The 56,725-nt window shown below is 72.8% G+C and carries 54 protein-coding genes (1 of these 54 cut by a window edge); 14 read left to right on the top strand and 40 right to left on the bottom strand.

Annotation, left to right across the window (positions count from 1 at the left end; all coding sequences use genetic code 11):
- From ACGFU6_RS27400 to ACGFU6_RS27380, 5 genes are all read right to left on the bottom strand, one after another.
- Positions 1 to 1,370 carry the 5' portion of a DEAD/DEAH box helicase gene (locus ACGFU6_RS27400; RefSeq protein WP_393614650.1) on the bottom strand. It extends 217 nt beyond the left edge of the window, so 1,370 of the gene's 1,587 nt are visible here — the first part of the coding sequence; it begins with the start codon at positions 1,368 to 1,370; the stop codon falls past the left edge of the window.
- A 242-nt stretch (positions 1,371 to 1,612) separates the two neighbouring features.
- Complete coding sequence (locus ACGFU6_RS27395; protein WP_015607926.1) at positions 1,613 to 1,816, bottom strand: cold-shock protein; 204 nt, start codon at positions 1,814 to 1,816, stop codon at positions 1,613 to 1,615.
- 305 nt (positions 1,817 to 2,121) lie between these two features.
- Positions 2,122 to 2,733, bottom strand: a complete 612-nt coding sequence (locus ACGFU6_RS27390; RefSeq protein WP_393614649.1) for a TetR/AcrR family transcriptional regulator — start codon at positions 2,731 to 2,733, stop codon at positions 2,122 to 2,124.
- Positions 2,734 to 2,800: 67 nt separating this feature from the next.
- Positions 2,801 to 3,307 carry a pyridoxamine 5'-phosphate oxidase family protein gene (locus ACGFU6_RS27385; protein ID WP_393614648.1) on the bottom strand — a complete coding sequence of 169 codons (507 nt, stop codon included), beginning with the start codon at positions 3,305 to 3,307 and terminating at the stop codon, positions 2,801 to 2,803.
- A 93-nt stretch (positions 3,308 to 3,400) separates the two neighbouring features.
- Complete coding sequence (locus ACGFU6_RS27380; RefSeq protein WP_393614647.1) at positions 3,401 to 3,979, bottom strand: HutD family protein; 579 nt, start codon at positions 3,977 to 3,979, stop codon at positions 3,401 to 3,403.
- Between the two features lie 143 nt (positions 3,980 to 4,122).
- Here ACGFU6_RS27380 and ACGFU6_RS27375 point away from each other — a divergent pair, with 143 nt between their 5' ends.
- On the top strand, positions 4,123 to 5,046 hold the full coding sequence (locus tag ACGFU6_RS27375; RefSeq protein WP_393614645.1) for a rhomboid family intramembrane serine protease: 924 nt from the start codon (positions 4,123 to 4,125) through the stop codon (positions 5,044 to 5,046).
- A gap of 118 nt (positions 5,047 to 5,164) precedes the next feature.
- Here the strand turns inward: ACGFU6_RS27375 and ACGFU6_RS27370 are convergent, their stop codons facing one another.
- The 3 genes from ACGFU6_RS27370 to ACGFU6_RS27360 form a co-directional block, all read right to left on the bottom strand.
- Positions 5,165 to 6,625, bottom strand: a complete 1,461-nt coding sequence (locus ACGFU6_RS27370; RefSeq protein WP_393614644.1) for a glutamate synthase subunit beta — start codon at positions 6,623 to 6,625, stop codon at positions 5,165 to 5,167.
- Positions 6,618 to 11,177 carry a glutamate synthase large subunit gene (gene gltB / locus ACGFU6_RS27365; protein ID WP_393614643.1) on the bottom strand — a complete coding sequence of 1,520 codons (4,560 nt, stop codon included), beginning with the start codon at positions 11,175 to 11,177 and terminating at the stop codon, positions 6,618 to 6,620. The genes ACGFU6_RS27370 and gltB overlap by 8 nt, the downstream gene beginning before the upstream one ends.
- 415 nt (positions 11,178 to 11,592) lie before the next feature.
- Entirely contained in the window at positions 11,593 to 12,327 is a 735-nt protein-coding gene (locus ACGFU6_RS27360) for a VIT1/CCC1 transporter family protein (RefSeq protein ID WP_393614642.1), read from the bottom strand.
- Between the two features lie 264 nt (positions 12,328 to 12,591).
- Between ACGFU6_RS27360 and ACGFU6_RS27355 the strand changes: the two genes are divergently transcribed.
- From ACGFU6_RS27355 to ACGFU6_RS27325, 7 genes are read left to right on the top strand one after another with little or no spacing between them, the layout of a single operon-like run.
- Entirely contained in the window at positions 12,592 to 13,782 is a 1,191-nt protein-coding gene (locus tag ACGFU6_RS27355; RefSeq protein WP_393614780.1) for an ADP-ribosylglycohydrolase family protein, read from the top strand.
- Entirely contained in the window at positions 13,779 to 14,999 is a 1,221-nt protein-coding gene (locus tag ACGFU6_RS27350) for an ADP-ribosylglycohydrolase family protein (RefSeq protein WP_393614641.1), read from the top strand. The genes ACGFU6_RS27355 and ACGFU6_RS27350 overlap by 4 nt, the downstream gene beginning before the upstream one ends.
- Positions 14,926 to 16,128 (top strand): ADP-ribosylglycohydrolase family protein, encoded by a 1,203-nt coding sequence (locus ACGFU6_RS27345; protein ID WP_393614639.1) that lies wholly within the window; start codon positions 14,926 to 14,928, stop codon positions 16,126 to 16,128. The genes ACGFU6_RS27350 and ACGFU6_RS27345 overlap by 74 nt, the downstream gene beginning before the upstream one ends.
- Positions 16,125 to 17,507, top strand: a complete 1,383-nt coding sequence (locus ACGFU6_RS27340; protein ID WP_393614638.1) for an ADP-ribosylglycohydrolase family protein — start codon at positions 16,125 to 16,127, stop codon at positions 17,505 to 17,507. Before ACGFU6_RS27345 ends, ACGFU6_RS27340 begins: the two co-directional genes overlap by 4 nt.
- A complete protein-coding gene (gene rbsK, locus ACGFU6_RS27335) occupies positions 17,504 to 18,388 on the top strand; it encodes a ribokinase (RefSeq protein ID WP_393614636.1) in 885 nt (294 codons plus the stop codon). The genes ACGFU6_RS27340 and rbsK overlap by 4 nt, the downstream gene beginning before the upstream one ends.
- Complete coding sequence (locus ACGFU6_RS27330) at positions 18,385 to 19,584, top strand: CaiB/BaiF CoA transferase family protein (protein ID WP_393614634.1); 1,200 nt, start codon at positions 18,385 to 18,387, stop codon at positions 19,582 to 19,584. Before rbsK ends, ACGFU6_RS27330 begins: the two co-directional genes overlap by 4 nt.
- A complete protein-coding gene (locus ACGFU6_RS27325; RefSeq protein ID WP_393614632.1) occupies positions 19,581 to 20,408 on the top strand; it encodes an HpcH/HpaI aldolase/citrate lyase family protein in 828 nt (275 codons plus the stop codon). The genes ACGFU6_RS27330 and ACGFU6_RS27325 overlap by 4 nt, the downstream gene beginning before the upstream one ends.
- Before the next feature lie 263 nt (positions 20,409 to 20,671).
- Here ACGFU6_RS27325 and lgt read toward each other — a convergent pair whose 3' ends face one another.
- From lgt to hisI, 11 genes are all read right to left on the bottom strand, one after another.
- Positions 20,672 to 21,646 carry a prolipoprotein diacylglyceryl transferase gene (gene lgt, locus ACGFU6_RS27320; protein ID WP_393614631.1) on the bottom strand — a complete coding sequence of 325 codons (975 nt, stop codon included), beginning with the start codon at positions 21,644 to 21,646 and terminating at the stop codon, positions 20,672 to 20,674.
- 98 nt (positions 21,647 to 21,744) lie between these two features.
- On the bottom strand, positions 21,745 to 22,572 hold the full coding sequence (locus ACGFU6_RS27315; RefSeq protein ID WP_393614629.1) for a thioredoxin domain-containing protein: 828 nt from the start codon (positions 22,570 to 22,572) through the stop codon (positions 21,745 to 21,747).
- Positions 22,573 to 22,647: 75 nt separating this feature from the next.
- Positions 22,648 to 23,460 (bottom strand): tryptophan synthase subunit alpha, encoded by an 813-nt coding sequence (gene trpA, locus ACGFU6_RS27310; protein WP_393614628.1) that lies wholly within the window; start codon positions 23,458 to 23,460, stop codon positions 22,648 to 22,650.
- The gene (gene trpB, locus ACGFU6_RS27305; RefSeq protein WP_393614627.1) at positions 23,457 to 24,743 is read right to left on the bottom strand and encodes a tryptophan synthase subunit beta; all 1,287 of its coding nucleotides are present in this window, start codon (positions 24,741 to 24,743) and stop codon (positions 23,457 to 23,459) included. Before trpB ends, trpA begins: the two co-directional genes overlap by 4 nt.
- A gap of 148 nt (positions 24,744 to 24,891) precedes the next feature.
- Positions 24,892 to 25,107 carry a tryptophan biosynthesis modulator TrpM gene (gene trpM, locus ACGFU6_RS27300; RefSeq protein WP_393614625.1) on the bottom strand — a complete coding sequence of 72 codons (216 nt, stop codon included), beginning with the start codon at positions 25,105 to 25,107 and terminating at the stop codon, positions 24,892 to 24,894.
- 8 nt (positions 25,108 to 25,115) lie between these two features.
- Complete coding sequence (gene trpC / locus ACGFU6_RS27295) at positions 25,116 to 25,925, bottom strand: indole-3-glycerol phosphate synthase TrpC (RefSeq protein ID WP_393614624.1); 810 nt, start codon at positions 25,923 to 25,925, stop codon at positions 25,116 to 25,118.
- Between the two features lie 115 nt (positions 25,926 to 26,040).
- Positions 26,041 to 26,547 carry a DUF2752 domain-containing protein gene (locus ACGFU6_RS27290; protein ID WP_393614623.1) on the bottom strand — a complete coding sequence of 169 codons (507 nt, stop codon included), beginning with the start codon at positions 26,545 to 26,547 and terminating at the stop codon, positions 26,041 to 26,043.
- Positions 26,548 to 26,627: 80 nt separating this feature from the next.
- On the bottom strand, positions 26,628 to 26,876 hold the full coding sequence (locus ACGFU6_RS27285) for an HGxxPAAW family protein (RefSeq protein ID WP_393614622.1): 249 nt from the start codon (positions 26,874 to 26,876) through the stop codon (positions 26,628 to 26,630).
- A 136-nt stretch (positions 26,877 to 27,012) separates the two neighbouring features.
- A complete protein-coding gene (locus ACGFU6_RS27280) occupies positions 27,013 to 27,672 on the bottom strand; it encodes a TIGR02234 family membrane protein (protein ID WP_393614620.1) in 660 nt (219 codons plus the stop codon).
- A gap of 87 nt (positions 27,673 to 27,759) precedes the next feature.
- Positions 27,760 to 29,247, bottom strand: coding sequence for an anthranilate synthase component I (locus ACGFU6_RS27275; protein WP_393614619.1), 1,488 nt, complete (start codon positions 29,245 to 29,247; stop codon positions 27,760 to 27,762).
- An 11-nt stretch (positions 29,248 to 29,258) separates the two neighbouring features.
- A complete protein-coding gene (gene hisI, locus ACGFU6_RS27270) occupies positions 29,259 to 29,648 on the bottom strand; it encodes a phosphoribosyl-AMP cyclohydrolase (protein ID WP_393614617.1) in 390 nt (129 codons plus the stop codon).
- A gap of 84 nt (positions 29,649 to 29,732) precedes the next feature.
- Between hisI and ACGFU6_RS27265 the strand changes: the two genes are divergently transcribed.
- A complete protein-coding gene (locus ACGFU6_RS27265; protein WP_393614615.1) occupies positions 29,733 to 30,365 on the top strand; it encodes a TIGR03085 family metal-binding protein in 633 nt (210 codons plus the stop codon).
- Between the two features lies 1 nt (position 30,366).
- On the opposite strand, the gene ACGFU6_RS27260 is transcribed toward ACGFU6_RS27265, so the two are convergent.
- The 14 genes from ACGFU6_RS27260 to hisD all read right to left on the bottom strand — a co-directional run bounded on the left by ACGFU6_RS27260 (position 30,367) and on the right by hisD (position 45,521).
- A complete protein-coding gene (locus ACGFU6_RS27260; protein ID WP_393614613.1) occupies positions 30,367 to 31,617 on the bottom strand; it encodes an MFS transporter in 1,251 nt (416 codons plus the stop codon).
- A 25-nt stretch (positions 31,618 to 31,642) separates the two neighbouring features.
- A complete protein-coding gene (locus ACGFU6_RS27255; protein ID WP_393614612.1) occupies positions 31,643 to 32,230 on the bottom strand; it encodes an ArsR/SmtB family transcription factor in 588 nt (195 codons plus the stop codon).
- Between the two features lie 38 nt (positions 32,231 to 32,268).
- Positions 32,269 to 33,849, bottom strand: a complete 1,581-nt coding sequence (locus ACGFU6_RS27250) for a cation acetate symporter (RefSeq protein ID WP_393614611.1) — start codon at positions 33,847 to 33,849, stop codon at positions 32,269 to 32,271.
- Between the two features lie 234 nt (positions 33,850 to 34,083).
- Complete coding sequence (locus ACGFU6_RS27245; protein WP_393614609.1) at positions 34,084 to 35,445, bottom strand: helix-turn-helix domain-containing protein; 1,362 nt, start codon at positions 35,443 to 35,445, stop codon at positions 34,084 to 34,086.
- 200 nt (positions 35,446 to 35,645) lie between these two features.
- On the bottom strand, positions 35,646 to 38,432 hold the full coding sequence (locus ACGFU6_RS27240; RefSeq protein ID WP_393614608.1) for a LuxR C-terminal-related transcriptional regulator: 2,787 nt from the start codon (positions 38,430 to 38,432) through the stop codon (positions 35,646 to 35,648).
- Between the two features lie 171 nt (positions 38,433 to 38,603).
- A complete protein-coding gene (locus ACGFU6_RS27235; RefSeq protein ID WP_393614607.1) occupies positions 38,604 to 39,533 on the bottom strand; it encodes an alpha/beta hydrolase family protein in 930 nt (309 codons plus the stop codon).
- A 191-nt stretch (positions 39,534 to 39,724) separates the two neighbouring features.
- Positions 39,725 to 40,480 carry an imidazole glycerol phosphate synthase subunit HisF gene (hisF, locus tag ACGFU6_RS27230; RefSeq protein ID WP_393614606.1) on the bottom strand — a complete coding sequence of 252 codons (756 nt, stop codon included), beginning with the start codon at positions 40,478 to 40,480 and terminating at the stop codon, positions 39,725 to 39,727.
- A complete protein-coding gene (locus ACGFU6_RS27225) occupies positions 40,477 to 40,875 on the bottom strand; it encodes a RidA family protein (RefSeq protein WP_393614604.1) in 399 nt (132 codons plus the stop codon). The genes hisF and ACGFU6_RS27225 overlap by 4 nt, the downstream gene beginning before the upstream one ends.
- Positions 40,872 to 41,597: a bifunctional 1-(5-phosphoribosyl)-5-((5-phosphoribosylamino)methylideneamino)imidazole-4-carboxamide isomerase/phosphoribosylanthranilate isomerase PriA gene (gene priA / locus ACGFU6_RS27220; RefSeq protein WP_123526613.1), complete on the bottom strand. Its 726-nt coding sequence runs from the start codon at positions 41,595 to 41,597 to the stop codon at positions 40,872 to 40,874. Before priA ends, ACGFU6_RS27225 begins: the two co-directional genes overlap by 4 nt.
- Entirely contained in the window at positions 41,597 to 42,238 is a 642-nt protein-coding gene (hisH, locus tag ACGFU6_RS27215; protein WP_393614602.1) for an imidazole glycerol phosphate synthase subunit HisH, read from the bottom strand. Before hisH ends, priA begins: the two co-directional genes overlap by 1 nt.
- Positions 42,239 to 42,245: 7 nt before the next feature.
- A complete protein-coding gene (locus tag ACGFU6_RS27210) occupies positions 42,246 to 42,413 on the bottom strand; it encodes a hypothetical protein (protein ID WP_185092396.1) in 168 nt (55 codons plus the stop codon).
- Positions 42,410 to 43,012: an imidazoleglycerol-phosphate dehydratase HisB gene (hisB, locus tag ACGFU6_RS27205; protein WP_393614601.1), complete on the bottom strand. Its 603-nt coding sequence runs from the start codon at positions 43,010 to 43,012 to the stop codon at positions 42,410 to 42,412. The genes ACGFU6_RS27210 and hisB overlap by 4 nt, the downstream gene beginning before the upstream one ends.
- Positions 43,009 to 44,175 carry a histidinol-phosphate transaminase gene (locus ACGFU6_RS27200; RefSeq protein ID WP_393614599.1) on the bottom strand — a complete coding sequence of 389 codons (1,167 nt, stop codon included), beginning with the start codon at positions 44,173 to 44,175 and terminating at the stop codon, positions 43,009 to 43,011. The genes hisB and ACGFU6_RS27200 overlap by 4 nt, the downstream gene beginning before the upstream one ends.
- Positions 44,172 to 45,521 (bottom strand): histidinol dehydrogenase, encoded by a 1,350-nt coding sequence (gene hisD, locus ACGFU6_RS27195; protein ID WP_393614598.1) that lies wholly within the window; start codon positions 45,519 to 45,521, stop codon positions 44,172 to 44,174. The genes ACGFU6_RS27200 and hisD overlap by 4 nt, the downstream gene beginning before the upstream one ends.
- Positions 45,522 to 45,698: 177 nt before the next feature.
- Between hisD and ACGFU6_RS27190 the strand changes: the two genes are divergently transcribed.
- The 4 genes from ACGFU6_RS27190 (at position 45,699) to ybaK (ending at position 49,871) form a co-directional block, all read left to right on the top strand.
- Positions 45,699 to 47,300, top strand: coding sequence for an oxidoreductase (locus ACGFU6_RS27190; protein ID WP_393614596.1), 1,602 nt, complete (start codon positions 45,699 to 45,701; stop codon positions 47,298 to 47,300).
- A 255-nt stretch (positions 47,301 to 47,555) separates the two neighbouring features.
- Positions 47,556 to 48,593 (top strand): hypothetical protein, encoded by a 1,038-nt coding sequence (locus ACGFU6_RS27185; protein WP_393614595.1) that lies wholly within the window; start codon positions 47,556 to 47,558, stop codon positions 48,591 to 48,593.
- Positions 48,594 to 48,598: 5 nt separating this feature from the next.
- Complete coding sequence (locus ACGFU6_RS27180; RefSeq protein ID WP_393614594.1) at positions 48,599 to 49,342, top strand: LON peptidase substrate-binding domain-containing protein; 744 nt, start codon at positions 48,599 to 48,601, stop codon at positions 49,340 to 49,342.
- A gap of 22 nt (positions 49,343 to 49,364) precedes the next feature.
- Positions 49,365 to 49,871, top strand: a complete 507-nt coding sequence (gene ybaK, locus ACGFU6_RS27175; RefSeq protein WP_393614592.1) for a Cys-tRNA(Pro) deacylase — start codon at positions 49,365 to 49,367, stop codon at positions 49,869 to 49,871.
- A gap of 162 nt (positions 49,872 to 50,033) precedes the next feature.
- On the opposite strand, the gene ACGFU6_RS27170 is transcribed toward ybaK, so the two are convergent.
- The 7 genes from ACGFU6_RS27170 to ACGFU6_RS27140 all read right to left on the bottom strand — a co-directional run bounded on the left by ACGFU6_RS27170 (position 50,034) and on the right by ACGFU6_RS27140 (position 56,164).
- The gene (locus ACGFU6_RS27170) at positions 50,034 to 50,816 is read right to left on the bottom strand and encodes an ABC transporter permease (RefSeq protein ID WP_393614591.1); all 783 of its coding nucleotides are present in this window, start codon (positions 50,814 to 50,816) and stop codon (positions 50,034 to 50,036) included.
- 34 nt (positions 50,817 to 50,850) lie between these two features.
- On the bottom strand, positions 50,851 to 51,720 hold the full coding sequence (locus ACGFU6_RS27165; protein ID WP_393614589.1) for an ABC transporter permease: 870 nt from the start codon (positions 51,718 to 51,720) through the stop codon (positions 50,851 to 50,853).
- Positions 51,721 to 51,766: 46 nt separating this feature from the next.
- Entirely contained in the window at positions 51,767 to 52,741 is a 975-nt protein-coding gene (locus ACGFU6_RS27160) for an ABC transporter ATP-binding protein (RefSeq protein WP_393614778.1), read from the bottom strand.
- 99 nt (positions 52,742 to 52,840) lie between these two features.
- Complete coding sequence (locus ACGFU6_RS27155; protein ID WP_393614588.1) at positions 52,841 to 53,035, bottom strand: hypothetical protein; 195 nt, start codon at positions 53,033 to 53,035, stop codon at positions 52,841 to 52,843.
- Positions 53,032 to 53,391, bottom strand: coding sequence for an ATP-binding protein (locus ACGFU6_RS27150; protein ID WP_393614587.1), 360 nt, complete (start codon positions 53,389 to 53,391; stop codon positions 53,032 to 53,034). Before ACGFU6_RS27150 ends, ACGFU6_RS27155 begins: the two co-directional genes overlap by 4 nt.
- Before the next feature lie 188 nt (positions 53,392 to 53,579).
- Positions 53,580 to 54,794, bottom strand: a complete 1,215-nt coding sequence (locus ACGFU6_RS27145) for a helix-turn-helix domain-containing protein (protein WP_393614585.1) — start codon at positions 54,792 to 54,794, stop codon at positions 53,580 to 53,582.
- Positions 54,795 to 54,847: 53 nt separating this feature from the next.
- On the bottom strand, positions 54,848 to 56,164 hold the full coding sequence (locus ACGFU6_RS27140; protein ID WP_393614584.1) for an NYN domain-containing protein: 1,317 nt from the start codon (positions 56,162 to 56,164) through the stop codon (positions 54,848 to 54,850).
- A 230-nt stretch (positions 56,165 to 56,394) separates the two neighbouring features.
- On the opposite strand from ACGFU6_RS27140, the gene ACGFU6_RS27135 reads away from it, so the two are divergent.
- Positions 56,395 to 56,574, top strand: a complete 180-nt coding sequence (locus ACGFU6_RS27135) for a hypothetical protein (protein ID WP_393614582.1) — start codon at positions 56,395 to 56,397, stop codon at positions 56,572 to 56,574.
- Positions 56,575 to 56,725 lie beyond the last annotated feature (151 nt).

The following is a 56,725-nucleotide window of genomic DNA, read 5'->3' as shown; positions in this document are numbered from 1 at the left end:
TCGACCACGATGGCGATGCCCGACGGCTCGCGCGCGCCGGTGATCCGGGCGAGCTCCTCGTCGGTGGACTTGATCCGGGTGGTGCGCGGCGCGATGCCGGCGTCCTGCATCAGCCGGGTCATCTCCCGCTTCTCCTCGGGCAGCACCAGCGTGACGACGCTGCCGGACTCCCCGGCGCGCGCCGTGCGCCCGCCGCGGTGGAGGTAGTCCTTGTGGTCGGTGGGCGGGTCCACGTTGACGACCAGGTCGAGGTCGTCGACATGGATGCCGCGCGCCGCCACGTTCGTCGCGACGAGCGCGGTGACCTGGCCGTTCTTGAACTGGTCCAGGGTCCGGTTGCGCTGCGGCTGCGAGCGGCCGCCGTGCAGGGCCGCGGCGCGGACGCCGCTGGCGAGCAGCCGCTTGGCGAAGCGGTCGGCGGCACGCTTGGTGTCGACGAACATGATCACCCGGCCCTCGCGGGCGGCGATCTTCGTGGCGACGGCCTTCTTGTCGGTCTCGTCGAGCACGTGGAGCACGTGGTGCTCCATGGTGGTGACGGCGCCGGCGGACGGGTCGACCGAGTGCACGACGGGGTCGGTCAGGAACATCTTGACCAGCCGGTCGATGTTCTTGTCCAGGGTCGCGGAGAAGAGCATCCGCTGCCCGTCCGGCTCGACCTGCTTGAGCAGGGCGACGACCTGCGGCATGAAGCCCATGTCGGCCATCTGGTCGGCCTCGTCGAGGACGGTGATGGCGACCTGGTCGAGGCGGCAGTCGCCGCGTTCGATGAGGTCCTTGAGCCGGCCCGGCGTGGCGACGAGCACTTCGGCGCCCCGGCGCAGGGTGCCGGACTGCTTGCTGATCGACATCCCGCCGACGACCGTGGCCATCCGCAGGTTGACCGAGGTGGCGTAGGGGGTCAGCGCGTCGGTGACCTGCTGGGCGAGCTCGCGGGTCGGGACGAGGACGAGGACGAGCGGCGCCTTCGGCTCGGAGCGCCGTCCGGCGGTACGGGCGAGCAGCGCGAGGCCGAAGGCCAGGGTCTTGCCGGAGCCGGTACGGCCGCGGCCGAGGATGTCCCGGCCGGCGAGCGAGTTCGGCAGGGTGGCGCCCTGGATCGGGAAGGGGTCGGTGACGCCCTGCGCGGCAAGGGTTTTCAGCAGGGCGGCGGGCATGTCCAGCTCGGCGAACGCCTCGACGGCGGGCAGTGCGGGGGTCATGGTTTCGGGCAGGGCGAACTCACCCTGCGGCGGCGTGGCCTTGCGACGCGGCGACGCCTTGCCGGATCCCTTGCCGGAACCCTGTGCGGTTGCCTTTGCCTGGGCCGTGCCACGCCCCCTCGACGGGCGATTGCGGGCGGGACGGTCCTGACGTTCGGAGCGGGTCATACGGAATTGCCCTCCTGGGGATTCCTGGGAACTACGTGGGACTGCTGGGACTTTTCGGGGGCCCGCGCGGAATGCGGACACTGCACGCGGTGCGCGGGGGCCCGGGACACCCGGGGTGCTTCGTCGCACCCGGTGCGGGGCGCCGTTGGGCGCCCGGAGGTTACGTACTTCCCAGGGACAGCACAAGCCGGGACCCGCACCTTCACGGTGCGGGCCCCGGCTGCGAGGTACGCGTCCGGCAATTAGGCCGGGACGATGTTCTCCGCCTGCGGGCCCTTCTGGCCCTGCGTGACGTCGAAGGAGACCTTCTGGCCCTCCTGGAGCTCACGGAAGCCCTGGGTGGCAATGTTGGAGTAGTGGGCGAAGACGTCAGCGCCGCCGCCGTCCTGCTCGATGAAGCCGAAGCCCTTTTCCGAGTTGAACCACTTCACGGTTCCAGTAGCCATGTCATTCTCCTAAAACAGGTGCAGTGCCGGAAATCCGCACTTTACGAATTCCAAGTCGCCGCATTGAGCCCCACCCGGAGAAAGCCGGAAAACAATAAAGCGCCTGAGGAAGCATTCCCGTCAGGCGCACATAAAGTTCATGGGTACCAAAACTGCAACCGGACCACCGTAGCACGATCTGCCGACCAGCGGTGGGACACGCCACGCCGCCGGCCGGCTGTTTCCCGGGTGAACCCATGGGGCGCAAGGGCCGGAGCCGTTCGAAGATCGCCGAAGACTCCGGACGCCCCGGGCGCCGCGCCGCCTCAGCCGCGCACGGCGATCCCGTCCAGGACCATCGACAGGTACTGGCGGGCGATCTCCTCGGGGCTGTGCCGGCCGCCCGGCCGGTACCAGGACGCGGCGACCCAGACGGTGTCGCGGACGAACCGGTAGGTGAGCCGGATGTCCAGGTCGGCACGGAAGACCCGGTCGGCGACGCCGCGCTCCAGGGTGCCCAGCCAGGCCTTCTCGAACTTCTGCTGGGAGTCGACGAGGTACTGGAACTTCGGCTGCGCCGCCAGGTGCTGGGACTCCTTCTGGTAGATGGCGACGGCGGCGCGGTGCCGGTCGATCTCGCGGAAGGACTCGGTGACGAGCGCCTCGATGGTCTCCCTGGGGCCGAGCCCGGCTTCGAGTACCGCGTCATACCCCTCCCACAGCTCGTTCAGGAAGGTGGAGAGGATCTCGTCGACCATCGATTCCTTCGAATCGAAGTGGTAGTAGAGGCTGCCCGCGAGCATTCCGGCCGCGTCCGCGATCCGGCGGACGGTCGTGGCGTTGTATCCCTGCGCGGCGAACACCTCGGCGGCGATGGCGAGCAGCTCGCCGCGCCGCTCGGGGGAAGGCGTCGCCTGTGGCTTCTTCTTGGTAGGCACCCGCCCATTCTCCGCCCGGCCGTCTCCCCCGCCGTCATACGGGCGCCCGCCGACGGGATCTGGCCCTTCAGGAGATCTCGGCCAGGGTGGCCTCGTCGTTGCCCCGGCGGAAGGAGCGCAGCGGCTTCCCGGGCCGCCACACCCGGATGACCAGGGTGTCGCCGCCCTCGATACCGGTGTACATCACCTCGGTCAGCTCCAGCCGGAAGAGGTGGAAGGGCTGTGGCGGCACCACCTCCTCGATGAAGCGGGCCAGCACCGCGGGGTCGGTGACCTCCACCGCCCGGCCGGAGATCCGGGCGTCCCCGTCGGCCATCTCGGCGTCCGGGCCGGGGTTGGCGTGCACGGCGAAGCGCGGGTCGCGGAGCAGGTCCAGCGCCTTGCGGGAGTTCGGCATCATGCCGAGGAAGGGCTCGTCCAGCCGGAACTCCACCTCCAGGCCGGTCACCCTGGGCGAACCGTCCTTGCGGATGGTCGCCAGGACGTGGTGCCTGTACTTCTCGAAGCGCTGCCGCACGGTGTCGGCGAAGTCGGGCTCCGCGGTCCGGAAATCTGCCCAGGAGTTCGATGTCATGAGTTCATCGAAACCCTTAATCCCGACATCCCCTGTCGGGATTGAGGCCGGATTTCGCCGGCGGCCGTCCCCGACCACCCGTTCGGCCGCCGTTCAGGCCGGCCCGGGTCCCGACAGCGTGATCAGCGCCGCGTACCCGTGCGTCCGCAGCACGCACGACGCCCGGCCGTGCAGCGACACCGCGTCGTATCGGCCGAGCACGGTGTCCGTACCGTCGACGACGGCGCTGTCATCCAGCGCCACGGCCAGTACCGCCCCGCCCTCGGGCGCCGTCAGCCGCAGGGTGCCGCGTACGACCGCCACCTCGGCCCGCGCACGGTCCCTGCGGTACATCACGTTGAGGTTGAGCACCGGACCCGCCAGCAGCCGTCCGTCGGTCGCCACGTCGCCCGGGAAGCCGTGGGGCCAGTACGGCTCGTCGACGATGTGGTGCTCACCGTCCACCATGAGGTCCATCCCGGCCCCCTCCACCACGGTCAGGGTGCGGTCCACGCCGGGGAACGCGGAGAACGGCCCGTCCTCGGTGACGTCCGCGAGGCTGACCCGCCAGTCGAAGCCGCCGCCGTCCCGGCCGGGCGACGCGGCGATCTCGCGGGTGACTCCCCCGCCGTTCTTCCAGGGGGCCGGGGCCCGGCCCGCCGCGCGCAGGATTCGGAACGCCTCAGAGGTCATGCGGATGCTCCGGTTCGACGGGGGCAGGGACGACGAGCCTACGGCCCGGGGCCTGCTGGAACCGGCTCCCCGGGGGTTCGCTATCTTGATCGCCGCCGCCCCCACCGGCCGCTCTTGCCCGTTCACCGATGAAGGAGCCGGCCATGGAGGCCGCCATCACCACGTGCTACCGCCATCCCGCGTACGAGACGTATGTGAGCTGCACCCGCTGCGAGCGCTTCATCTGCCCGGACTGCATGCGCGAGGCGGCGGTCGGCCACCACTGCGTGGAGTGCGTGAAGGAGGGGCGGCGCTCCGTCCGGCAGGCGCGGACGGTATTCGGCGGGTCGGTGGCCCGGACCGCGGTTCCGCTCGTCACCTGCGTACTGATGGGCCTGAACATCCTGGTGTACCTGGCCGAGCTGGTGCGCCCGGGCATCGTGGACCGGTTCGGGATGACGGGTGCGGAGCTGACCGGTCCGGACGGGGTCCGGTACGTCTACGAGAGCGGCGGCATCCCCGGCTTCGACGTGAGCGGGGTGGTGGGCGGTGAGTGGTACCGGCTGCTGACCGGCGCCTTCCTGCACCTGCCGCCCGGCGACTCCGCCCTCGGCCCGGTGCCGTTCGGGGTGCTGCACATCGCCTTCAACATGTACGCGCTGTGGAACCTGGGCCGGGTCGTCGAGGAGCAGCTGGGCCGGGTCCGCTTCCTGGCGCTGTACCTGCTGTCCGCGCTGGGCGGTTCGGTGCTGGTGTACCTGATCGCGCCGCTGGACACCGCGGTGGGCGCCTCGGGTGCGGTCTTCGGGCTCGCGGCGGCCTTCTACGTCATCAGCCGGCGGCTGGGCCGGGACATGCGCGCGGTGAACCGGTTCCTGGCCGGGTTCCTGGTGTGGATGGTGGTCTCCGCCGGGTTCACCTCGTGGCAGGGCCATCTGGGCGGGCTGCTGACCGGTGCGCTCGTCACGGTCGTCTACGCGTACGCCCCGGCGGAGCGCCGTACGGCGGTCCAGGCCGCCGGGTGCGTGGTGCTGTCCGCGGTGCTGGTGCTGCTGGTGGTGCTCAAGACCTCGGCGCTGACGGGCTGAGCCTGCCGCGCGCCCGCCCCGGGATGCGCCACGGCGCCTGCCGAATCGTCCGGTCGGGGACGGGCAGGCGCCGCGTTCAGTTCCGTACGCCGTTGTACGGGACGTCTGTGTGCCGTGATCAGACCATCATGGAACGGTCCGTCGGGCGGATCGGGGCCGGCAGCGCGCTGGCCCCGGTCAGGAAACGGTCCACGCCGCGTGCCGCGGAGCGGCCCTCGGCGATGGCCCACACGATGAGGGACTGGCCGCGGCCGGCGTCACCGGCGACGAAGACGCCGTCGACGTTCGTAGCGTACTGGTCGTCGCGGGCGACGTTGCCACGGGCATCCAGTTCCAGGCCGAACTGCTGGACCAGACCATTGGCCTGGTCGGTGCCGGTGAAGCCCATGGCGAGGGTGACCAGCTGTGCGGGGATCACGCGCTCGGTGCCGGTCTTCTGCTCCAGCTTGCCGTCCTTGAACTCCACCTCGATGAGGTGGAGCGACTGGACGTTGCCGTCCTCGTCGCCCTCGAAGTGGGTGGTGGAGACGGCGTAGATCCGCTCGCCGCCCTCCTCGTGCGCGGAGGTGACCTTGTAGAGCATCGGGAAGGTCGGCCACGGCTGGCTGGCGTTCCGGTCCTCGCCCGGCCGGGGCATGATCTCCAGCTGGGTGACGGAGAGCGCGCCCTGCCGGTGGGCGGTGCCGACGCAGTCGGCGCCGGTGTCGCCGCCGCCGATGACGACGACGTGCTTGCCCTCGGCGGTGATCGGGGAGACCGTCAGGTCGCCCTCCTGCACCTTGTTGGCGAGCGGCAGGTACTCCATCGCGAAGTGCACACCGTTCAGCTCACGGCCCGGGACGGGCAGGTCGCGGGAGACGGTGGCACCGGCGGCGATGACGACGGCGTCGTAACGGCGGCGCAGCTTCGCGGCGTCGACGTCCTTGCCGACCTCGGTCTCGGTGCGGAACTTGGTGCCCTCCGCGCGCATCTGCTCGATGCGGCGGTTGATGTGCGACTTCTCCATCTTGAACTCGGGGATGCCGTACCGCAGGAGTCCCCCGATGCGGTCCGCGCGCTCGTAGACGGCGACCGTGTGGCCGGCCCGGGTCAGCTGCTGGGCGGCGGCGAGTCCGGCCGGGCCGGAGCCGATGACGGCGACGGTCTTGCCGGAGAGGCGCTCGGGCGGCTGCGGCGTGACGTCGCCCCGGTCCCACGCCTGGTCGATGATGGAGACTTCGACGTTCTTGATGGTGACGGCCGGCTGGTTGATGCCGAGCACGCACGCCGACTCGCACGGGGCGGGGCAGAGCCGCCCGGTGAACTCCGGGAAGTTGTTCGTGGCGTGCAGCCGCTCGGACGCGGCGGTCCAGTCCTCGCGGTAGGCGTAGTCGTTCCACTCGGGGATGAGGTTTCCGAGCGGGCAGCCCTGGTGGCAGAACGGAATGCCGCAGTCCATGCAGCGGCCGGCCTGCTTGCTGATGATCGGGAGCAGCGAGCCCGGAACGTAGACCTCGTTCCAGTCCTTGACGCGCTCGTCGACGGGGCGGGTCTGGGCGACCTCGCGGCCGGTGGTCAGGAAGCCCTTGGGGTCAGCCATTGGTCGCCGCCTCCATCATCTTCTCGGTGGTCTCCTGCTCGGAGAGACCGGCGAGCTCAGCGGCGTCCTTGGCGGCGAGCACTGCCTTGTAGGTGGACGGGATGATCTTGCTGAAGCGGGTCACGGCGGTGTCCCACTCGGCGAGGAGCTTCTCGGCGACCGTGGATCCGGTCTCCTCCTGGTGGCGGCGCACGACATCGTGCAGCCACTGCCGGTCGGTGTCGGAGAGCTCCTCGACCGCGCCGAGGTTGCCGGCGTTGACGTGGTCGGGCTTCAGGTCGATGACGTAGGCGACGCCGCCGGACATGCCGGCCGCGAAGTTGCGCCCGGTCTCACCGAGCACGACGGCCTGTCCGCCGGTCATGTACTCGCAGCCGTGGTCTCCCACGCCTTCCGAGACGACCGTGGCGCCGGAGTTGCGGACGCAGAAGCGCTCGCCGGTGCGGCCGCGCAGGAACAGCTCGCCGCCGGTGGCGCCGTAGGCGATGGTGTTGCCCGCGATGGTGGAGTACTCCGCGAGGTGGTCGGCGCCCCGGTCCGGGCGGACGATGACGCGGCCGCCGGAGAGGCCCTTGCCGACGTAGTCGTTGGCGTCGCCCTCCAGGCGCAGCGTGACACCGCCGGGGAGGAAGGCACCGAAGGACTGGCCGGCGGAGCCGGTGAAGGTGATGTCGATGGTGTCCTCGGGCAGACCCGCACCGCCGAACTTCTTCGTGACCTCGTGGCCGAGCATGGTGCCGACGGTCCGGTTGATGTTGCGGATCGCGATCTGCGCGCGGACCGGCTGGGCGGCCTCGGCGCTGTCGGCCTTCAGCGCGTCGGAGGCGAGCTTGATCAGCTCGTTGTCCAGCGCCTTGTCCAGCCCGTGGTCCTGCTCCGCGATCTGGTGGCGGACGGCGCCGTCGGCCAGCTCGGGGACGTGGAACAGCGGGGCCAGGTCGAGGCCCTGCGCCTTCCAGTGCGTGACCGCCCGGTCGGTGTCGAGCAGCTCGGCGTGGCCGACGGCCTCCTCGATCGTACGGAAGCCGAGCTCGGCGAGGATCTCGCGGACTTCCTGGGCGATGAACTCGAAGAAGTTGACGATGTACTCGGCCTTGCCGGAGAAGCGGTCCCGCAGGACCGGGTTCTGGGTGGCGATGCCGACGGGGCAGGTGTCCAGGTGGCAGACGCGCATCATGACGCAGCCGGAGACGACGAGGGGCGCGGTCGCGAAGCCGAACTCCTCGGCGCCCAGCAGTGCGGCGATGACGACGTCGCGGCCGGTCTTGAGCTGGCCGTCGGTCTGCACGACGATGCGGTCGCGCAGGCCGTTGAGCAGCAGCGTCTGCTGGGTCTCGGCGAGGCCGAGCTCCCAGGGGCCGCCCGCGTGCTTGAGCGAGGTGAGCGGGGAGGCGCCCGTTCCGCCGTCGTGGCCGGAGATGAGCACGACGTCCGCGTGTGCCTTGGAGACACCGGCGGCGACCGTGCCGACGCCGACCTCGGAGACCAGCTTCACGTGGATGCGGGCCGCCGGGTTGGCGTTCTTGAGGTCGTGGATCAGCTGAGCCAGGTCCTCGATGGAGTAGATGTCGTGGTGCGGCGGCGGGGAGATCAGACCGACGCCGGGGGTGGAGTGGCGGGTCTTGGCGACCCACGGGTAGACCTTGTGGCCGGGCAGCTGGCCGCCCTCGCCGGGCTTGGCGCCCTGCGCCATCTTGATCTGGATGTCGTCCGCGTTGACCAGGTACTCGCTGGTGACACCGAAGCGGCCGGAGGCGACCTGCTTGATGGAGGAGCGGCGCGCCGGGTCGTAGAGCCGGTCGGCGTCCTCGCCGCCCTCACCGGTGTTGGACTTGCCGCCCAGCTGGTTCATGGCGATGGCGAGGGTCTCGTGCGCCTCGCGGGAGATCGAGCCGTAGGACATGGCGCCGGTCGAGAAGCGCTTGACGAGGTCGGAGACGGACTCGACCTCGTCGATGTCGATGGCCTCGCGGTCCGAGGTGAAGCCGAACAGGCCGCGCAGCGTCATCAGGCGCTCGGACTGCTCGTTCACCCGGCCCGTGTACTGCTTGAAGATGTCGTAGCGGCGGTTGCGGGTGGCGTGCTGGAGGCGGAAGACCGTGTCCGGGTCGAACAGGTGCGGTTCGCCCTCGCGGCGCCACTGGTACTCGCCGCCGATCTCCAGCGCGCGGTGCGAGGCGGAGATGCCGGTGGCCGGGTAGCCCTTGGCGTGCCGGGCGGCGACCTCCTTGGCGACGATGTCGAGTCCGGCGCCGCCGATCTTGGTGGCGGTGCCGTTGAAGTACTGGGCGACGAATTCCTCGTCCAGGCCGACGGCCTCGAAGACCTGGGCGCCGCGGTAGGAGGCGACGGTGGAGATGCCCATCTTGGACATCACCTTCAGGACGCCCTTGCCCAGTGCGTAGATGAGGTTGCGGATGGCCTGCTCGGCCTCGATGCCCTCGATGAAGGTGCCGGCCCGGACCAGGTCCTCGACGGACTCCATGGCCAGGTACGGGTTGACCGCGGCGGCGCCGAAGCCGATCAGCAGCGCGACGTGGTGGACCTCGCGGACGTCACCGGCCTCGACCAGCAGGCCCACCTGGGTGCGCTGCTTGGTGCGGATGAGGTGGTGGTGGACGGCCGAGGTGAGCAGCAGCGAGGGGATCGGCGCGTGCTCGGCGTCGGAGTGCCGGTCGGACAGGACGATGAGGCGGGCGCCGTCCTCTATGGCGGCGTCGACCTCCGTACAGATCTCGTCGATCCGCGCGGCGAGCGACTCGCCGCCGCCGCCGACCCGGTAGAGGCCGGAGAGCGTGGCGGCCTTCATGCCCGGCATGTCGCCGTCGGCGTTGATGTGTATGAGCTTGGCCAGCTCGTCGTTGTCGATCACCGGGAACGGCAGCGTGACGCTGCGGCAGGCCGCGGCGGTCGGCTCCAGGATGTTGCCGGCCGGGCCGAGCGTGGAGCGCAGCGAGGTGACGAGCTCCTCGCGGATGGCGTCCAGCGGCGGGTTGGTGACCTGGGCGAACAGCTGGGTGAAGTAGTCGAAGAGCAGCCGGGGCCGGGCGGACAGCGCGGCGATCGGCGAGTCGGTGCCCATGGAGCCGAGCGGTTCGCCGGCGGTGCGGGCCATCGGGGCGAGGATGACGCGGAGCTCTTCCTCGGTGTAGCCGAAGGTCTGCTGGCGGCGGGTGACGGAGGCGTGCGTGTGCACGATGTGCTCCCGCTCGGGGAGGTCCTCCAGCTCGATCTCGCCGGTCTCCAGCCACTCCTGGTAGGGCTGCTCGGCGGCGAGGGACGCCTTGATCTCGTCGTCCTCGATGATGCGGTGCTCGGCGGTGTCGACGAGGAACATCTTGCCGGGCTGCAGGCGGCCCTTGCGGACGACCTTGGCGGGGTCGATGTCCAGGACGCCGACCTCGGAGGACAGCACGACGAGTCCGTCGTCGGTGACCCAGTAGCGGCCCGGGCGCAGACCGTTGCGGTCGAGGACCGCGCCGACCTGGACGCCGTCGGTGAAGGTGACGCAGGCCGGGCCGTCCCAGGGCTCCATCATCGTGGAGTGGTACTGGTAGAAGGCGCGCCGGGCCGGGTCCATGGAGTCGTGGTTCTCCCACGCCTCGGGGACCATCATCAGCACCGAGTGCGGCAGCGAGCGGCCGCCGAGGTGGAGCAGCTCCAGGACCTCGTCGAAGGAGGCCGAGTCGGAGGCGTCCGGAGTGCAGACGGGGAAGATCCGGTCCAGCTGCTCCGTACCGAAGAGGCTGGAGGCGAGCTGGGACTCGCGGGCCTTCATCCAGTTGCGGTTGCCCTTGACCGTGTTGATCTCGCCGTTGTGCGCGACGAAGCGGTACGGGTGGGCGAGCGGCCAGCTCGGGAAGGTGTTGGTGGAGAAGCGCGAGTGGACCAGCGCGACCGTGGTGGCGAACCGGGCGTCGGAGAGGTCCGGGAAGAACGGCTCCAGCTGCCCGGTGGTGAGCATTCCCTTGTAGACGACCGTGCGGGCGGAGAGCGACGGGAAGTAGACCCCGGTCTCACGCTCGGCGCGCTTGCGCAGCACGAAGGCCTTGCGGTCCAGGACGATGCCGCTGCTCTCGCCGTCCGCGACGAAGAGCTGGCGGAACTCGGGCATGGTGGCGCGGGCGCCCTTGCCGAGGATGTCGGGGGTGACCGGGACGTCGCGCCAGCCGAGGACCTTCAGGCCCTCTTCGGCGGCGATCTTCTCAAGACCCTTGACGGCCGCTGTGGAGTCGTCCGCGGGCAGGAACGCGATGCCGACGGCGTAGGCGCCGGCCTCGGGGAGGTCGAAGGGGACCTCTGCGCGCAGGAAGGCGTCCGGTACCTGGAGCAGGATTCCGGCTCCGTCACCGGAGTCGGGCTCGGATCCGGTGGCGCCGCGGTGTTCGAGGTTGCGCAGTACGGTCAGCGCCTGCTCGACCAGCTCGTGGCCGGCCACACCGGTGAGTGTGGCCACGAACCCGACACCACAGGCGTCGTGCTCGTTGCGGGGGTCGTAGAGCCCCTGCTGGGCGGGGCGACCGTCCATGGGCGACCAGGCGTCGGTGCGCATCGGCTCTCCCGTCGTCGTCGTGGCATATGAGCAGCCGAGGGACGACGTTGGCCCTCTGCGAAATTTCGTGCAGATTACATGATGGGACGCTTCTCAAGAAGCGGATAGCTCGTTCCAACATACGGACACCGCGGATGGCGGTGGAGGGGGTCGCAGTCGGAGGATCGGCGCCCGGGAGACCGCAGAGAGCAGGCGTCGTTGCCTGCGGTGTCTACGGCTCATGCCCGGCGGAAGCGCAAACGAAACCGCCGGGTAACGACTACTTATGTGTAGTCCTGCATAGAGTCTCATTTTACGTCGCGCGGGACCGTTCTGCCCAGTGACGGTGATCAGGACGTACGTCACACAGATGGCGCACACGTTACGGGCCGGGATCGTGGTTCCGATCCCGGCCCGTGGCGTGTGCGCGGGCGGCTCAGCCGCCGACGGCGACGCCGAAGAGCATGCCCAGGCCGTAGGTGAGCGCGGCCGCCGCGCCGCCGAGCACCAGCTGGCGCAGTCCGCTGAACCACCAGCTGCGGGCCGTGACCCGGGCCACCACCGCGCCGCAGCCGAAGAGGCCGATCAGGGCCAGCAGCACGGCCGGCCACAGCGCGTCCGCGCCGAGCAGGTAGGGCAGCAGCGGCAGCAGGGCGCCCATCGCGAAGGCGCCGAACGAGGAGACGGCGGCGACGAGCGGCGAGGGCAGGTCGCCCGGGTCGATGCCGAGCTCCTCGCGGGCGTGGATCTCCAGGGCCTGCTCCGGGTCGCGCGACAGCTGCCGGGCGACCTCGCGGGCGAGGGCGGACTCGACGCCCCGGGACTCGTAGAGCGCGGCGAGCTCCCGCTCCTCGTCCAGCGGGTGCTTGCGCAGCTCCCGCCGCTCGACGTCGAGTTCGGCCTCCACCAGCTCACGCTGCGAGGCGACGGAGGTGTACTCGCCGGCCGCCATCGAGAAGGCACCGGCGGCCAGGCCCGCCAGCCCGGTGATCACGATCGTGCGGTGCGAGACGTCACCGCCCGCGACCCCGGTCATCAGGGCGAGGTTCGAGACGAGACCGTCCATGGCGCCGAACACCGCGGGCCGCAGCCAGCCACCGTTCACATCGCGATGGGTGTGGTTGTCCCGGTGCGCCTCGTGCAGTACGGCGTCGGTCTCGATGATGGACACAGCTCTCCCCTTCTCCCGGAGCGGTGTTCAGCCGCTCCGACCCCGTTCGACACCCTCGAAAGTACGCACGAAAAATGGCTCCCGCCAGCAAGGAAGGCCGTACTTACCACTGTCCGTGACCAGGTAGGTACGGCTTGCCTTGCTGTCCGAAGGCCGTCATCCGAGTGGCCCTTTTGTTGTGATTAACGGCCTCTGTCCTGTCTCCGCGTGGCACAGATCCCACAGGTACGAGAACTGGCTCGGTACGAGCGAAGGGTCGACGCGATGGAGCTGATCGCAGGAAATCCGGCAGCGCCGCGGACGGACGGCACGCGGGCGGCGGTACGCGGGGCACCGGCCCCCGGCGAAACGGTCCGGGGCGGACCGGCCGACCGGGCCAGGGGCTCGCTGCTCGGCCTCGCGGTCGGCGACGCGCTTGGCGCCCCCGCGGAGAACATGCGGCCCTCCGAGATCCGCCGCCGCTGGGGCCGGATCGAGGGCTTCGTGAGCGACGACCCGGCGGGCACCGACGACACCGAGTACGCGATCTTCTCCGGGCTGCTGCTGGCCCGGCACGGCTCGGCGCTCACCGTGACCCACGTCGAGCGGGCCTGGCGGCTGTGGATCGCGGACCTGGACGAGGGGCCGTTCCGGGGTGCCGGTTTCAGCGAGCGCGGCACGCTGGAGAACCTGCGCCGGGGACTGGCCGCCCCGATCTCCGCCCAGCACCGCCACGCCTGGAGCGACGGGCTGGCGATGCGGGCGGCGCCGTTCGGCGTCTTCGCGGCGGGCCGGCCCGCCGAGGCGGCCCGGCTGGTCGCGGTGGACGGCCGGGTCAGCCACGAGGGCGAGGGCATCTACGGCGGCCAGGCGGTGGCGGCCGGGGTCGCGGCCGCCATGACGGGCTCCGGGGTCACCTCCGTGATCGCCGCCGCGCTCTCCGTCGTACCGATGGACTCCTGGACGGCGCGTTCGCTGCGCCGCGCGGTGACCGCCGCCCAGCGCCCGTACCCCGACCGGCTTTCCATGGAACGCGCGGTGCGCTCGGCCGTCGTCGTCGGCGGCTACCCCTGGACGGACCTGGCCCCCGAGGCGGTCGGGCTGGCCTTCGGGGCGTTCGCCGCGGCGCGCGGCGACTTCCGCACGGCGGTGCTGACCGCGGTCAACATGGGCCGCGACGCCGACACGACGGCCGCGGTGGCGGGCGCGCTGGCCGGGGCGCTGCACGGGGCCTCGGCCATCCCCGCGCACTGGGCCGAGGCGATCGGCCCGGTCCGGGGCAGCTGCCTCCCCTCGATGCGCGGCTACCACGTCCTGGACATCGCGGAACTGCTCACCCCGGCCGATCCGGACGAACAGCGGCTCCCGGACCACGGCCACGGCCCCGGCGACGGGGCGCCCCCGCCCGGTGGGAGCGCCGGCGACGACGCCGGCCACCGGGACCTCCGCACCGGCGCACCGGCGGTGCGGCCATGACCGCCACCACCCGCCGCGCCCGGATCGAGGGGCTGCTGCTCGGGCTGGCCGCCGGGGACGCCGCCGGATGGCCGGCCGCACGGCACCGGGCGGCCCGGATGCCGGAGTGGACCCGTCGCCTCACCCGCGAGCTGGACACCTTCGCCGAGCAGAACGCGACCACCACCCTGCCCGTCCCCATCGCCCTCAACCAGCCGCCCGAGCCGCTGCGGCTCGGCCCGTCCGACGACGCCGAATGGGCGGCGTTCGCGGCCGGGACCGTACTGACCTCGGCGGCGGGACCGCTGCACGGCCTCTCCCCCGGGAGCCGGATGCGGGCCGCGGTGGACGTCGCCTGGAACGCGCTGGCCGCCGAGGTGGCCGCGGCCGCCGCACGGGCGCCCGAGGTCGAGTCGGCGGTGCTGCCGCTGCGGGCCCGGATCTCGGTCCGGGCCGGGCTCGGCAACCTCGCCGCCGGACTGCGCCCGCCCGCCACCGGCCACGACAACCCGCACTACTTCGACGACGCGGCCTGTGTGCGGGCCGCCGTCCTGGCCGTCGTCCACCCCGGCGACCCGGCGGCCGCGGCCGATCTCGCGGAGTTCGACGCGCGCTACACCCAGGACGGCGACGGGGTGCACGGTGCGCGGGCGACGGCGGCCGCGATCGCGGCGGCGCTCGGCGGGGCCGACGTGGACACGGCGGTGAACGCCGCGCTGGCCCAGCTCCCCGAGGGCACCGAGATCGCCCGCAACGCCACCCACGCGGTCCGGATCGCCCGCGACTTCGCCGGCGAGGCGGCCGGCGCCTTCGCCCTCGTCCCGGTGCTGGAGCACCAGATCGTGGACCACGTCTACAGCTACGGGATCGCCGCGGCCGAGACCGTCCCGGTCGCCCTCGCCCTGGCGACCGCGGCCCGCGGCGAGATCGCGCAGGCCGTACCGTCCGCCGCCTGCCTGTCCCGGGTCGCCGATTCGGCGCCGGCCCTGGCCGGTGCGCTGACGGGCGCGCTCGGCGGCATCGCCACCGTGCCGGACGGCTGGCGCGAGGCCTGCCGCACCCTGGCGGGGTGCGCGCTGCCCCGTTTCGCGGGCACCGATCTGATGGAACTCGCCGGGCTGCTGGCAGACACGGAACCGGCACCCTCGGGTGGACAATTCGGACATGACATCCACAGCGCCGACGGCGCCCACGAGGTCCGCACCGCCCACCACACCCACGGCGCCCACTCTCGATGAACGCATCGCGGGCGCGCTCGTCGGCGCCGCCGTCGGCGACGCGCTCGGCGGCCCGGTCGAGGGACGGCCCCCCGAGCAGATCGTGGCCCGCCACGGCGGGCGGATCACCGGCGTCGTCGGCCCCTGGGACGGCGACGACTGGCGCACCGCCCGCCCCATCGCCCCGTACCACAAGGGCGACGGGCACGTCACCGACGACACCCTGATGACCCATGCGCTGGTCCGGGTGTACGGGAAGGTGCGCGGCCACCTCGACGCGTACTCGGTCGCCGAGCACCTCGTGCCGGAGCTGATCTCGAACCCCCGCTGGATTCCGGAGCTGGAGGCCGAGGCGCTGCCGCTCCAGCGGATCTTCCTCGCCGAGAAGTGGATCGTCGCCCGGCTGCACTACGGCCACGTCGACCCGCGCGAGGCGGGCTCCGGAAACATCGTCAACTGCGGTGCCGCGATGTACATGGCGCCGGTCGGTCTGGTGAACGCCGCCCATCCGCAGGCCGCTTACGCCGAGGCGCTGGACGTCGCGGGCGCCCACCAGTCCTCGTACGGCAGGGAGGCGGCCGGGGTCTTCGCGGCCGCCGTCGCCGCCGCCTGCGCACCCGGGGCCACGCCCGCCTCGGTCGTCGAGACCTGCCTGTCGCTCGCCAAGGACGGCACCCGGTCCGCCATCGAGGCGGTGTGCGAAACAGCGTCCGGGTACCGCGACTTCGAGTCCGCCCTCGCCCCGCTGCGGGAGGCCGTCGCGCCCTTCGACACCGTCGGCCCCGACTACCGGGCCCCCTCGCTCGGCGCCCGGCGCCCGTCCCGGCTGCACGCCATCGAGGAACTCCCCGTCGCGCTCGGCATGCTGCTCGTCGGGGACGGGGACTACCGGCGCACCGTCCTGGGGTCGGTCAACTACGGGCGGGACTGCGACTCCATCGCCACCATGAGCGGCGCCGTCGCGGGCGCGCTGCACGGCGAGCGCGCGATCCCCGCCGACTGGGTGAGCACGGTCGGCGCGGCCAGCCGCCTCGATCTGCACGCCCCGGCCCGGACCCTGGCGGCGGTCGCCCGCGAGGTGTTCGCGCACGACACGGCCGGCCGCCGCAGCCACGAGAGCGCCTTCGCCGCGCTGGCGGGCACACCGTGACCGCCACCGTGCGGGCCACCTGGGTGCAGCCGGAGGACCTGGTCGGGCACGAGCTGCGGCAGGCCGCCGAGGACGGGCGCGACGCCCGGGACATCGAGCGCCGGTGGTACGAGGCCGGCGGATCGCCCGCCCCGGACCGCGCGGGTGCCTCCGAGCACCCCGCCCCACCGGAACTGCGCGCGGTCGCCGGGCGCCTGCTGGACGAACTCGCCCTGCTGGAATCGCCGTTGTCCGACGACGAGCCGACCGCTCTGGACGCGATCCGGTCCGCCTGCCCGCACTGGCCGCTCTCCCGCGCGGCCCCCTGCGGCGTGGACCGCGAGCGGCTGCACGCGGCCTGGCTGGGCCGGGCGGCGGGCTGCCTGCTCGGGAAGCCGGTCGAGAAGCTGCCGCTGGAGGGCATCCGCGCGCTGGCCCGCGCCACCGGGAACTGGCCGCTGAACACCTGGTTCACCGCCAAGGGGCTGCCGCCCGCGCTGGCCGCCACCTACCCCTGGAACCGGCGCTCCGCGACCACCTCGCTCGCGGAGAACATCGACGGGATGCCGGAGGACGACGACCTCAACCACCCCCTCCTCACCCTGCTGCTGCTCCGGCGCCACGGCCGCTCGTTCACCACCTCCGACCTCGCCCGCCTCTGGCTGGACGAGCTGCCGGCGGGCCGGACGTTCACCGCCGAGCGGGTCGCGTACCGCAATCTGCTGGACGGCGTCGAGCCGCCGGACACCGCCCGGTACCGCAACCCGTTCCGGGAGTGGATCGGCGCGCAGATCCGGGCCGACGTGCACGGCTGGACCCACCCCGGCGACCCGGCCGGGGCGGCGGAGCAGGCCCACCGGGACGCGGTCCTCACGCACACCGGGAACGGTGTGTACGGCGCCATGTTCACCGCCGCCGCACTGGCCGAGGCGGCCGGCGGCGAGGCCGACGTGCACGGCTGTCTGGCCGCCGGGCTCCGGGTCGTACCACCGCGCTCGCGGTTCGCCCGCGCGGTACGGGACGGGATCGCCGCCGCCCACGACGCGGCCGGCTTCGACACCGTCGTCGACCGCCTCCACGACACCTACGGCCGATACCACTGGGTGCACGTACTGCCCAACGCGGCACTGCTCGCCGCCGCGCTCACCCATGCCGACGGCGACTTCTCCGGCTCCGTCTGCCGTGCGGTGTCCGGCGGCTGGGACACCGACTCCAACGGGGCGACCGCCGGTTCGCTCGCCGGACTGCTGGCCGGACGGCCCGGGGCGCTGCCCGACCGGTGGACCACCCCGCTGAAGAACCGTCTCGCCACGTCCGTACCCGGTTTCGACTCGGTCGGCTTCGACACCCTCGCCGACCTGACCCACCGGCTCACCCACCAGGAGGCAGTGTGCCCATGACCAGAGTCGCGGTGCTCGGCAGCACCAATATGGACCTCGTGGCCTACGTCGACCGGGCCCCGGAGCGCGGACAGACCGTCACCGGAACGGAGTTCCGCACCGTCCCGGGCGGCAAGGGCGCCAACCAGGCCGTCGCCGCCGCCCGCGCGGGCGGCGACGTGATGATGATCGGCGCCGTCGGCGACGACGAGTACGGCCTCCGGCTGCGGGAGAACCTGGAGCACTCGGGCGTCGACACCGATCTGCTGCACACCGCAGAGGGCCCCAGCGGTACCGCGCACATCGTGGTGGACGCCAAGGGCTCCAACGCCATCGTCGTCATCCCCGGCGCGAACGGCGCCGTCACCGCGCTCGGTCCGGGCGAGATCGCCGCCGTCGCGGAGGCCGACCTGCTGCTGCTCCAGCTGGAGCTGCCGATGTCCGCCGTGATCGAGGGTGCGCGAGCCGGTCACGCCCAGGGCGTACGGGTGCTCCTCACCCCGTCCCCCGTACAGGAACTTCCCGACGAACTCCTGGACTGCGTCGACCTGCTGATCCCCAATGAGCACGAGGCGGCCGAGCTGTCCGGGCACGCCGAACCGCACGCGGCGGCGGAGGTACTGCTCAGCCAGGTGCCCGCGGTCCTGATCACGCTCGGCTCGAAGGGCTGCCTGTACGCGGCCCGGGGCAGCACGGCCGTCCACTTCCCCGCCCCCGACGTCCACGCCGTCGACACCACCGGCGCCGGCGACACCTTCGTCGGCACGCTCGCGGTGGCGATCGGTGAGGGCCGGCCGGTGCCACAGGCCGTCGCCTGGGCCTCCGCCGCCGCCGCGCTCTGCGTACAGAAGCCCGGCGCCTCGACGTCCATGCCGTACCGCAGCGAAATCGACGCCGCATGACCGGGCAGGCGGCGCCGCCGCTGACCGGACTGCGGGTAATCGACCTCGCCACGCTCTTCGCCGGGCCCCTGTGCGCCACCATGCTCGGTGACTACGGCGCCGAGGTGATCAAGGTCGAGCATCCGGGCCGCCCCGACCCGTCCCGGGGCCACGGCCCCACGAAGGACGGCATCGGGCTGTGGTGGAAGCTGCTCGGCCGCAACAAGCGCACCATGACCCTCGATCTCTCCGGGGACGGCGGCCGCGACATCCTGCTCCGGCTCGCCGCCGACACCGACGTCATCATCGAGAACTTCCGGCCGGGCACGCTGGAGCGGTGGGGTCTTGGCTGGGAGGAACTGCACGCCGTCAACCCCCGGCTGGTGCTGGCCAGGGTCACGGGCTTCGGCCAGTTCGGCCCGTACGCGCACCGGCCCGGCTTCGGCACCCTCGCGGAGGCCATGAGCGGATTCGCGGCGATCACCGGGGAGCCGGACGGGCCGCCGACGCTGCCGCCGTTCGGCCTGGCCGACTCGATCGCGGCGATCGCCACGGCGTACGCGGTGATGACCGCGCTGGCCGGGCGGGAGCGCACTGGTGAGGGCCAGGTCGTCGACCTGGCGATCATCGAACCGATCCTGACGGTGCTCGGCCCGCAGCCGCTCTGGTACGACCAGCTCGGTTACGTGCAGCCGCGCACCGGCAACCGTTCGCGCAACAACGCCCCGCGCAACACCTACCGCACCTCGGACGGGCAGTGGGTCGCCGTCTCCACCTCGGCGCAGTCCGTCGCGGAGCGGGTGATGCGTCTGGTGGGACGGGCGGAGCTGATCGACGAACCGTGGTTCGGCTCCGGCACCACCCGCGCCGAGCACTGCGAGGAGCTCGACGAGGCGGTCGGCAACTGGATCGCCCGCCACACCAGGGACGACGCGATCTCCGCGTTCGAGAAGGCGGAGGCGGCCATCGCGCCGGTCCACGACATCCGCGACGTGATGGAGGACCCGCAGTACCGGGCGCTGGACTCCGTCACCGAGGTCGACGACCCCGAGCTGGGCCCGCTGCGGATGCAGAACGTCCTCTTCCGGCTCTCCGCGACGCCCGGGGCGATCCGCTGGGCGGGGCGGCCGCACGGGGCGGACACCGAGGAGATCCTCACCGGGCTCGGACTGAGCGGCGCGGAGATCTCGGCGCTGCGGGCGGAGCGGGTCCTGTGATCCCGGCGATCCCCCTCACCTGGTTGTACGTCCCCGGGGACCGGCCGGACGTGGTGCGCAAGGCCCGCGCCTCGGGGGCGGACGTGGTGATCGTGGACCTGGAGGACGCGGTCGCCCCCGACCGCAAGGAGTACGCGCGGGCGGCCACCGCCGAACTCCTCGCCGAACCTGCCGACGCCGGAGCGGCGCCGCTCCACGTCCGGGTTCACACCGAGACCGACGTGACGGCCCTGGCCGGGCTCCCGGGCCTCGCGGAACTGCGGCTGCCGAAGATCACCCACGCGGCCTCCGTCCATCACATCGCGGCGCTGGCCCCCGGGGTCGCGCTCTGCCCCCTGCTGGAGTCGGCGCTCGGCATCGAGCACGCGTACTCGGTGGCCGCCGCCCATCCCCAGGTCCGGTCCATCGCGCTGGGCGAGGCGGATCTCCGGGCCGATCTGGGGGTGCGGGACGACACGGGGCTCGACTGGTCGCGCAGCCGGGCGGTGGTCGCGGCGCGGGCTGCCGGGCTGGCCCCGCCGACCCAGTCGGTGTTCCCGGACGTCCGGGACCTGGACGGCCTGTGGGCGTCCTGCGCGCACGGCCGGGCGCTGGGTTTCCTTGGCCGGGCGGCGATCCACCCCCGGCAGCTCCCGGTGATCGAGCGGGCGTTCCGGCCGACGCCGCAGGAGATCGAGGCGGCCCAGGAGATCGTCGAGGCGGCCCGGACGGAGGCGGGCGCGCTGGCCCTGCCGGACGGCCGCTTCGTGGACGCGGCGGTGGTGGCCTCGGCCCACCGCACGCTTGCCCTGGCGGGTCGCACGGTGGTGTCCGGCCCCCGCTGATCCCGGAACCCCGGCCCCTGGCTCCGTCCTCAATCGCCGGAGGGGCTGGGTTGTGCGGCATCCTGCGGAAAACCGGCTACGGGCAGCGAACTCAAGCCTGTCCGGCGATTGAGGACACCACGGCCCGCAGAGACGCGATCACGGCGAGCGAATTCAAGCCCGTCCGGCGATTGAGGACAAGGCCCGGCGCCACGCTCGCGGCGCGCAGAACGAGGAGGGGCCGCCGGATCGTCCGGCGGCCCCTCCTCGTCGTCGCTGCGGTATCAGCCCTTGGCCGTCTCCGCCGCGTCCTTCGTCTCCGAGGCCTCGGACGCGTCGGACGCGTCCACCGCATCGGCCTCGACCGCGGCGTCGTCGGACTTCGCGTCGTCGGACTTCGTCTCTCCGGCCTCCGCGTCCCCGGCCCCGACCGCGTCCGCGTCCGGCTCTCCCGGCTCCACGATCTCCTCGCGACCCGGCCGAACCTTCGCCGAGATCACCATGTAGACCACGGCCAGCACGAACACGATCAGCGCGGTCCACACGTTCAGGCGAAGACCCAGGATGTGGTGGGCCTCATCCACGCGCATGTACTCGATCCACGCGCGACCGGCGCAGTAGGACGCGACGTACAGCGCGAACGCCCGCCCGTGCCCGAGCTTGAACCGGCGGTCCGCCCAGATCACCAGGAGGGCGACACCGATGCACCACAGCGACTCGTACAGGAACGTCGGGTGGTAGGTGCCCGCCACCCGGTTGGGGCCCTCGCTGATCTTCAGCGCCCACGGGACGTCGGTCTCCCGGCCGTACAGCTCCTGGTTGAACCAGTTGCCCCAGCGGCCGCAGGCCTGGGCCACGGCGATACCGGGGGCGAGCGCGTCGGCCCAGGCGGGCAGCGGGATCCCGCGGCGGCGGCAGCCGATCCAGGCACCGACCGCGCCCAGCGCGATCGCACCCCAGATACCGAGGCCGCCCTGCCAGATCTTGAAGGCGTCGACCCAGTCCTCACCGTCGCTGAAGTACAGCTGGTAGTCGGTGATGACGTGGTAGAGCCTCCCGCCGACGAGGCCGAAGGGCACCGCCCAGACGGCGATGTCGGCGACGGTGCCGGCTCTGCCCCCTCGGGCGATCCAGCGCTTGTTGCCGAGCCAGACGGCGACAAACACACCGATGATGATGCAGAACGCGTAGCCGCGAAGCGGGATCGGGCCGAGATCGATCACGCCGGTCGACGGGCTGGGAATGTAGGCAAGGTCCATGACAGGGTCGACGCTACCCTGCCGGGCGGGAGGTGCGGCAACCCGCCCGACAACGTCTGGGTAACGAGCGGGTCATCGATTCCCCAGGTTTCCGCCGTTCAGGACCCGGACGGGGCGGTGGTGGCCGTGCCCGCGCCCTTGCCCTTGTTGGCCTCCGCGACCCACTTCTTCAGGTTGGCGACGGTGATGGGTTCGTTCCCCTTCTTGGGGAAGATCGACTCACCGTTGAGCAGCGCCGTCGGCGTGCCCTGGAAGCCGCCGTCGCGGAACGCCTTGTCGGACTTCTGGACCCAGCTGTCGTGCGTGCCGTCCTCGACACAGCTGCGGAAGGCGGGCGTGTCGAGGCCGTCGACCTTCTTGGACAGGTCGATCAGCTTGCTGTTGTCGCCGAAGGCGTCGTCGGACTCCTGCGGCTGGTTGCGGTACAGGATGTCGTGGTACGCGGAGAACCTGCCCACGTCCTGGGCGCAGGCCGCCGCGTTTGCCGCCTTGAGGGAGCCGCTGCCGCCGAGATTGCCGTCGATCAGCGTGGCGAGGTGGTATTCGACCTTGAGCTGCTTGCTCTGCTCCAACTGGTGGATCGTGTCCCGGAACGCGTTCTCGAACTGGGCGCAGACCGGGCAGCGGAAGTCCTCCCAGATCGTGAGCGTGGACGGGGCGTCGTCCGCTCCCACCTGGATGGCGAGGCTGTCCTTGCCGGTCGCGCCCGACGGCGCGACGGCGGGACCCGACGCCTTGTCCTTGTTGCCCTTGCCGCCGCTGTTCGCGGCGATCACGCCGACGACGGCGGCCAGGGCGAGAACACCCACCACGGCGGTCGAGACGATCAGCGTGCGGCGGCGGCGCTCTCGCGCCTTCATCTGCTCACGCTGCTGGATCAGCCGGTCTCGCGCGGCCCTTTTTCCCTCTTGGTTCTTCTCGCTCACACCGCAGCAACGAACCGGGGAGGCACTCTCGTGCCTCCCCGGTCCCAGGTCCACCCATTCGGGTTACGCCCGGTGTCAGCGCTTTCGAACACCCTCGGCCAGATCGGCCGCCAGGGAACGCACGGCCGCCAGGCCGGCCTGCTCGTCGGGCGCGTCCAGCATCCGCTTGACGAAGGCGGAGCCGACGATGACCCCGTCCGCGAACCCGGCGACCTCGGCCGCCTGGTCGGCGTTCGAGACGCCGAGGCCGACGCAGACCGGGATGGAGGTGGTGGCGCGGGTGCGGCGCACCAGGTCCTGGGCCTGTTCGCCGACCGAGACGCGGGTGCCGGTGACCCCCATCAGCGAAGCGGCGTAGACGAAGCCGGAGCCGGCCGCCGTGATGGTGGCGAGGCGCTCGTCCTTGCTGCTCGGCGCGACGACGAAGACGGTCGCCAGACCGTGCTTCTCCGCGTGCTCGCGCCACAGGGCGGACTCCTGGACCGGCAGGTCGGGCAGGATGCACCCGGCGCCGCCCGCCTCGGCCAGCTCGGCGGTGAAGCGTTCGACGCCGTACCGGTCGATCGGGTTCCAGTACGTCATGACCAGGATCGGGATGCCGGTCGCCTCGTGCGCCTCGCGGACCGTGCGCATCACGTCGGCGATCTTGACTCCGCCGCGCAGGGCGATGTCGTCGGCGGTCTGGATGACCGGTCCGTCCAGCACCGGGTCGCTGTGCGGGAGTCCCACCTCGACGATGTCGGCGCCACCGGCGGCCACCGCCTTGACGGCGGCGATGCCGCCGTCGACGGTCGGGAAGCCGGCGGGCAGGTACGCGATCAGCGCGGCCCGGTCCTCGGCCCTGGCGGCGGCGAGGGTGGTGTTCAACAGCTCGATGTTGCCGCTCACTTGACGTCCCCCTCGATCTCGGCGCCGTGTCCGGCCGCGTCCGCCTCGACGGTCGCGTCGGCCTCGTACAGCCCGAAGTACCGGGCCGCCGTGTCCATGTCCTTGTCGCCCCGGCCCGACAGGTTGACCAGGATCAGGCCGTCCTTGCCGAGCTCCTTGCCGACCTCCAGGGCGCCGGCCAGCGCGTGCGCGCTCTCGATGGCCGGGATGATCCCCTCGGTGCGGGAGAGCAGCCGCAGCGCCTGCATGGCGGCGTCGTCGGTGACCGCGCGGTACTCGCCCCGGCCGATGTCCTTCAGGTAGGCGTGCTCGGGGCCGATGCCCGGGTAGTCCAGACCGGCCGAGATGGAGTACGGCTCGGTGATCTGGCCCTCCTCGTCCTGGAGGACGTAGCTGCGCGAACCGTGCAGGATGCCGGGCTCGCCCTCGGTCAGGGTCGCCGCGTGCTCGCCGGTCTCCACCCCGTGTCCGGCCGGCTCGCAGCCGATGAGGCGGACGTCCGCGTCCGGGATGAGGGCGTGGAAGAGGCCGATGGCGTTGGAGCCGCCGCCGACGCAGGCGACCGCGGCGTCCGGCAGCCGCCCGGCCCGCTCCAGGATCTGCCGCCTGGCCTCGACGCCGATGACGCGGTGGAAGTCGCGGACCATGGCGGGGAAGGGGTGCGGTCCCGCGACCGTGCCGAAGAGGTAGTGCGTGCGGTCCACGTTGGCGACCCAGTCGCGGAACGCCTCGTTGATGGCGTCCTTGAGGGTGCGGGAACCGGACTTCACGGCGATGACCTCGGCGCCGAGCATCCGCATCCGCGCCACGTTGAGCGCCTGGCGCTCGGTGTCGATCTCACCCATGTAGATGGTGCATTCGAGGCCGAAGAGCGCGCAGGCGGTCGCGGTGGCGACGCCGTGCTGGCCGGCCCCGGTCTCCGCGATGACCCGGGTCTTGCCCATGCGCCTGGTGAGGAGCGCCTGGCCGAGCACGTTGTTGATCTTGTGCGAGCCGGTGTGGTTGAGGTCCTCGCGCTTGAGGAAGATCCGGGCGCCGCCGGCGTGTTCCGCGAAGCGCGGCACCTCGGTGAGCGCGCTGGGGCGGCCGGTGTAGTTGACCATGAGCTCGTTGAGCTCGGCGGCGAACGCCGGGTCGGCCTTCGCCTTGTCGTACTCGACGGCGACCTCGTCCACGGCGGCGACGAGCGCCTCCGGGATGAACTTGCCGCCGTACGCGCCGAAGTACCCCTCGGCGCTGGGGATCAGACCGTCCGGGTCCGGAATGAAGAAGTCAGATGACATCCGACGTGTGCTCCTCGACATGGCATGGGTGGATGCGTGGATTCACCGTATTGCGCCGTGAGCGGAGCGCCGCCTCGGCCGGGGGCCGGGCGGGTGAGGTCGTGCGGGTTCCGCCGGGTGGGCGGTGGGTGCGACGGCCGGGGCTCGCTTACTGCGCGGACCCCGTGCGCCATCGCATGCCGTTGACCTGGCCGGGTTCGTCACCGATCACGTACCGCACCCGCCGGCCGTGCACGCGGCGCGCGGGGGCACGGCAGCCGCGGGGGCGGCAGCCGCGCGCCAGTGGCGCGTGCGGGTCCCGGCCGGTGGCCGCGGCGGGGCGCAGGCCCGGCCGGACCCGGGGCGCGGAACGGTCGGCGGACACGGGTGGAGTCAGCCCCGTCCGTGCCGGAGCGCGGGGTGGGCTCCGGCGGCGACCAGGTCGGCGACGGCGACCCGCGGGTCGCGGCCGGTGACCAGGGACTCGCCGACCAGCACGGCGTCCGCGCCGGCGTTGGCGTAGGCGATGAGGTCGTGCGGGCCCCGCACACCGGACTCGGCGATCTTGACGATGCGGTCGGGGATCTCAGGGGCGACCCGCTCGAAGACCGAGCGGTCGACCTTGAGGTCCTTCAGGTTGCGCGCGTTGACGCCGATGATCCGTGCGCCGGCGTCCACCGCGCGCTCCGCCTCCTCCTCGTCGTGCACCTCGACCAGCGGCGTCAGGCCGATGGACTCGGCGCGCTCGATCAGGGAGACCAGGGCCTCCTGGTCGAGGGCGGCGACGATCAGCAGCGCGAGGTCGGCGCCGTACGCCCGTGCCTCCCACAACTGGTACGAGGTGACGATGAAGTCCTTGCGCAGGACCGGGATGTCGACCTTGGCCCGGACGGCCTCCAGGTCCGCGAGCGAACCGCCGAAGCGGCGTTCCTCGGTGAGGACGGAGATGACGGACGCGCCGCCCGCCTCGTAGTCCGCGGCCAGTGCGGCCGGGTCGGCGATGGCGGCGAGGGCCCCCTTGGAGGGACTGGAGCGCTTTACCTCGCAGATGACGGTCACGCCCTCGCCGCGCAGGGCGGCGACTCCGTCCTTCGCCTGGGGGGCGCGCGCCGCGCGTTCCTTCAGCTCATCGAGGCTGACGCGCGCCTGCCGCTCTGCGAGGTCGGCGCGTACGCCGTCGATGATCTCGTCGAGCACACTCACGCGATCGGCCCCCTTCCGGGACGGTGACAAGAGAACAGGATCAGCCATGCCGATGGTATCCGCAGGAGGCCGATGGGCCCGCATCCGGCCGACGAATGTCCCACTACCTGGGCATTCACGGCACCAGCGCCGATCCGAACGGCAGATTCCGGACGACTGTGAAGATCATCAGAACGGCTCCGACCGCCCACCAGTGGACGGGCCTCAGCGCGAGCCGCGCGGGCCTCCCGGCGGCCGCGCGGACCATCCACAGGACCCAGGCCACGGCGAAGATCCCGTAGCCGATGACGGCGAGCGCGTTGGAGCCGAACGCCGTCCCGATGTCGCCGTGTGCGACGGCGTACGCGCTGCGCAGCCCGCCGCAGCCGGGGCAGTAGATGCCGGTGAAGCGGAGCAGTGGGCAGACCGGGTAGTGGCCCGGTTCGTTGGGGTCGACGGAGCCGACGAGGACGAAGGCCCCGATGACGCCGGCCATGACACCGGCCGGGCCGGCGATCCGCCGCAGCCGTGAGGCGGGGACGGGCGCCGGCGGGAAGACCGGTGGGAACGGGCCCGGCGGTCCGGGCGCGGGGCGGTGGCCCGGCGTCGGCGGGTCGGCTGCTGGAGATGGCGAAGCGTCCACCCGGTGATTGTCGCCGCTGACGCGGAAAGGCGCAGCCCGGTCCGGGCTGCGCCTCGCGTGTGTACGTCCCCGGAACGGGGTCAGGAGGTCTGCGCCTGGCCGGCACGGGCCCTGGCCCGGGCCATCTCCGCCGACTCCTTCGGCATGCCGAGACCGGCGGCCTTCATCGCGAGCCCGACGATCCCGCCGATGACGGTGACGGCGATACCGGCCCAGAAGCCGAGCGGGTTGGCCGCGACCATGAAGACGCCTGCGATGCAGAAGCCGATGAACGAGATGATGACACCGGTCCAGGCGGCCGTGGTGTGTCCGTGGCTGCTGCCCGCCATGAGTTACTCCTCGTTGGTGTTGCGCTGTTGGTATCGCTCGGTGTCGCTGTGTGCAGAGCCGGTGCCGCTGTGGGTGCCGCTGTGCTGTGAGCTCGGCCCATTGTCCCGTACGCGTTGACCGGACATGAGCTGGGGGTCATGCCTCGCGCGTCGGGTCCTCGCCGCGGTCCAGGGCCTTCCACAGGTCCTCGGGCCGGTCGGGGTCCATGGCCTTGGGGACGGTCCTGCGGGGGCGCGGGGTGCCGTCGCGCTCGTAGCGCCCCGACATGGTCGGCCAGCGCTTGCCGTAGCGCAGGGCGAGCAGCCCGGCGAGCAGGATCAGCAGACCGCCGGCCCCGGTCACGTAGGGCCAGGCGGTGTGGCTGAGGGCGCCGATGGTGGCGGCGCTGTCGCCGGTGCTCTGCGCGGCCTGCTCGTCGAGCGCGGCACTGTCGGACGCGCCGAGGAAGGCGCTCAGGGCGGCTCCGAAACCGCTGAGGGCCAGCAGTCCCGCGACGAGCAGCCGGCCGCCGCTGCGGACGGCGAAGACGGCGACGAGGGCGGCCAGGCCGACGATGGCGAGGGCGGCCGGGACGCCGGTGACGTCCTGTCCGTCGGCGCTCAGGGGCAGGGCGCCGCCGCCGACCGATGCCCGGCCCTGGGCCCAGGTCTGCCCGGAGGCGAGCAGGACGACGGTGGCGCCGGCTGCCCCGAGGAGCAGGCCGGCGGCCAGGGACCGGCGGCTTCCCGCGCTGTCGGGCGCGGAGGCGGCTTCGGCACGGGGCTGGGGTACGGGGACAGCGCTCACATACCCCACTATCCCCTACCGCCCCGGAGCGACGGGCACATGGGGGGTGTGAGATGGCGCCCCCGGCCGCTCCCCCGGGCGCCGGTCCTGCCTGGCTCACGCGCCGCCGAGGCGGTTGGCCGTGTGGACGGCGCGGAGCACCGCCGCGGCCTTGTTGCGGCACTCGGTGTCCTCGGCGACGGGGTCGGAGTCCGCGACGACGCCCGCGCCGGCCTGGACGTACGCCGTTCCGTCGCGCAGCAGGGCGGTGCGGATCGCGATGGCCGTGTCGGAGTCGCCGGCGAAGTCGAGGTAGCCGACGCAGCCCCCGTAGAGGCCGCGGCGGCTGGGTTCGAGCTCCTCGATGATCTGCATGGCGCGCGGCTTCGGGGCGCCGGAGAGGGTGCCGGCCGGGAAGCAGGCGGTGAGGACGTCGAAGGCGGTGCGGCCCTCGGCGACGCGGCCGGTGACGGTGGACACGATGTGCATCACGTGCGAGTACTTCTCGACCGACATGAAGTCGACGACCTCGACGCTGCCCGGCTCGCAGACCCGCCCCAGGTCGTTGCGGCCGAGGTCGACGAGCATCAGGTGCTCGGCGCGCTCCTTGGGGTCGGCCAGCAGTTCGTCGGCCAGGGCCTGGTCCTCCTGCGGGGTGGCGCCGCGGTGCCGGGTCCCGGCGATCGGGTGGACCATCGCGTGGCCGTCCTCGACCTTGACGAGCGCCTCGGGGCTGGAGCCCGCGACGTCGAAGCCGTCGAACCGGAAGAGGTACATGTACGGCGAGGGGTTGGTGGCCCGCAGCACCCGGTAGACGTCCAGCGCGCTTGCCGTGCACGGTGTCTCGAAGCGCTGGGAGGGGACGACCTGGAAGGCTTCGCCGGCCCTGATCCGCTCCTTCACGTCCTCGACGGCGTCCTGGTAGGCCTTGCCGCCCCACAGTGCGGTGTAGGGCGGGAGCTCGGAGGGCGGCAGGACGGCGGGGGCGTTCTCGACGGGACGGCGCAGGTCCCGCTCCATGGCGTCGAGCCGGGCCACCGCGTCGGTGTACGCCTCGTCGACGCCGGTGGCCAGGTCGTTGTGGTTGATCGCGTTGGCGATGAGCAGGACGCTGCCGGCCCAGTGGTCGAGGACGGCGAGGTCGGAGGTGAGCAGCATGGTCAGCTCGGGGAGCTTCAGGTCGTCGCCCGTGCTCTCGCCGATCTTCTCCAGCCGCCGCACGATGTCGTAGCCGAGGTAGCCGACCATGCCGCCGGTGAAGGGCGGCAGTCCGGACTCCTGGCCGTGCGGGGTGTGCAGGGTCTCGATGGTGGCGCGCAGGGCCTGGAGCGGGTCGCCGTCGACGGGGACACCGACCGGCGGGGTGCCCAGCCAGTGGGCCCGGCCGTCGCGGGCGGTGAGCGTGGCGGCGCTGCGTACGCCGATGAAGGAGTAGCGCGACCAGGTGCGGCCGTTCTCCGCGGATTCGAGGAGGAAGGTGCCGGTGCGCTCGCCCGCGAGCTTGCGGTAGAGGCCGACCGGCGTGTCGCCGTCCGCGAGGAGCCTGCGGGTGACGGGGATGACGCGCCGGTCGATGGCCAGCTTCCGGAAGGTGTCGAGGTCCATGGCGGCTGACCCTACTGTCCGAGGGGGAGGACGTCGGCGTCGAAACAGGTGCGCTCGCCGGTGTGGCAGGCGGCACCCGTCTGGTCGACCCAGACGAGGACGGTGTCGGCGTCGCAGTCCAGCGCGACGGACTTGACCTGCTGGATGTGGCCGGAGGTGTCGCCCTTGACCCAGTACTCCTGGCGGCTGCGCGACCAGTAGGTGCAGCGGCCGGTGGTCAGGGTGCGGTGCAGCGCCTCGTCGTCCATCCAGCCGAGCATCAGCACCTCGCCGGTGTCGTACTGCTGGGCGATGGCCGGGACGAGGCCGTCGGCGCCGCGCTTGAGGCGGGCGGCGATGGCGGGGTCGAGTCCGCCGGCGGGCGGTGGGGTGCCGGGCGTGGGCGTGGGCGTGCTGGTCATATGCCCATTGTGCCGTGGCCGGGAGGGCCGTCCGGGCGTGCGTCCACTGGGCGGACGCTGGACACCGGTCGTACGCTGGCGGACATGTCGACCCATGCGAAGCGCGAACGACTTCTGCTTGCCGACCTGTTGGAGGCGGCGGGCCCGGAGGCCCCGACCCTCTGCCACGGCTGGACGGCCCGGGATCTGGCGGCCCATGTGGTGGTGCGGGAGCGCAGGCCCGACGCGGCGGCCGGGCTGGTGATCGGCCCGCTGAAGAGCCGGAGCGAGCGGATCAGGGACGAGTTCACCTCGAAGCCGTACGAGGAGCTGATCCAGCTCATCCGTACGGGTCCGCCGCGGATGTCCCCGTTCGGCGTGAAGCAGCTGGACGAGGCGGCCAACACCGTGGAGTTCTACGTCCACACGGAGGACGTGCGCCGGGCCCAGCCCGACTGGTCGGCGCGGGAGCTGGACCCGGTCTTCTCCGATGTCCTGTGGTCGCGCACCGAGAAGGCGGCGCGGGTGCTGGGGCGGAAGGCTCCGGTGGGGCTGGTACTGCGGCGTCCCAACGGTCAGACCGCGGTCGCGCACAAGGGCACCCCGGTGGTGACGGTGACCGGTGAGCCGGGCGAGCTGCTGCTGTTCGCGTTCGGGCGGCAGGACGCGGCGCGGGTGGAGCTGGAGGGCGAGCAGGACGCGATCTCCCGGGTGACGACGGCGAAGCTGGGGATGTAGCTCAGCGCGGGAGTTCCGCACGCCGCAGCGCGGCGGGCAGCAGGCCCGCGACGGCCCCCGCCGCGCACAGCGAGGCGCTGGCGACGAAGACCGGGCCGGTGCCCCAGAGCGCCACGGCCGCACCGGTGACGGGGTAGCTGAGCGGCGCCAGGGCGTGGGTGAACAGGGTCGAGACCGAGGTGATCCGGCCCAGGTAGGCGGGGTCGGCGGCGGTCTGCGTGAGAGCTCCGCACAGTGCGCCGCCGAGGCCGGCGAAGAGCCCGACGAGGAGGGCGGCACCGGCCGCGAGCGGCACCGAGGGCGCGTAGGCCAGGGCGGCGATGGCGGCCGCGCCGATCAGCACGGTGAGGCACATGGTGAGCCCGGCCCTGGGGACCCGGCCGCGCACGGCGAGCACCAGGGCTGAGGCGCCCGCGCCGATGCCGAAGGCGGCGACGATCCAGCCCATCCCGGAGGCGCCCCAGCCACGCTCCTCGCTGAGCAGGATCAGACCCAGGTTGAGCGGGCCGACGAAACCGAGTTCGCTGATGGCGACGACGATCATCAGCGGGCGGAGCAGCGGGTGGCGGCGGATGTGGCGCAGCCCGTCGACGAGTTCGCGCCAGGCAGTGCCGGCGGGTACCGCGTCGGCCGGGTCCGCCGCCGGCAGCGGGCGCATCCGCACAGCGAGCAGCAGCGGCAGCGAAACGGCGAAGAGCACACCGGCCGCGGCGAAGCCGAGGGCCGGCCCTCCGACCGCGACGGCGACGCCGCCGAGCGGGGCGCCGACGACGGTCGCGGTCCGGGTGGCGAGGCCGCGCATCCCCTGGACGCGGGCGAGCTGGCCGGCAGCGGTGATCCGGGGCGGCAGGGCGCCGACGGCCGGCAGGAAGAGGGCGTCGGCCGCGCCGAAGACCAGGGCGACGACGAGCAGCATCCACACCGTGGGCGAGGTGAGGAGGAGCGCCCCGGCCAGGCCGAGGATGACGAGGCAGCGGACGGTGTCGCTCACGAGCACGACGCGGCGCGGCCCGAACCGGTCGGCGAGCACTCCCCCGCCGAGCAGCAGCAGGGCCCTGGGGATGGCGCCGGCCGCCAGTACCAGGCCGGTCTGGGAGGCGCTTCCGGTGCGGGCGGCGGCCCAGGCGAGGGCCATGTAGTAGAGGTTGTCGCCGACCGTCGACGCGGTGTAGGCGCCGAGCCAGCGCAGGACGTTGCCGTCGCGGTGGGCGGGGCGCCGCGGCGCTTCGGTGGCGCTGAGGGTGACGGTCACGGGGTCGTCCTCTCCGGTGGCCGGGTCAGGTCCGGAACGGGAAGCCGTAGAGGTGCAGCGCGACGTTCTCGCGGTTCTCCGTGTCGCCGGCCTCGTCCCGGGCACGGCCCTGCTCCTCGTACCGGTTGATGACCGCGTGCAGCTCGCGTTCGAGCGAGGAGAGCTCCTCGGGGTTCAGCCGGGCCAGGTACTCCGAGGTGAAGGAGCTCTTGCGCCACGGGGGCGTCCAGCTCCGGTACGCGTCCAGGAAGCGGCGGTACAGCTCGATGTGCTGGTCGAACGAGAGCCGGCTGACGGCGGTGTGGGTGGCGGCCTTCTCGGGTGCGTCGCTGAAGTCCTCGTCGTGGAAGCGCAGCCCCTTGGAGGCGGGCTGCCACCAGCGTTCGCGGCCGTCCCTGCCCGGTCCTTCGGCCGCTTCGATCAGGCCGTGGTCGGCGAGCTTGCGCAGGTGGTAGCTGACCAGTGAGACCTGCTCGTCGACCTGCTCCGCGAGCTGGGAGGCGGTGGCCTGCCGGGTGATGTAGAGCGCCCGGTAGAGCTTCATCCGCAGCGGGTGCCCGAACGCCTTGAGGGTGCCGAGGTCGGACACCCGGCGTGTCTCGTTGCTTGCCATGCCTCGACCGTAGACAGGAAAGAAAACTTGCACAATATTTATTGCGCAATAAATGTTGTGCGATCCGGCCGGGGCCGGGCGCGGTCCCGGCCCACGCGGGAGCCGAGGTACCCCAGGAGGAATCCGGCCGGAATCGTGACGAGGCCCGGGGTCTGGAGCGGGAACCAGTGGAAGTCGCGGTCCGGGAAGAACGCGATCGGCGTGCCGGACACCGCGGGAGAGCTCACCATCAGCACGGCGATCAGCGGCAGCGTGCCGTACACCGTCCAGCGCACGCCCCGCGCGTCGAAGCCCGGCCGGAACAGCCCGTACAGCAGGACGGGCGGCAGTACGGAGGCGGCGGCCGCGAACGAGAGCGAGAGCAGCACCTGCGGATTGCGGTCATGGGTGAAGACCGACACCCAGACGGCGAGGGCGCCGGTCAGGACGACGGCCAGCCGGGCGCGCAGGATCTCACCCCCTGAGGACCGGCCGGCCGCACGGGTGCGGGCCCGCGCAGGGAAGTCACGGGCGAGTGACGAGGCGGCGGCCAGGGTGATGCCGGCCACCGCGGCCAGCGTCGTGGCGAACACCGCGCAGGCCACGAACGCGAACAGCAGGCTCTGCCGCGACCCGCCGGCGCCCGGGTCAAGGGCGCCCGTCACCAGCAGCAGCGCCGTACCGCCGGCCGGGTCCGCGGCCTGGAGGACCTTGCGGCCCAGCAGGGCGGACGCGCCGAGTCCGACCACGACGACACCCAGGCACAGGACACTCACCGGGGCCAGCGCCCAGCGGGTGGCGCGGCGCACGGTCCAGCTGTCCGGCATCGGGTGCAGCCGCATCATGATGTGCGGCATGCAGGCGGCCCCGAGGACCAGGGTGAGCTGGAAGCCGATCAGATCCAGGGCGCCGACGACCGTGTGGCCGAACTGCAGCCCGGGGCGGGCGTAGGCACCGCCCGCCCCGCTGCCGTTTTGGGCCGCGTCGAACAGGGCGAACGGGTTCCAGCCGTAGCGGGCGAGCACCAGTGCGGCGAGCAGGGTCACCGCGGCCAGCACCACCGCGACCTTCAGGATCTGGATGTAGCCGGTGCCGCGCATTCCGCCGACCGCGGAGTAGCAGACCATCAGCGCGCCGCCGGCGACGGTGCACCCGGTCAGCGCACCGTCGGGAAGCCCGAACACGGCGGCCATGACCCGCCCCGCGGTAGCCAGTTGCACCAGCAGCAGCGGGGTCAGGACGACCAGGACCGTGACGCCCAGGGCGCGGCGTACGGACGGGTCGCCGAGCCGGTCCGCGAGAAAGTCCCCGAGGGTGAACACGCCCTTGCGGCGCAGCGGTTCGGCCAGGATCCGCAGGACGAGAACCAGTGAGGCGACGGTGGCGACGGCGAACAGGACACCGTCGAACCCGGCGAGCGCGACGGCACCGGTGGTGGAGAGCAGGGTGGCCGCCGAGATGTAGTCGCCCGCGATGGCCAGACCGGCGCCGGCCGGGCCGAGTGCCGCGCTGCCGCCCGCGTAGAAGTGTTCCGGATCGTCCTGGTCCGCCGCGGCCAGCCCGCACAGCAGCAGGGAAACGGCGACGAATCCGAGGAAGACGACCACACCGAGCGACCGCGCGTCGAAGGCGCCGCTCACCGGTGCGCTCCCGGGGCGGGGGACCGGGTCGCGCTCTCGGGGGTGCCGGGTGTCGGGGGCAGTGGAGGCATGACGGACACGGCATCAGGCACCCGGTCGTACGTACAGCGGACGCGGCGGGTGCGGTGCGCGCGTACAGCCCGCACCGCCACGCGCTGTGCGGGAGTACAGCCGGCGCCCTCCGCTCAACCGGCCGGCAGGCGCACTGTGCGCGGAGGACGGCGGGTGCCCCGCTCAGCCGGCCAGCAGGCGGCGCGCCGCCAGCGCGAGCGATACCTCGACCGCGTCGGACGGGCGGGTCAGGCAGCGGCCGGTCAGCTGCTCGAAGCGGCGCAGCCGGTTCAGGACGGTGTTGCGGTGGCAGTAGAGCCGGGCTCCCGCCCGCTGGGCGGAGCCGTCGGAGTCGAGCCACGCGGTGAGCGTGTCGATGAGTACGCCTCGGTCGGCGGGGTCCAGCAGGTCCAGCGGCCCCAGCACCCGGTCGGCGAGGGCCGTGCCGAGGCCGGGGGACGAGACGACCAGGGCGGCGGGCAGCTGCTCGTCGAGCAGGACGGTGCCGCCGCCGGCGGGGCACGCCCGCAGGGCGGTCTCGGCGAGCCGCCGGGCGTCCCCGACGGCCGCCAGCCCGTCGACGACGGAGCTGATGCCGACCCGGGCACCGGGCGGGGCGGACAGCCCGGCGGCCAGGGCGGCGAGTTCGGCGTCGTCGGCCCGGCCGGGCCGCGCACCGGTCCCGTCCGGGGCGGCCGGTACGGACGTGCCGGTGAGCGCCGCGCGGTCTCCGGCGGCCGCGCCCGACCTCAGCGGCAGGATGGCGAACTCCGCGTCCGGGCCGGGGTGCCAGAGCGGGTCGGCGCCCGTGGGCAGCGCCATCGGCGGGTGCGCGGCGCCGTGCGGGGCGCGGCGGGCGGTGGAGACCGCGAGCACCGCGTACCTGCCGTGCTCCGGCAGCCCCAGCATCGCTGCGGCGTCCGGCAGTTCGGCGATCCGGGCGGTGCCGTCCAGCAGCGCCGCCGTCATCAGGCGCCGGCGGTTCTCCCGGCGCCAGGCCAGCCGGCGTTCCGTCCGCCGGTAGGCGTCGGTGACGACACCGCAGTGTTCGTCCACGAAGTTCCAGACGTCCGCCGCGATGTGGACCAGCAACCGGATGTCGTCGGGGTGCCGTCGCGCGGTCTCGTCCACCAGGCCCTGCCAGACCATCGCACCGCCCATCCGGAAGGCGTGCAGGACGGCGTCGAGGGGCAGGCCCTGTTCGGCCCGGACCTCCCCGATCCGCCGGGAGGTGCGGTGGGCGGCGTCCCGGAACTCCCGGGGCTGGATGAGCGATCCGACGTTGTGCCGCAGCGAGTGGTGCACCTCCTGCCAGATCTCCGCCGCGTCCGCCTCGATCGCCGAGCGGTAGGCGGGTTCCTGCTCCCGCAACGCCTCGACGAGCCGGTCCGTCAGCTCCGGCAGCGCCTCGATCAGCACCCGGGCGGCCCGGTGCAGTGCGGCGACGGCGTCGCGGTCGGCCAGCGAACGGAAGCGGCGTGGCACCGGCGCGACGGGTGACGGCCCGTGCACTGCCCTGACCCGTGAACGTACGACCTGCGGCATGGCGGCCTCCACCGGGATTCGGCCGGCTCCGGGAAACGGCCGGCTCCGGATCGCCCGGCCCGCCGTTGGGCATGAGCACACCGAACGATCCTGACGCCCGCAGAATGGCATACCGCCCAGTCGGTACCTAGGGGTCTGCGGCGTACTTCTCATCACGGTCCTGCAACCCCCCGGCTCCGGAGCCGCGTTGGGGCGCCGCGTCAGCCGCTCCGGCGGCCCAGCATCCCGGCCAGCTCCGTCCTGGAGCGCACTCCCAGCGCGGCGAAGACATTGCGCAGATGATGGTCGATGGTCCGGGTGCTCACCGAGAGCCGCAGCGCCACCTCTCGGTTGGTGGCGCCCTCGGCGACACAGCGGGCGATCCGCTGCTGTTGCGGGGTCAGCGCGGAGAACGGGTCCGCTCCCCCGGCCGGGGGAGCGTCCACCGCCTCGCCGGCGGCCCGCAGTTCACCGCCCGCCCGGTCCGTCCAGGCCCGCGCGCCGCACCGTTCGAAGGCGACCAGGGCGTCCCGCAGCGGCCCCCTGGCCTCCCGGGTACGCCGCCGCCGGCGCAGCCACGCCCCGTACAGCAGCTGGGTGCGGGCGCGTTCGAAGTCGCCGCCCGTGCGGTCGTGGTGGACGAGCGCCTCCTCGTACCGCCGCGCCGCCTCCCCGGGCGGTGCCAGCAGGGCGCGGCAGCGGGCCAGCAGCGCGGGGGCCGCCGGGTCGGTGGTGTACGTGACCCAGACGGCGAACTCCGCGACGGCGCCCCGGACCGCGTCCGCCCCTTCGCCCCGGTCCGCCCGCCCGGCCAGGACCGACGCCTCGACGAAGCACGGCACGGCGAGCACCCGGGCCGCGAAGTGCCCGCGCCGGGGGCCCGGCCCGACCAGGGGGCCGAGCCGGGCCGCCGCTTCGCCGGAGCGTCCGGCGGCCAGGTCCGCACGGGCGAGGGCCCAGACGGCAAGGGTCTCGGCCTGGGCGAGGGCGCGCGGCCCGGCACCCGCCAGCGCGGCGTCGGCATGCGCGGCGCAGGGCCGTGTACCGCCCTCCACTGAGGCGGCCAGTGCCAGCACGGCGTACAGGTGGGCGGCGGTGTTCGGCTGTCCGGTGCGGCAGGCGGCGCGCAGGCCCTCCAGGGCGTGGGCGCGAGCCCGTGCGTGGCGCCCGGCACGGAGTTCGGCGTACGCCAGGTGCTCCAGGGCCTGGGGCAGCAGGACGTCCGGGCCGCTCGCGCGAACGGCGGCCAGCGCCCCGGCCCCGGACCGGCACGCGGCGTCGATGTCGCCGAGCACCAGCGCCGCCACCCCGCCACGCAGCATTCCGGCGGGGTCCCGCGCCCGGCCGGAGGCGTCGAGGCACTGGCGCAACAGGGCGTGGCCCTCGGTGATCCGGCCACGCAGCATCGCGCACATCCCGTCGATGTAGCGGGCGAGGGCCCGGTCGGGGACGGGGACCGCGATCCGGGACATCGCGTCGAGGTAGGCGGGGGCGTCGCCCGCCGCCCAGGCGGCCTCGGCGGCGCCGAGCAGCGCGTCGAGGGCCCGGTGCGGATCGTGCGGGGCGAGCAGCGAAGCGGCGGTGAGCAGTTCCTCGCGGGCGTCGACGGCCGACCCGTCCCGCAGTGCGAGCAGGCCGCGCACGCGGTGCGCGCCGCCGTGCGGGGGCAGTCCGCCGACCCTGGCCAGCAGCGCGCGGGCCCGCCCGGCGTCGCCCGCGAGCCGGGTGCAGTCGGCGGCCTCGGCCAACCGGTCGGCCCGCAGCGTCTCGTCGGTGGAGAGCATCGCGGCGCGGGCGAGCGCGGCGGCCCGCTCGGCGTGCGTCCGCACCGTCGCCGCCGCCGCCTCCAGGGCGTCGGCGAGCGCGGCATCGGCGCCGGCGGCCGCACCGGCACGCTGGACGAGCGCCGCGAGGGCGGACGGCTCCGCCTCGGGGGCTGCGCGGGACCGGGCCGCCAGCAGGGTGGCGAGCAGTCCGTGCACCACCCGGCGGCGGTGCGGAGTGGCGCGGTACAGGACCGCCCGCCGCAGCAGCGGGTGGCTGAAGTGGACCCGGCCGCCCGCCCGCTGGAGCGCGCCCCCGGTCCCCGCGCGGGTGAGCAGTGCGCGGTCGAGCGCGGCCGGGCCGAGACCGGCCGCTACGGCGGCACGCAGCAGCAGGGCCGCGTCGGAGCCCGCGCCCTCCGGCTCGTGCTCCTCCGCGGCTGCCGCGAGCAGCAGGAGTGTGCGGGCGTCCGGGGGAAGCCCGTCGAGGCAGGCGGCGTGCGCCTCCAGTACGCCCTCGCCGCCGGGCAGCGGGGAGGGCAGCGCGGTCCGCCCGGCGAGCTGGTCGGGGGTGAGCCGGCCGCTGAGCCCGGTGAGCAGGCGCGGGTTCCCGGCCGCTTCCCGCAGCAGTTCGGCGCGGACCACCGGGTCGACCCGGTCGGCGGTGCCGGTGAGCCGGTCCAGGAGTGCGGCCGCCGCGTCGTCGTCGAGCGGGCCGAGCCGGAGGGCGGGCAGACCCGCGAACTCCGCCCCGTCCCCGGCACCGAGCACCACCGCGACCCGGCTGCCCGCACCGAGTCTGCGGGCCGCGAATCCGAGGGCGGCGCGCGAATCGGCGTCCCAGAGGTGCGCGTCGTCCACACAGACCAGCAGCGGTCGCTCCGCGCCGAGTCGTCGCAGCAGCACGAGCAGGGCCGCCGGTCCGATGCCGTCACGCAGCACCCGGTCGGGCGGCAGCGGGAGCGGGCCGGGCGCGGAGCAGAGCAGCGCGTGCAGCCCGCTGTGGGGCAGCCGTTGTTCGGCGGGGGCGGCGGTGGCGGTCAGGACGGGCCCGGTGCGGCGCTCGCGGTGCGCGGCGAGGGCTTCGGCGAGGAGTGCGGTGCGGCCGGTGCCGGGCAGCGCGGTCAGCACCAGCGCCCCGCCGTCACCGTCGCCCAGCCGCGCCGACAGCGTTTCCAGGATGGCGAGTTCACCGCTGCGGCCGTACAGCCGGAGGGGACTGTGCACGGTCGTCGTCGGGGTCACGACCGGCACGTTACTTCCGCGTTAACGAGCCCGGAAGGTGCGCGTCCGCCCCCGCCCGGTTACGGGGCGCCCTCCCAGGGCGGCCCGCGATCGGCTGTGCGCGCACACAGCCGATCGCGGGAAAGGGCCGGACCGCGGTTCGCGGTCCGGCCCCTCACCCGCCGTCAGGGACTATGAGGTGTGGGGGCAGTTGCCCCGGGACTCGGCGACCGTCAGGCTCACCGCCGGCAGCGGGCACAGGAACTGCTCGTACCTGGTGTCGTTGTCGATGAAGCGCTTCAGCCACGAGACGCTGTACTTCGCGATCGTGGTGTTGGAGGAGTTCGGGGTGAAGTGCGTGGCCCCGCGCAGCTCCACGTAGGCCTTGTCCAGGGTGCTCGGGAGCGACCGGTAGAACGGCTCGGAGTGGGTGGCGACGGGGGCGATCGTGTCGCCGTCGGCGCCGAAGATCAGGGTGGGGGTACGGACCTCCGGCCAGGTGGTGTCGAGGTCCCAGCCGGTCAGCGGGATCGCCGCCTTCAGCGAGGTGCGGCTCTTCGCGGCTTCCAGCGTGCCGCCGCCGCCCATGGAGTGGCCCATCACGCCGAGCCTGGTGGTGTCGATCCGGCTGCGCACCGGGCTCGTCTTCGTCAGGTAGTCGAGGGCGGCGAGGAGCTGGCGGCCCCGGCTGTCGGGCTGGTCGAGTGTGGTGTTGGTGTCGATGGTGAAGACGACGAAGCCCTGTGAGGCGAGCCGGGGTCCGAGCCAGGCGATGCTGGACTGGTAGGCGGTGAAGCCGGGCGAGATGGCGACCGCGCCGAAGGTGCCGTCCGCGGTGGACGTCGGGTAGTAGACCGTGCCGCCGCCGAAGCCGCTGACGCTCAGCGAGGAGACGCTGGTCTGCGAGACCGCGTACGGACCGCGGCTCGCCTCGATACTCGAACTGCTCGGGGCCGGGCCGCGCTCGTAGGGGTTGTCGGCGGCCTGGGCGCCCGGCATCAGCGCCGTGCACAGACCGGCGGTGGCCACGGTCGCGGCCAGCAGGCCCCTGACGACACGGGCGCGGCTCTTGGACATCCGGTGGCGCGGGGAGATGTCGCCGGAGGGGAGGTGCTGCTGCACGAGGGGGGTCCTCTCGGTCGTGGCGGGAGCCACGCCGGGCAGGGTCCGGGGGCCCGTCGTCACCTTGGGCCTTCGGGGTGCACCGCGTGGCGACCGCCGTGTTTCTCTGGCGGTCGCCACTCTCGCGGTGCACCCCGGGCCCACGCATCGGCAACTTCACCGGCCTCGCGGCCGGTTACCCCGGCCCGTGCTCAGCGGACCGGGTGCCCGGCCTCCCGGAGGGCGCCCTTGACCTCGGAGATCCGCAGGTCGCCGAAGTGGAAGACGGACGCGGCGAGGACCGCGTCGGCTCCCGCGCCGACGGCCGGCGCGAAGTCCGCGAGCCGGCCCGCGCCGCCGGAGGCGATGACGGGGACGCTCACGTGCGTGCGTACGGCCGCGATCATCTCGGTGTCGTAGCCGTCCTTGGTGCCGTCGGCGTCCATCGAGTTGAGCAGGATCTCGCCCGCGCCGAGCTCGGCGGCCCGGTGCGCCCATTCGACGGCGTCGATGCCGGTGCCCTTGCGGCCGCCGTGCGTGGTGACCTCGAAGGTGCCGGCGGGGGTGCGGCGGGCGTCCACGGAGAGCACCAGGACCTGGCGGCCGAAGCGCTCCGCGATCTCCCGGATCAGTTCGGGGCGGGCGATGGCCGCGGTGTTGACGCCGACCTTGTCCGCGCCGGCCCGCAGCAGCTTGTCGACGTCGTCGGTGGTGCGGACGCCGCCGCCGACGGTGAGCGGGATGAAGACCTGCTCGGCGGTGCGGCGCACCACGTCGTAGGTCGTCTCGCGGTCGCCGCTGGACGCGGTGATGTCGAGGAAGGTCAGCTCGTCGGCGCCCTCGGCGTCGTACAGCTTCGCCATCTCGACGGGGTCACCGGCGTCGCGCAGGTTCTGGAAGTTGACACCCTTGACGACGCGGCCCTTGTCCACGTCGAGGCAGGGGATGACACGTACGGCGAGGGTCATCGCGCACCTGCCCGGTAGGCCTCGACCTCGACCTCGACGACGAGGCTCGGGTCGACGAAGCCGGACACGATGATCATGGATGCGGCGGGGCGAACGTCGTCGAACAGCTCCTTGTGCGCGCGCCCGACCTCGTCCACGTCCCGGGCGTGCGTGATGTACATCCGGGTACGGACGACGTCCTCGCGGCCCAGACCGAGCTGCGCCAGCGCCGAGAAGGCGACTTCGAAGGAGTTGACGGCCTGCTCGTGCGGGCTGCCCGCGGCGATCTGCCCGTTGACCACGGAGGTGCAGCCGGCCACCAGGACGAGCCCGTTGGGGAGCTCGACCGCGCGGGAGTAGCCGAACCGCTCCTCGAAGGGGACGCCGGAGGAGATCCGCTTGACGGAGTCGGTCATGCGGCGACCGCCTTGAGTGCCTCTTCCAGGGTGAACGCCTCCGCGTAGAGCGCCTTGCCGACGATGGCGCCCTCGACGCCTTCGGGGACGAGCAGCGAGATCGCGCGCAGGTCGTCGAGCGACGAGACGCCGCCCGAGGCGACGACGGGGCGGTCGGTGGCGGCGCAGACGTCCCTCAGCAGGCCGAGGTTGGGGCCCTGCAGCGTGCCGTCCTTGGCGATGTCGGTGACGACGTAGCGGGCGCAGCCCTCGGCGTCGAGGCGGGCCAGGGTCTCGTAGAGGTCGCCGCCGTCGCGCGTCCAGCCCCGGCCGCGCAGCGTGGTGCCGCGTACGTCGAGGCCGACGGCGATCTTGTCGCCGTGCTCGGCGATGACCTTGGCGACCCACTCGGGGGTCTCCAGGGCAGCGGTGCCGAGGTTGACGCGGCGGCAGCCGGTGGCGAGGGCGGCGGCGAGCGTGGCGTCGTCGCGGATGCCGCCGGACAGCTCGACCTTGATGTCCATGGCGCCGGCCACCTCGGCGATGAGGGCGCGGTTGTCGCCGGTGCCGAAGGCGGCGTCCAGGTCGACGAGGTGCAGCCACTCGGCGCCGGAGCGCTGCCAGGCGAGGGCGGCCTCCAGCGGGGAGCCGTAGGAGGTCTCGGAGCCGGACTCGCCGTGCACCAGGCGGACCGCCTGGCCGTCGCGTACGTCTACGGCGGGGAGCAGTTCAAGCTTCGGCATTACAGCGTCTCGATCCAGTTGGTCAGCAGCTGGGCGCCGGCGTCGCCGGACTTCTCGGGGTGGAACTGGGTGGCCCACAGCGCGCCGTTCTCCACGGCCGCCACGAACCGTTCGCCGTGCGTGGCCCAGGTGACCCGGGGGGCGCGGATGTTGGCGTTGGTGACTTCGAGGGACCAGTCGTGCGCCGCGTACGAGTGCACGAAGTAGTACCGGGCCTCGGGGTCGAGCCCGGCGAACAGCCGGGAGTCCTCGGGGGATTCGACGGTGTTCCACCCCATGTGCGGGACGACGTCGGCCTTGAGCGGGCCGACGGTGCCGGGCCACTCGTCGAGTCCCTCGGTCTCCACGCCGTGCTCGATGCCGCGCTCGAAGAGGATCTGCATGCCGACGCAGATGCCCATGACGGGGCGCCCACCGGCGAGCCTGCGGCCGATGATCCATTCACCGCGGGCCTTCTTCAGCCCCTCCATGCAGGCGGAGAACGCACCGACGCCGGGCACCAGCAGCCCGTCGGCGTTCATCGCGGTGTCGAAGTCGCGGGTGATCTCGACCTCGGCGCCGACCCGGGCGAGGGCGCGCTCGGCGGAGCGGATGTTGCCGAAGCCGTAGTCGAAGACGACGACCTTCTTCTTGTTGTCCACGGCTCCCCTAGTCCCAGAGTCCCTGGATCCGCATGACGCCCGCGACCAGGCACATCAGGGATCCGATACCGAGCAGCACGATGACGCCCTTGGGCATGCCCTGCTTCGAGAAGGAGTAGACCCCGCCGGCCAGGAAGAGGCCGACCAGGATCAGGATGGTGTTGAGGCCGGTCACAGGGCGCCCTTCGTGGAGGGGAGGATGCCGGCCGCGCGCGGGTCGTGCTCGGCGGCGTAGCGCAGGGCGCGGGCGAGCGCCTTGAACTGGCACTCCACGATGTGGTGGGCGTTGCGCCCGTACGGGACGTGGACGTGCAGGGCGACCTGCGCCTGGGCGACGAAGGATTCCAGGATGTGCCGGGTCATCGTCGTGTCGTACTCGCCGATCATCGGCGCCATGTTCTCGGGCTCGGTGTGCACCAGGTACGGGCGGCCGGAGAGGTCGACGGTGACCTGGGCGAGCGACTCGTCCAGCGGGACGGTGCAGTTGCCGAAGCGGTAGATGCCGACCTTGTCGCCGAGGGCCTGCTTGAAGGCGGCGCCGAGCGCGAGGGCGGTGTCCTCGATGGTGTGGTGCGAGTCGATGTGCAGGTCGCCGTCGGTCTTGACCGTGAGGTCGAACAGTCCGTGGCGGCCGAGCTGGTCGAGCATGTGGTCGTAGAAGCCGACCCCGGTCGCGACCTCGACCTTGCCGGTGCCGTCGAGGTTGATCTCGACGAGCACGGAGGTTTCCTTGGTGGTCCGCTCCACTCTTCCTACACGGGCCTCGCGAGTCATGCGTCGTGCTCCTTCTTGGCGATCTCAGTTACAAGCGTGCGTACCGCATCGAGGAACGCGTCGTTCTCCGCCGGGGTCCCCGCGGAGACCCGCAGCCATCCCGGTACGCCGTTGTCGCGGACCAGGACACCCCGGTCGAGGATGTGCTGCCAGGCGGTGTGGCTGTCGGCGAAGCGGCCGAACTGGACGAAGTTGGCGTCCGAGTCGGTGACGTCGAAGCCGAGCGCGCGCAGCGCGGTGACGATCCGGTCGCGCTCGCTCTTGAGCTGCGCGACGTACCCGAGGAGCGTATCGGTGTGCTCCAGGGCGGCGAGCGCGGTGGCCTGGGTGACGGAGGACAGGTGGTAGGGCAGCCGGACCAGCTGGACGGCGTCCACGACGGCGGGGTCCGCGGCGAGGTAGCCGAGCCGCAGCCCGGCGGCGCCGAACGCCTTGGACATGGTGCGCGAGAGCACCAGCCGGGGGCGGCCCTGGATCAGCGGGAGCAGCGAGGCGTGGTGGCTGAACTCGCCGTACGCCTCGTCGACCACGACCATCGACGGCTTCGCGGCCTGCGCGGCGTCGTACAGCGCGAGGACGGTGCCGGCGTCGACGGCGGTGCCGGTGGGGTTGTTGGGCGAGGTGATGAAGACGACGTCGGGTCGCTCGCGCGCGATGACCGCGCGGGCCGCGTCCACGTCGATGGTGAAGTCCTCGTGGCGCGGCCCGGAGATCCAGCCGGTTCCGGTGCCCCGGGCGATGAGGGCGTGCATGGAGTACGAGGGCTCGAACCCGATCGCGGTGCGCCCCGGGCCGCCGAAGGTCTGCAGCAGCTGCTGGAGCACCTCGTTGGAGCCGTTGGCCGCCCACACGTTGGCGGTCGCGACCTCGTGCCCGGCGGTGCGGGTGAGGTAGCGGGCCAGCTCGGTGCGGAGCTCGACGGCTTCCCGGTCGGGGTAGCGGTTGAGGTCGCGGGCGGCCTCGCGGACCCGTTCGGCGATCCGGTCGACCAGCGCGTCGGGGAGCGGGTACGGATTCTCGTTGGTGTTCAGCCGGACCGGTACGTCGAGCTGCGGCGCGCCGTACGGGGACTGGCCGCGCAGTTCGTCCCGGATCGGGAGGTCGTCGATGCGGGTCGGCGCGGTGCTGCCGGCATCGGTGTTGCGCGTGGTGCTGTCGTTCACTGCTGCGGAACCTTCCAGCCACTGTGCTCGTTCAGTTCGCCTTCGGCGAAACGGGCCTTCAACGCGGCACCGTGGGCGGGGAGGTCCTCGGCCTCCGCGAGCGTCACGACGTGGTGGGTGACCTCGGCCAGGGCGTCGCGGGTGTAGTCGACGATGTGGATGCCGCGCAGGAACGACTGCACGGACAGGCCCGATGAGTGGCAGGCGCAGCCGCCGGTGGGCAGTACGTGGTTGGAGCCGGCGCAGTAGTCGCCGAGCGAGACCGGGGACCAGGGGCCGACGAAGATCGCTCCGGCGTTGCGGACCCGGTCCGCGACGGCGGCGGCGTCGGCGGTCTGGATCTCCAGGTGCTCGGCGCCGTACGCGTCGACGACCTTGAGGCCGTCCTCGATGGAGGAGACCAGGACGATCGCGGACTGGCGGCCGGCCAGGGCGGGCTCGATGCGGTCCTTGACGTGCTTGGAGGCGGCGACCTGGGGAGCCAGCTCGGCCTCGGTTGCGGCGGCGAGCTCCTCGGAGTCCGTCACCAGCACCGCGGCGGCCATCGGGTCGTGCTCGGCCTGGCTGATCAGGTCTGCGGCGACGTGCACCGGGTCGGCGGTGGAGTCCGCGAGGATCGCGATCTCGGTGGGGCCGGCCTCGGCGTCGATGCCGATGCGGCCCTTGAGGAGGCGCTTGGCGGCGGCGACGTAGATGTTGCCGGGGCCGGTGACGAGGTTGACGGGCAGGCAGTCCTCGGTGCCGTACGCGAACATCGCGACGGCCTGGGCACCACCGGCGGCGTACACCTCGTCGACGCCGAGCAGCGCGCAAGCGGCCAGGATCGTCGGGTGCGGCAGGCCGCCGAACTCCTTCTGCGGCGGGGAGGAGACGGCGACGCCCTCGACGCCCGCCTCCTGGGCCGGAACCACGTTCATCACGACGGAGGAGGGATAGACGGAGCGCCCGCCCGGCACGTACAGCCCGACGCGCTCGACCGGCACCCACTTCTCGGTGACGGTGCCGCCGGGGACGACCTGGGTGGTGTGCGTGGTGCGGCGCTGCTCGCGGTGGACGAGGCGGGCGCGGCGGATCGACTCCTCCAGGGCGGCGCGCACGGCGGGGTCGAGCCGCTCCAGTGCCTCGCCGATCGCCTCGGCCGGGACCCGGATCGAGCCGCTCCGCACCCCGTCGAATTTCGCCCCCCAGTCGATCACTGCCGCGGAGCCACGATGGCGTACGTCCTCGCAGATGGGCCGCACCGTCTCCAGGGCGGCTTCCACGTCGAACTCGGCACGGGGCAGCAGGTCGCGCAGGGCGCCGCCCTCGGGGAGGGCATCGCCGCGCAGATCGATTCGAGAGATCACACCGCAATTCTCTCAGACCGCCCCAGAGGCCCGGACGCCCGTATCACTGGCTGATACATGCCCGCGCTGTCACGGCTGACTATTAGCGTTCATTCGGTCACTCAGAGGGAATAACGGGACTACGGACCGACCCTCGATGTGCTGGTCGGCCCAAGGCTCCGAGTGGAAGGGGCGTCGGTGAGCGAACCGCACGACGGGGATTTTCCGGACGGCCTCAGCGCGGCCGAGCTGGGCATGTGGCAGTCATTCAGGAACGGGACCACCTACGATCTGCGCGCCCGTGACGCGGCCCTCAACGATCCGTTCGCCCCGCTCGCCTGGGGCCCGGAGCGCACGGTGGACGCCCGGGTCGTCGCCCGGCTGCTGCTGAGCAGCCCCAAGGCCAGGCCGGGCCGGGTGGCCGCGCTCAAGCTCCGGGGCGTACGGATCACCGGGAAGCTCGATCTCGCGGGCGGCCGCGTCGATCCCTACGTGGAGCTGACCGACTGCCGCTTCGAGCAGGAAGTGGTGCTGCCCGAGTGCCACTTCACGACACTTCGACTGGTCGCGTGCGCGATCCCCCGGCTGGACGCGGCCCGGCTGCACACCGAGGGCGATCTCCACCTGCCGCGCTGCCGGGTCGAGCGCGGCATCCGGCTCACGGACGCGCAGATCGGCACGGATCTGCTGATCAACCAGATCGGCATCGGCCCCGACCGGCAGGGCCGGGCGTTCATCGGCGACGGACTCACGGTCGCCCAGGACCTCCAGGCCGAGATGATCGAGACGCTCGGCGAGCTGAGCCTGCGCGGGGCGAAGGTCGGCGGTTCACTGAGCCTGCGCGGCAGCCGGCTCCGGGCCACGCAGGGGCTCCGCGCGCTGAACGCCCCGCAGCTGAGCGTGGAGCGGACGCTGTACATGAGCGAGGCCTGGGTCAGCGTGGACACCGGGAACCAGGGCAACACGCCCCCGTACGGCATCGTCCTGTCCCCGACGCCCGCGCACGGCACCCGGGCGCAGGTCTTCCGGTGCCGGGGCGGGGTGCGGCTGGACGACGGGCGGTTCGGGGACGCGGTCGACCTGCACAAGGCCGTCTTCGTCCTCATCGGCCACGAGGAGCTGTCGCTGCGCCGGATAGTGACTCCGGAACTGAGGTTCAACCCGGAACGCCCGGCCCAGGGCCGGGTGGTGCTGAACGGGGCGAAGATCGTCACGCTGATCGACGTGTCGACCAGCTGGCCCGGTCCCGGCGGCCTGGCGATGGGCGGGTTCGTGTACGAGAACCTCGTCCCGTACGGGCACTTCCCGCTCTCCCGGCGCCTGGAGTGGGTGGCGGCGGCGACCCCGGAGTACGTGCCGGAGCCGTACGAACGGCTGGCCGCGGTGCTCCGCAGCAGCGGCGAGGACGCGGACGCCCGTGAGGTGCTGCTCGCCAAGCAGCGGCGGCGCCGGGAGACCCTGCCGCCCGCCGCGAAGCTGTGGGGCTACCTGCAGGACTGGACGGTGGCGTACGGCTACCGGCCGGGGCGGGCCGCGGTGTGGATGGCGGTGCTGTGGGCGGCCGGAGCGGTGGCCTTCTCGCAGTACCGGCCGGCGTCGCTCAAGGGCAGTGAGCATCCGGAGTGGAACCCCGCGCTGTACGCGCTGGATCTGCTGGTACCGGTGATCAACCTGGGCCAGGACGGCTACTGGCTGATGGAGGGCGGCTGGCAGTGGGTGGCGGCCGCGCTGATCCTGCTGGGTTGGATACTGGCCACCACCGTCGCGGCCGGCACCTCCCGGCTGCTGCGCCGCAGCTGACCGCCGCGCGCTTCCGCACACCCGGCCCACCTGGCCTCCACCCGCTCCACGAGCGGGTGGAGGGGGCGCCGAAACGCGCCCCTGCCGCCCCGTCCGCACCAGCCGGCCACCGCCCCGCGCACCTGTGGAACGACAGAAACCGGCCAGATTCCGCGATTTCCTTTACCCTTTCTTGGCCATCTGTCGGGCAACCCCTCCACTCGGCACGAAAGTTTCACAGCGCTGCTCTGGCGCCGTCCCGACCAGCGCTTTTCAATGGTCTGCACCATGCCTTTCCTCCGTGCTCTGCTCCGTACCGCACGCATGGTCCGGCACACCCCGGAACTGTCGGCCGGGTTGCCCGCGGACCATGCGGTGATGCTCGACGCCCCCGACGAGAGGCTGTCGCCCGCGCTGGTCGCCGCCGCACTCGGGGAGCACGAACCGGCCGCGAAACTGCTGGCCACCACCCGGGACGCGGGCGAGTGGGAGAGCCGGGACCGCTACCTGAAGCGGCTCGTGGCCTTCGCCCGCAGCCGGGACGGGTGGCTGGGCGACTGGCTGGCCGTCGCCCCGCACGACCCCGACGCGCTGCTCGTCAAGGCCCAGCTCGCCCTGTTGCGCGCCTGGGAGTCGCCCGCCCGCGCGGAGCAGCTGCGCGAGGTGGGACCGATGATCACGGCCGCCGCGGAGTGCGATCCGCGTGATCCGGTGCCCTGGCGCCTCGCGCTCGACCACGCGCGCGGCACCCGTGCCACGCACACCACGTTCGAGGCCCTGTGGGAGCAGGCCATACAGCGCTCCACGCACCACTACGGCTGCCACGTCGCCGCCCTGCAGTACCTCTCCGCCGCCTGGTACGGCTCGCACCGCGAGTGCTTCGACTTCGCCGAGCGGGCCGCCGAGGACTCGCTGCCCAGTTCCCTGGTGCAGGCGCTGCCGCTGCGGGCGGCCTTCGCGGTGCTGACCGAGGGACCGGACGTGCGGACCACCTCGGTACAGGTGGAGCGGATCGACCGGGCGGCGGATCTGGCGATCTCGCTCTCCGCCACGTTCGCCCCGGGCGACCCGTGGCCGGCCGAGGTCCGCAATCTGCTCGCGTACGTGCTGGTCACGCGGGGCCGGTGGGACGAGGCGCTGGAACAGTTCCGGCAGATCGGACCCCACGCGGCGTCGTTCCCGTGGTCCTCGGTGTCCGACGATCCGCTCGGCCGTTTCCTCGACGCACGCGACGGCGCCCGGCTCCAGGTGGCGTCTGTGACGCCCTTGCGACACCGGGCCGACCGAGGACGGACGCGCGGCCATTACGCTTGACCGTTGTGACCACCGCTCGCCTGCCTCTGTTCCCGCTGAACGCGGTGCTGTTCCCCGGCCTCGTGCTGCCGCTGAACGTCTTCGAGGAGCGTTATCGCGCCATGATGCGCGAACTGCTGAAGACCGATGAGGACGAACCGCGCCGCTTCGCCGTGGTCGCCATCCGCGACGGCCGCGAGACCGCCCCGACGGGCACCGGGATGCCGGACCCCGGGCGCGTTCCCGTCGAGCGCGGTCCGGCGGACGGCTTCGGCCCCGATCCCGTCCAGACCTTCCACCGGGTGGGCTGTATCGCCGACGCGGCGAAGATCCGGGAGCGGCCGGACGGCAGCTTCGAGGTCCTGGCCACCGGCACCACCCGGGTCCGGCTGCTCTCGGTGGACGCGAGCGGCCCGTATCTGATGGCCGAGCTCGAAGAGCTGGAGGAGGATCCGGGCGAGGACGCCGGCGCGCTCGCCGAGGGTGTCCTGCGGGCTTTCCGGAGCTACCAGAAGCGGCTGGCGGGCGCGAGCGAACGCTCCCTCACCACCGGCGCGGACCTCCCCGACGACCCGTCCGTCATCTCGTACCTGGTCGCCGCCGCGGCCGTACTGGACATCCCCGCCAAGCAGCGGCTGCTGCAGGCCCCGGACACCGCGACCCGGCTCCGCGAGGAGCTGACGCTGCTGCGTTCCGAGACGGCCGTCATCCGGCACCTGCCGTCGCTGCCCTCGGTCGAGCTGACCCGCGCCCCGACCTACCCCAACTGAGCGACCGGAGGGCCACTCCCCCGTGGCGAAGAAGCCGAAGAAGCAGCCTCAGTCCGGCTCCACCCCCGCCACAGTCGCGCTGACCGCGGCCGGCACGGTCTTCACCGTGCACGCCTACGAGCACGACCCGGCCGCCGCCTCCTACGGCGGGGAGGCGGCCGAGGCGCTCGGCGTCTCCCCCGGCCGCGTGTTCAAGACCCTGGTGGCCGACGTGGACGGCCACCTGACGGTCGCGGTCGTCCCGGTCACCGGTTCCCTGGACCTGAAGGCCCTCGCGACGGCCGCGGGCGGCAAGCGGGCCACCATGGCCGACCCGGCGGCGGCGGAGCGCACCACGGGCTACGTCCTGGGCGGCATCTCCCCGCTGGGCCAGCGCAAGCGGCTGCCCACGGTGCTGGACGCGTCGGCGCGGGCCCACACCACGATCTGCGTCTCGGCGGGCCGCCGCGGCCTCGAGGTCGAACTGTCCCCCGCGGACCTGGCATCACTGACGGACGCGGTGTTCGCGCCGATCGGCCGGGGCGCGTAGGAGCGCTGCCTCCCGGGCGAACCGGTTCCGTCCTCAATCGCCGGACGGGCTGGAATCCGCCGGGCGCCCCGCCCATTCCGCCGGTCCGGCCAGAACAAGGGCGGCACATCAAGCCCGTCCGGCGATTGAGGACCGGGGGTCCGGGGGCAGCGCCCCGGCCCGCTAGGTCCCCGCAGGCGGCTCGGGCGAAGACGGCGGCTCGGGCGAGTGCGGCCCGGAAGACGGCGCGGGCCCGGAGGCCGGCGAGGACCCGGAAGACGGCGCGGGCGTGGGCGACGGTCCCGCCCCGTAGACCGGCGCGCCCCCCGGCCCGTGGTAGACCCCCCACTCCGGCTCCGGGTCACGCGGCCCGAACATGGCCGTCATCCCCAGATGCACGGCCATCGCCGCCAGCGACCACGCCAGCAACGCCCCCTTCGCGTGCAGTTCGAGCGGCGCGTCGAAGATCACGCCCTTGCCGACCTCGCGCGCGTGGGCGACGACATCATCGGTCGGCCCGAGCCGGGTCCCGAGCTGCCACGCCAGGACCGAGCCGAGCATGCCGCCCACCGCGAGGCCCACGACTAGCGCGATCCCGCCCCGCCGGTGGAAGAGGAAGGCGAAGACCGCACAGACCGCGCCGAACGCAAGCGCGAGCAGCGCAAACGCTCCGTCGGCCCCGATCGCCTCCTCGCCCTCGCTGTCGCTCAGGAAGACGGCGGTGTTGTCGGAGATCAGCGGCACCCGGGGCGCCAGCCACAGCCACAGCAGCCCGAGCGCGACCCCGGCGACCGTCACGGCCGCGCAGACGATCCCGGCCCGGCGCAGATCCGTACGGAGGTCCCGCTCCTGCGGTGACTCCAGCAGGTTCCTGGGATGGGAGCCGCCGGGTCCGCCCCTCTTCTGCGGCGTCTGCCACGGCTCGTGGGGGGAAGGCTGGTGCGGCGGCGTCAGAGGTGCTGTCACCGTGCCATCGTGCCAGGCGTCGCTGTGCCGCGCCTCACCGGACCGCTGCCCTGCGGTACGCCCAGGTCGCCACCGCCAGCGAGAGCACGCCCACGACGGCGCAGACGGCCAGGTCGAGGGTGACGACGGCCCAGTCGGGGTGGGCGTCGAAGGAGCGGGCGAGCGCCTCGACCCCGTAGGTGGAAGGCAGCAGGTCGCGCGCCCAGCCGATCGGCTCCGGCAGCCGGTTCGCCGGGAGGACGCCCAGCAGCAGGGCCGCGGACATGCCCAGCTGGCCCAGGAGCGTGGCCAGCTCCTGCCGGGGCGCGAGCAGCCCGAGTGCGGCGCCGAGTCCCGAGAGGGCCGCGCCGGAGAGCGGGATGACCGCGACGAGCACCCACAGGTGGGTCATCGGCAGCCCGAAGAGCACGCTGCCCGCCACCGCCGTGACGACCGTGCCGGGCACGGTGAAGGAGGCGTACGCCCCGGCCGCCCCGAGCACCACGGCGGCGGGCGGCACGGGCAGGGTCGCGTAGTGGTCGAGTCCCCCGTTGGCCCGGAGCTGCCCGAAGTACTGGGCGAGCAGGTTCAGCGCGACGAAGGCGACGACCAGGACGCTGGACCCGGCCACGACGGCCCGCGCCTCGGAGCCGCCGTCGACGACCCCGCGCATCAGGATCATGATCCCGACGGACTGGAAGGTCGCCACGAAGAGCAAGGGGATACGGGCGACCCTGGCCCGGGAGAGCTGGGCCCGGTAGACCGCCGCGAGCGAGGGGAAGAGCCGGGCCCTCGGGGCGAGCTCGGCGGCCCGGGTGCTCCGGCCGTCGTCGAGACCGCCCCGGCCGGTGCTGTCCGAGGGCCCGGAGTGTGCCGGCCGCCCGGACTGCCCGGACACCGCCTCCGTACGAACGATGCTCGTCACCTGGCGCTGCTCCTGTTCGGTCCCTGCCCGGCCGCACGCGTCGCGGTCATGACTTCACCAGCCCCTTGGTCGCGCCCCCGCCGAGCGCCAGATAGACATCCTCCAGGCTGGGCGTCGCCAGGGTGAAGTCGTCGAGCGCGGCGAAGGCCGCCCCGCCGGTCACGGCGGCGACCGCCGCCCGCGCCTCGTCGGGCCCCAGCCGCAGCACCCAGCGGCGCCCGGACTCCTGCGCGGACGCCCGCAGCGCCGCGACCTCGGGCACCTCCAGCGGTGCCCGCTCGCGCCACACCAGCTCCACCCTGACCTCGCCGGCGACCTGCTCCTTGAGCCCGGCCGGGGTGTCGCAGGCGATGACCTTGCCCCGGTCGATGACGGCGACCCGGTCCAGCACGGTCTCGGCCTCGATGACGTTGTGGGTGACCAGCAGCACGGTCGCACCGCGCTCGGCCCGCCGCCGGTCGACGGCAGCCCAGACGGCGCGCCGGGCGACGGGGTCCATGCCGGTGGTCGGCTCGTCGAGGATGAGCACCGGCCGCTCCCCGACCAGCGCGGCCGCGAAGCAGGCGAGCCGCCGCTGCCCGCCGGAGAGCTTCTTCAGCGGCCGGCCGGCGAGTTCGCCGAGGCCGAGTTCGTCGAGTACGGCATCGCGCTCGGCACGGGCGTCCCGTACCGGCAGTCCGCGCAGCCGCCCGGTGGTCTCGGCGGCGAGCGCCACGGTCAGCTCGTCCAGCGCGGTCGACTCCTGGCCGAGGTAGCCGATCAGCCGGGACGCCCGCTCGGGGTGGCGCACGAGGTCGTGGCCGAGCATGTCGACGCTGCCGGAGTCGGGCCGCATCAGCCCGGTGAGCTGCCGTACGAGGGTGGACTTGCCGGCGCCGTTGGGCCCGAGCAGTCCGAAGATCTCACCGCGCCGGACGTCCAGGCTGATGCCGTCGGTGGCGCGTACCTCGGGAGTGGCGGGCGTACCGCGCCGTCCCCGGGCAGCGGGGTAGGTCTTGACCAGGTCCCGCACCGCGCACACGGTGCCGCTCGCCGTCTGCGCCTGTGCTGTGCCCGTACTCACGAGGTACGAGAGTACGGGGTCCGGGCGCCCTCATGACGCCCGGGGCTTTCCGCACATCTACAGTCGGTGCCGCATCTCCTCGCGCGGCGTCACGACCCTCAGGCGGTCAGGCCGGTCCGAAGTCCACCGGCCCCCTTCGTGCTCCGGCCGCAGAACCCACACGGTGCCGCCCCGTACGTCGGTGACGATGCCGAGCCGCCGGGCATCCTCGTCACGGATCAAGTCGCCCACCCAGGGGCTTCGCGCGGTCATCCCCGCCCCTCGCGGTGCAGCTCCGCCCACACCCGTTTACCCCACGGCAGCGGCTCGGTTCCCCAGCTGCCGGCCAACGTCGCCACCAGCAGAAGACCGCGCCCGTGCTCACCCATAGGTGCTCGGTGCGTCGGCGGCACACGCGAGAAGTCGACGACACCGACGCACACGCGTGCCGCGCCGCGGCGGTCGACACCGACCCGGATGGACTGCCTCCGGGCGTGCTGGACGGCGTTGGACACCAGCTCGGAGACGATCAGGGCGCCGTCGTCGGCCAGGTCGTCCAGGCCCCACACGTCCAGGGCCAACCGCACCAGGCGCCGGGCTCTCGCGGCGCTCCGTGGCTCGCGTGGCATTGTCTCGCTGTAGCCCGGGGATCCGGTCGGGCGTGCCCGCGTCGCCGGCTGTGGCATGTATGCGCTCCTCGAAGCGTCGGCCATGCCCCCGGCCGTTCGGTGGTTCGCGCGGTGCGGGGGTCTGTCGTGCCAAGACTCTCGGCCCCCGTCACCCCGCCACAGGGACGGAGCGTCCTACTTTCGCCACGCTATTCGGTGACACCCAGGAACTCCGCCAACGGCCGGAGCCCCGGCGGGTGGTTGGGCAGCGCCCAGAGGTCACGCACGATGGCCACCGCCAGCGTGTGGTGCTGCATCCACGTGGGTGCCACCCGGCGCAGGGACTCCAGGGTCTTCACCGCTCCGGCGGCGTCCCCGATGTCCGTGTGGGCACGTGAGACGTCCAGCAGCAGCCACGTCCGCCAGGACGGCGGGGTGTCCTGGCTCAACCGCATGCCCTTGGCCAGCTGCAGGGCGTCCTCGGGGTGACCGTACTGGACGGCCAGGCGGACCCTCTCGATACGGACGGACGAAGGGCTGAAGACGCTCACCATGCGGTTGTCGCCGCTGTCCGACAGCTTGGAGACCCGGGCGGCTTCCCTCTCCGCCGCCTCCATCATCGCCGCCGCCCGCTCGTAGTCACCGCTCCGGGCGGCTGACGTGGCAGCGCTCATCATCAGCGCGCCCCACACCTTCAGGCCGTCGGCTGTCGATGCGTGGCCCGCGTTCTTCATGTCGTCGGCGGCGCGCAGCGCGACGCTCAGCGCGTCGTCCAGGCGCCCCTGCCGCTGGTAGGTCCACGCGGTGGAGTTGACGATCATCGGCAGGAGCAGCGGGTCCGAGGACTGCTCCGCCGCCTCCACCGCGCGCTCCAGACTCGTCAGGGCGAGATCCGTCTTGCCCATCCGCACGGCGACGTGCCCGGCGAGCTGGAGCGCCTTGCCCCGGGCCGCGAACCCGGCCCTGCGGTCCTCGTCGTTGTCCGAAACCGTGGCGGTACGCGCATCCGCGAGCATGTCCGGCAGCGCCTTCATCACGGTGTCGAACTCGGCGGCGTGGTACTGCGTCCAGCCGTCCGCGATCTGCTCGCGAAGACGGTCCAGCGAGAAGTCGGGCCCCGGCGGCTCCGGTTCGGGTGCCCGGAGCACGGGCATGATGGCGCGGCGCACGGCCACGAAACGCGGCCCGTCACTCTCTCCCGTGGCGGCGACCGCGGGCGGGTCCCCCAGGAGCGTGGTCAGCTCCACACCCAGACCGTTCGCCAGCGCGTGCAGTGTGGGGAGGCGAGCGGAGTGCTTCCGTCCCTGTTCGAGCTGCCGGATCACATCGACGGACACGCCGGATCTCTCGGCCAGTTCCTCCTGCGTCAGGGAGGCAAGACGGCGCAAGCGCCGCAGCGTTCTACCCAGGTCTTCGTCTGCCACGCTGCCACGGTACGCCGCCCCACACCGCCCTCGGTCCGGCCCCGGATGCGCTCTCAGTCCCCCGCCGGTGCCGGTTTCTCCGGGCGTGCCGCCGGCGGCGCGGGCTTCTCCGGGAGTGGCGGGGCGTGCTCCGCGGCCGCGCGTACGTCGATCTCGCGCCAGAAGCCCGCCCGGATCGCGTACCGGTCGTGCTCGTCGATCTGGTCGTCCTTGTGCGCGAGGAGGCCGAACCGGGCGGCGTACCGGAGCAGTTCGCCGTCGATGCGGTGCGGGACGCGAGGGTACATGGTGGACAGCTTCTGGAGGTGGACGGTCTCCGGCAGCCGTTCCATCCAGCGCCGGGCGAAGACCTGGCCCACCTCGAACGGGTCGCCGCCCACCGTCGTGATGTCCTCCTCGCGGTCCGCCCAGCGCTGTTCGGCGCTGGTGATCTGGGCCAGCGTCGGGAGGGACGCGGTTTCCGGGGGTTCGCCGAGGGGGCCGCCGCGCTCCACCCAGCCCCGGTCCGAGGACCAGCGAAGGGTGGCGTTGGCGGGCGGCGGGGCGGGGTGCTGGGCGGGCTGGGCGCCGGGGCCGCGCAGAGTGCCGGCGAGGTCCTTGGGGGTCGGGACGCCGCGGCCGGGGTGGCTGTGCGGGGTGTGCGCGGAGGATTCGTCGGAGGGCCCCGGAGCGCCGTCGCGGGCGGCCTCGGCCTGGGCCTCCGCGGCCCGCTCGGCGGAGGCCGCGAGGGCCGCCTCGGGCAGTGGGGCGGAGAGGATCGCGGCGATCTCCGCGTTGCGGGCGACGGGCGACGGGGCGCACGGGCCGCCGGTCTCCTTGGCGCGTACCGCGCGGGTGATCCAGGCCCGGTCGAGCACGCGCCGCTCGTCGGCCTCGGCGACGAGGTCCTCGGACTGGTTGTAGTCGCCGTCGGCGGCCTGGACCGCCCAGAGGTGGACGGCCACGCCGTGTTCCTTGGCGGACATCAGGCCGGGCAGCAGATCGCCGTCGCCGGTCACCAGGACCACGTCGGAGCAGGCGCGGTTCCTGGCGAGCTCGGTGAGCTCGGCGTGCATCGCCGCGTCGACCCCCTTCTGCGCCCAGCGCCCGTCACTGCGGGTGAGGGCTCCCAGGCGCACCGTCACCCGGGGCATGACGCGCAGCCTGCGGTGCTCGGGCTGCGGTACGCGGTCGGGGGCCCCGTCGAACCAGTAGATCCGCAGCAGCGGCTGCTCCGTATCGGCCTCCGCGCGCTCCCTCAGCCCCTGGATCAGGGCCGCGTGGTCGACGGTGATGCGGGAACGGGCGGGCTCTCCGGCCAGCAGGCTCGCGGCCGCGCCCAGCAGGTATCCGGCGTCCACCAGGACGACGCAACGGTCCACGCGTTCCACCCTCTTCCAGGAATTCGGGAACGGGTCCACTCAGGTCAGGGGTTTCCTTCGAGTCTGCCCGACCGCGCGGGGGTTAACGGCCGGAACTGGATCATCGGCGTGGCGGATCCGGAAAAGGGCGCATCATACCCCCTCGCTACGCACGGTAATGATCCAACATGCGATGTTTATCCGATTATGTGAATCTGACATCGGTCCTGGCCCCGAGAGTCCCCCCAAGGAGGAACACCATGGCCAAGAACAAGAACCGCAAGCAGGGCAGCCCGCAGGAGCGCGCTACCGAGTCGGAGCGCGGTGCGCAGGAGGCACGGTCCACGGCTTTCGAGTCGCAGAACCAGCCTCAGGCCCAGTCCCAGGGCAGCCCTGCCGATGTTGCGCGTAAGCATCAGCGGCGCTTCGGCCACAACTGACCGGACTTCTCCGGTACGGCCACCGGCCGGTAGCCGAGAGGGGCGCACCCGCTGTGCGGATGCTGTTGGCGAATGCCCCTTCGTTCCGCCCCATCGGATTTATCCGGTGGGGCGGAGTGCTGCGAAGTGTGAGGTGCGTGTTGGGGCGAGT

The organism is Streptomyces sp. NPDC048462, assembly GCF_043200175.1.
In the GTDB taxonomy this organism is placed as follows: domain Bacteria; phylum Actinomycetota; class Actinomycetes; order Streptomycetales; family Streptomycetaceae; genus Streptomyces.
This window is presented reverse-complemented; position numbering and strand designations above follow the sequence as displayed.

Bases quoted from the DNA above. Each gene is read 5' to 3' on its own strand.
- hisB (WP_393614601.1), bottom strand. From the start codon at position 43,012: ATGACTCGCGAGGCCCGTGTAGGAAGAGTGGAGCGGACCACCAAGGAA.
- ACGFU6_RS27380 (WP_393614647.1), bottom strand. From the start codon at position 3,979: ATGACCTCTGAGGCGTTCCGAATCCTGCGCGCGGCGGGCCGGGCCCCG.
- ACGFU6_RS27155 (WP_393614588.1), bottom strand. From the start codon at position 53,035: ATGACCGCGCGAAGCCCCTGGGTGGGCGACTTGATCCGTGACGAGGAT.
- ACGFU6_RS27395 (WP_015607926.1), bottom strand. From the start codon at position 1,816: ATGGCTACTGGAACCGTGAAGTGGTTCAACTCGGAAAAGGGCTTCGGC.
- ACGFU6_RS27375 (WP_393614645.1), top strand. From the start codon at position 4,123: ATGGAGGCCGCCATCACCACGTGCTACCGCCATCCCGCGTACGAGACG.
- ACGFU6_RS27255 (WP_393614612.1), bottom strand. From the start codon at position 32,230: ATGGCAAGCAACGAGACACGCCGGGTGTCCGACCTCGGCACCCTCAAG.
- ACGFU6_RS27330 (WP_393614634.1), top strand. From the start codon at position 18,385: ATGACCGGGCAGGCGGCGCCGCCGCTGACCGGACTGCGGGTAATCGAC.
- gltB (WP_393614643.1), bottom strand. From the start codon at position 11,177: ATGCGCACCGACGCCTGGTCGCCCATGGACGGTCGCCCCGCCCAGCAG.
- ACGFU6_RS27370 (WP_393614644.1), bottom strand. From the start codon at position 6,625: ATGGCTGACCCCAAGGGCTTCCTGACCACCGGCCGCGAGGTCGCCCAG.
- ACGFU6_RS27355 (WP_393614780.1), top strand. From the start codon at position 12,592: ATGGAGCTGATCGCAGGAAATCCGGCAGCGCCGCGGACGGACGGCACG.
- priA (WP_123526613.1), bottom strand. From the start codon at position 41,597: ATGCCGAAGCTTGAACTGCTCCCCGCCGTAGACGTACGCGACGGCCAG.
- ACGFU6_RS27265 (WP_393614615.1), top strand. From the start codon at position 29,733: ATGTCGACCCATGCGAAGCGCGAACGACTTCTGCTTGCCGACCTGTTG.
- ACGFU6_RS27275 (WP_393614619.1), bottom strand. From the start codon at position 29,247: ATGGACCTCGACACCTTCCGGAAGCTGGCCATCGACCGGCGCGTCATC.
- ACGFU6_RS27285 (WP_393614622.1), bottom strand. From the start codon at position 26,876: ATGGCGGGCAGCAGCCACGGACACACCACGGCCGCCTGGACCGGTGTC.
- trpB (WP_393614627.1), bottom strand. From the start codon at position 24,743: ATGTCATCTGACTTCTTCATTCCGGACCCGGACGGTCTGATCCCCAGC.
- hisI (WP_393614617.1), bottom strand. From the start codon at position 29,648: ATGACCAGCACGCCCACGCCCACGCCCGGCACCCCACCGCCCGCCGGC.
- lgt (WP_393614631.1), bottom strand. From the start codon at position 21,646: ATGGACCTTGCCTACATTCCCAGCCCGTCGACCGGCGTGATCGATCTC.
- ACGFU6_RS27350 (WP_393614641.1), top strand. From the start codon at position 13,779: ATGACCGCCACCACCCGCCGCGCCCGGATCGAGGGGCTGCTGCTCGGG.
- ACGFU6_RS27385 (WP_393614648.1), bottom strand. From the start codon at position 3,307: ATGACATCGAACTCCTGGGCAGATTTCCGGACCGCGGAGCCCGACTTC.
- ACGFU6_RS27135 (WP_393614582.1), top strand. From the start codon at position 56,395: ATGGCCAAGAACAAGAACCGCAAGCAGGGCAGCCCGCAGGAGCGCGCT.
- ACGFU6_RS27345 (WP_393614639.1), top strand. From the start codon at position 14,926: ATGACATCCACAGCGCCGACGGCGCCCACGAGGTCCGCACCGCCCACC.
- ACGFU6_RS27150 (WP_393614587.1), bottom strand. From the start codon at position 53,391: ATGCCACGCGAGCCACGGAGCGCCGCGAGAGCCCGGCGCCTGGTGCGG.
- ACGFU6_RS27225 (WP_393614604.1), bottom strand. From the start codon at position 40,875: ATGACCGACTCCGTCAAGCGGATCTCCTCCGGCGTCCCCTTCGAGGAG.
- ACGFU6_RS27185 (WP_393614595.1), top strand. From the start codon at position 47,556: ATGGTCTGCACCATGCCTTTCCTCCGTGCTCTGCTCCGTACCGCACGC.
- ACGFU6_RS27245 (WP_393614609.1), bottom strand. From the start codon at position 35,445: ATGCCGCAGGTCGTACGTTCACGGGTCAGGGCAGTGCACGGGCCGTCA.
- rbsK (WP_393614636.1), top strand. From the start codon at position 17,504: ATGACCAGAGTCGCGGTGCTCGGCAGCACCAATATGGACCTCGTGGCC.
- hisF (WP_393614606.1), bottom strand. From the start codon at position 40,480: ATGACCCTCGCCGTACGTGTCATCCCCTGCCTCGACGTGGACAAGGGC.